General features: G+C 61.1%; 53 protein-coding genes, 2 tRNA genes, 2 rRNA genes and 1 pseudogene (2 of these 58 cut by a window edge). 27 read left to right on the top strand and 31 right to left on the bottom strand.

The window, feature by feature from the left end:
• Together BLU26_RS15505 and rrf are read left to right on the top strand one after the other, a co-directional pair.
• A 23S ribosomal RNA gene (locus BLU26_RS15505) occupies positions 1-928 on the top strand (it extends 1,961 nt beyond the left edge of the window).
• Positions 929-1,063: 135 nt separating this feature from the next.
• A 5S ribosomal RNA gene (gene rrf, locus BLU26_RS15510) occupies positions 1,064-1,179 on the top strand.
• A gap of 564 nt (positions 1,180-1,743) precedes the next feature.
• On the opposite strand, the gene BLU26_RS15515 is transcribed toward rrf, so the two are convergent.
• Positions 1,744-3,408: a long-chain-fatty-acid--CoA ligase gene (locus BLU26_RS15515; RefSeq protein WP_092287766.1), complete on the bottom strand. Its 1,665-nt coding sequence runs from the start codon at positions 3,406-3,408 to the stop codon at positions 1,744-1,746.
• A 284-nt stretch (positions 3,409-3,692) separates the two neighbouring features.
• Here BLU26_RS15515 and BLU26_RS15520 point away from each other — a divergent pair, with 284 nt between their 5' ends.
• The 5 genes from BLU26_RS15520 to BLU26_RS15540 all read left to right on the top strand — a co-directional run bounded on the left by BLU26_RS15520 (position 3,693) and on the right by BLU26_RS15540 (position 8,497).
• A complete protein-coding gene (locus tag BLU26_RS15520) occupies positions 3,693-5,234 on the top strand; it encodes a 2-isopropylmalate synthase (protein WP_092287767.1) in 1,542 nt (513 codons plus the stop codon).
• A complete protein-coding gene (locus tag BLU26_RS15525) occupies positions 5,234-6,040 on the top strand; it encodes a hypothetical protein (protein ID WP_092287768.1) in 807 nt (268 codons plus the stop codon). Before BLU26_RS15520 ends, BLU26_RS15525 begins: the two co-directional genes overlap by 1 nt.
• Entirely contained in the window at positions 6,037-6,489 is a 453-nt protein-coding gene (gene rimI, locus BLU26_RS15530; protein WP_092287769.1) for a ribosomal protein S18-alanine N-acetyltransferase, read from the top strand. Before BLU26_RS15525 ends, rimI begins: the two co-directional genes overlap by 4 nt.
• A 104-nt stretch (positions 6,490-6,593) precedes the next feature.
• The gene (locus tag BLU26_RS15535) at positions 6,594-7,490 is read left to right on the top strand and encodes a DMT family transporter (RefSeq protein ID WP_092288521.1); all 897 of its coding nucleotides are present in this window, start codon (positions 6,594-6,596) and stop codon (positions 7,488-7,490) included.
• Positions 7,487-8,497: an isocitrate/isopropylmalate dehydrogenase family protein gene (locus BLU26_RS15540; RefSeq protein ID WP_092287770.1), complete on the top strand. Its 1,011-nt coding sequence runs from the start codon at positions 7,487-7,489 to the stop codon at positions 8,495-8,497. Before BLU26_RS15535 ends, BLU26_RS15540 begins: the two co-directional genes overlap by 4 nt.
• A gap of 50 nt (positions 8,498-8,547) precedes the next feature.
• Here BLU26_RS15540 and BLU26_RS15545 read toward each other — a convergent pair.
• Both BLU26_RS15545 and BLU26_RS15550 read right to left on the bottom strand, forming a co-directional pair.
• Positions 8,548-8,624, bottom strand: a tRNA-Met gene (locus BLU26_RS15545).
• A 115-nt stretch (positions 8,625-8,739) separates the two neighbouring features.
• Positions 8,740-11,736 (bottom strand): DUF748 domain-containing protein, encoded by a 2,997-nt coding sequence (locus BLU26_RS15550; RefSeq protein ID WP_092287771.1) that lies wholly within the window; start codon positions 11,734-11,736, stop codon positions 8,740-8,742.
• A 228-nt stretch (positions 11,737-11,964) separates the two neighbouring features.
• On the opposite strand from BLU26_RS15550, the gene BLU26_RS15555 reads away from it, so the two are divergent.
• Positions 11,965-12,471 (top strand): amidohydrolase family protein, encoded by a 507-nt coding sequence (locus BLU26_RS15555; RefSeq protein WP_157719379.1) that lies wholly within the window; start codon positions 11,965-11,967, stop codon positions 12,469-12,471.
• 123 nt (positions 12,472-12,594) lie between these two features.
• Here the strand turns inward: BLU26_RS15555 and ychF are convergent, their stop codons facing one another.
• The 8 genes from ychF to BLU26_RS15595 form a co-directional block, all read right to left on the bottom strand.
• Positions 12,595-13,695 (bottom strand): redox-regulated ATPase YchF, encoded by a 1,101-nt coding sequence (gene ychF, locus BLU26_RS15560; protein ID WP_092287773.1) that lies wholly within the window; start codon positions 13,693-13,695, stop codon positions 12,595-12,597.
• Positions 13,696-13,733: 38 nt separating this feature from the next.
• A complete protein-coding gene (gene pth / locus BLU26_RS15565) occupies positions 13,734-14,321 on the bottom strand; it encodes an aminoacyl-tRNA hydrolase (RefSeq protein ID WP_231701962.1) in 588 nt (195 codons plus the stop codon).
• A gap of 31 nt (positions 14,322-14,352) precedes the next feature.
• Positions 14,353-14,991: a 50S ribosomal protein L25/general stress protein Ctc gene (locus BLU26_RS15570; protein ID WP_092287774.1), complete on the bottom strand. Its 639-nt coding sequence runs from the start codon at positions 14,989-14,991 to the stop codon at positions 14,353-14,355.
• Positions 14,992-15,096: 105 nt separating this feature from the next.
• Complete coding sequence (locus BLU26_RS15575) at positions 15,097-16,038, bottom strand: ribose-phosphate pyrophosphokinase (protein ID WP_092287775.1); 942 nt, start codon at positions 16,036-16,038, stop codon at positions 15,097-15,099.
• 118 nt (positions 16,039-16,156) lie between these two features.
• A tRNA-Gln gene (locus tag BLU26_RS15580) sits at positions 16,157-16,231 on the bottom strand.
• 34 nt (positions 16,232-16,265) lie between these two features.
• Complete coding sequence (gene ispE / locus BLU26_RS15585; protein ID WP_092287776.1) at positions 16,266-17,123, bottom strand: 4-(cytidine 5'-diphospho)-2-C-methyl-D-erythritol kinase; 858 nt, start codon at positions 17,121-17,123, stop codon at positions 16,266-16,268.
• Positions 17,124-17,133: 10 nt separating this feature from the next.
• Positions 17,134-17,751 carry a lipoprotein insertase outer membrane protein LolB gene (gene lolB / locus BLU26_RS15590; RefSeq protein WP_092287777.1) on the bottom strand — a complete coding sequence of 206 codons (618 nt, stop codon included), beginning with the start codon at positions 17,749-17,751 and terminating at the stop codon, positions 17,134-17,136.
• Between the two features lie 17 nt (positions 17,752-17,768).
• Entirely contained in the window at positions 17,769-19,487 is a 1,719-nt protein-coding gene (locus BLU26_RS15595) for a tetratricopeptide repeat protein (protein ID WP_172830662.1), read from the bottom strand.
• A 299-nt stretch (positions 19,488-19,786) separates the two neighbouring features.
• On the opposite strand from BLU26_RS15595, the pseudogene hemA reads away from it, so the two are divergent.
• The 6 genes and pseudogenes from hemA to BLU26_RS15625 all read left to right on the top strand — a co-directional run.
• Positions 19,787-21,061: pseudogene (gene hemA, locus BLU26_RS15600) on the top strand (glutamyl-tRNA reductase); the annotation flags it as partial.
• A 74-nt stretch (positions 21,062-21,135) separates the two neighbouring features.
• A complete protein-coding gene (prfA, locus tag BLU26_RS15605; RefSeq protein ID WP_092287780.1) occupies positions 21,136-22,221 on the top strand; it encodes a peptide chain release factor 1 in 1,086 nt (361 codons plus the stop codon).
• A complete protein-coding gene (gene prmC, locus BLU26_RS15610; RefSeq protein WP_092287781.1) occupies positions 22,218-23,051 on the top strand; it encodes a peptide chain release factor N(5)-glutamine methyltransferase in 834 nt (277 codons plus the stop codon). The genes prfA and prmC overlap by 4 nt, the downstream gene beginning before the upstream one ends.
• Complete coding sequence (locus BLU26_RS15615; protein ID WP_092287782.1) at positions 23,044-23,805, top strand: molybdopterin-synthase adenylyltransferase MoeB; 762 nt, start codon at positions 23,044-23,046, stop codon at positions 23,803-23,805. Before prmC ends, BLU26_RS15615 begins: the two co-directional genes overlap by 8 nt.
• Positions 23,802-24,587 (top strand): glutamate racemase, encoded by a 786-nt coding sequence (gene murI / locus BLU26_RS15620; RefSeq protein ID WP_092288523.1) that lies wholly within the window; start codon positions 23,802-23,804, stop codon positions 24,585-24,587. The genes BLU26_RS15615 and murI overlap by 4 nt, the downstream gene beginning before the upstream one ends.
• Before the next feature lie 62 nt (positions 24,588-24,649).
• Complete coding sequence (locus BLU26_RS15625; RefSeq protein WP_231701963.1) at positions 24,650-25,177, top strand: acyloxyacyl hydrolase; 528 nt, start codon at positions 24,650-24,652, stop codon at positions 25,175-25,177.
• A gap of 17 nt (positions 25,178-25,194) precedes the next feature.
• Here BLU26_RS15625 and BLU26_RS15630 read toward each other — a convergent pair whose 3' ends face one another.
• The 11 genes from BLU26_RS15630 to BLU26_RS15680 all read right to left on the bottom strand — a co-directional run bounded on the left by BLU26_RS15630 (position 25,195) and on the right by BLU26_RS15680 (position 34,946).
• Entirely contained in the window at positions 25,195-25,725 is a 531-nt protein-coding gene (locus BLU26_RS15630) for a DUF2878 domain-containing protein (protein WP_092287783.1), read from the bottom strand.
• Position 25,726: 1 nt separating this feature from the next.
• Positions 25,727-27,055: an SAM-dependent methyltransferase gene (locus BLU26_RS15635; RefSeq protein WP_092287784.1), complete on the bottom strand. Its 1,329-nt coding sequence runs from the start codon at positions 27,053-27,055 to the stop codon at positions 25,727-25,729.
• Positions 27,033-27,854, bottom strand: a complete 822-nt coding sequence (locus BLU26_RS15640; protein ID WP_092287785.1) for a DUF1365 domain-containing protein — start codon at positions 27,852-27,854, stop codon at positions 27,033-27,035. The genes BLU26_RS15635 and BLU26_RS15640 overlap by 23 nt, the downstream gene beginning before the upstream one ends.
• Positions 27,854-29,101, bottom strand: coding sequence for an NAD(P)/FAD-dependent oxidoreductase (locus BLU26_RS15645; RefSeq protein WP_092287786.1), 1,248 nt, complete (start codon positions 29,099-29,101; stop codon positions 27,854-27,856). Before BLU26_RS15645 ends, BLU26_RS15640 begins: the two co-directional genes overlap by 1 nt.
• Positions 29,101-29,874, bottom strand: coding sequence for an SDR family NAD(P)-dependent oxidoreductase (locus BLU26_RS15650; protein WP_092287787.1), 774 nt, complete (start codon positions 29,872-29,874; stop codon positions 29,101-29,103). The genes BLU26_RS15645 and BLU26_RS15650 overlap by 1 nt, the downstream gene beginning before the upstream one ends.
• Positions 29,871-30,302 carry a nuclear transport factor 2 family protein gene (locus tag BLU26_RS15655; RefSeq protein WP_092287788.1) on the bottom strand — a complete coding sequence of 144 codons (432 nt, stop codon included), beginning with the start codon at positions 30,300-30,302 and terminating at the stop codon, positions 29,871-29,873. The genes BLU26_RS15650 and BLU26_RS15655 overlap by 4 nt, the downstream gene beginning before the upstream one ends.
• The gene (gene phrB / locus BLU26_RS15660) at positions 30,299-31,735 is read right to left on the bottom strand and encodes a deoxyribodipyrimidine photo-lyase (protein ID WP_092287789.1); all 1,437 of its coding nucleotides are present in this window, start codon (positions 31,733-31,735) and stop codon (positions 30,299-30,301) included. Before phrB ends, BLU26_RS15655 begins: the two co-directional genes overlap by 4 nt.
• Positions 31,732-32,637, bottom strand: a complete 906-nt coding sequence (locus tag BLU26_RS15665; RefSeq protein WP_092287790.1) for a MerR family transcriptional regulator — start codon at positions 32,635-32,637, stop codon at positions 31,732-31,734. Before BLU26_RS15665 ends, phrB begins: the two co-directional genes overlap by 4 nt.
• A 7-nt stretch (positions 32,638-32,644) precedes the next feature.
• The gene (locus tag BLU26_RS15670; protein WP_092287791.1) at positions 32,645-33,607 is read right to left on the bottom strand and encodes a YbgA family protein; all 963 of its coding nucleotides are present in this window, start codon (positions 33,605-33,607) and stop codon (positions 32,645-32,647) included.
• A gap of 128 nt (positions 33,608-33,735) precedes the next feature.
• Positions 33,736-33,963 carry a TIGR02450 family Trp-rich protein gene (locus BLU26_RS15675; protein WP_092287792.1) on the bottom strand — a complete coding sequence of 76 codons (228 nt, stop codon included), beginning with the start codon at positions 33,961-33,963 and terminating at the stop codon, positions 33,736-33,738.
• Positions 33,960-34,946: an NAD(P)/FAD-dependent oxidoreductase gene (locus tag BLU26_RS15680; protein WP_092287793.1), complete on the bottom strand. Its 987-nt coding sequence runs from the start codon at positions 34,944-34,946 to the stop codon at positions 33,960-33,962. Before BLU26_RS15680 ends, BLU26_RS15675 begins: the two co-directional genes overlap by 4 nt.
• Before the next feature lie 190 nt (positions 34,947-35,136).
• On the opposite strand from BLU26_RS15680, the gene BLU26_RS15685 reads away from it, so the two are divergent.
• Both BLU26_RS15685 and hemH read left to right on the top strand, forming a co-directional pair.
• Positions 35,137-36,036 (top strand): TIGR01777 family oxidoreductase, encoded by a 900-nt coding sequence (locus tag BLU26_RS15685; RefSeq protein ID WP_092288525.1) that lies wholly within the window; start codon positions 35,137-35,139, stop codon positions 36,034-36,036.
• A 25-nt stretch (positions 36,037-36,061) separates the two neighbouring features.
• Positions 36,062-37,084: a ferrochelatase gene (hemH, locus tag BLU26_RS15690; protein WP_092287794.1), complete on the top strand. Its 1,023-nt coding sequence runs from the start codon at positions 36,062-36,064 to the stop codon at positions 37,082-37,084.
• Between the two features lie 21 nt (positions 37,085-37,105).
• On the opposite strand, the gene BLU26_RS15695 is transcribed toward hemH, so the two are convergent.
• Positions 37,106-37,744, bottom strand: coding sequence for a LysE family transporter (locus tag BLU26_RS15695; RefSeq protein ID WP_092287795.1), 639 nt, complete (start codon positions 37,742-37,744; stop codon positions 37,106-37,108).
• Between the two features lie 65 nt (positions 37,745-37,809).
• Between BLU26_RS15695 and BLU26_RS15700 the strand changes: the two genes are divergently transcribed.
• The 6 genes from BLU26_RS15700 (at position 37,810) to BLU26_RS15725 (ending at position 43,985) form a co-directional block, all read left to right on the top strand.
• Positions 37,810-38,772, top strand: coding sequence for a 2-hydroxyacid dehydrogenase (locus BLU26_RS15700; protein WP_092287796.1), 963 nt, complete (start codon positions 37,810-37,812; stop codon positions 38,770-38,772).
• Between the two features lie 164 nt (positions 38,773-38,936).
• A complete protein-coding gene (gene pilV, locus BLU26_RS15705) occupies positions 38,937-39,413 on the top strand; it encodes a type IV pilus modification protein PilV (RefSeq protein ID WP_092287797.1) in 477 nt (158 codons plus the stop codon).
• Entirely contained in the window at positions 39,410-40,180 is a 771-nt protein-coding gene (locus BLU26_RS15710; RefSeq protein ID WP_092287798.1) for a prepilin-type N-terminal cleavage/methylation domain-containing protein, read from the top strand. The genes pilV and BLU26_RS15710 overlap by 4 nt, the downstream gene beginning before the upstream one ends.
• Positions 40,181-40,196: 16 nt before the next feature.
• Positions 40,197-40,694 (top strand): pilus assembly PilX family protein, encoded by a 498-nt coding sequence (locus tag BLU26_RS15715; RefSeq protein WP_157719381.1) that lies wholly within the window; start codon positions 40,197-40,199, stop codon positions 40,692-40,694.
• Positions 40,675-43,590 (top strand): PilC/PilY family type IV pilus protein, encoded by a 2,916-nt coding sequence (locus BLU26_RS15720; protein WP_157719382.1) that lies wholly within the window; start codon positions 40,675-40,677, stop codon positions 43,588-43,590. The genes BLU26_RS15715 and BLU26_RS15720 overlap by 20 nt, the downstream gene beginning before the upstream one ends.
• Entirely contained in the window at positions 43,587-43,985 is a 399-nt protein-coding gene (locus tag BLU26_RS15725; RefSeq protein ID WP_197674498.1) for a type IV pilin protein, read from the top strand. Before BLU26_RS15720 ends, BLU26_RS15725 begins: the two co-directional genes overlap by 4 nt.
• Positions 43,986-43,991: 6 nt before the next feature.
• Here the strand turns inward: BLU26_RS15725 and BLU26_RS15730 are convergent, their stop codons facing one another.
• Positions 43,992-45,239: a uracil-xanthine permease family protein gene (locus BLU26_RS15730; RefSeq protein WP_092287801.1), complete on the bottom strand. Its 1,248-nt coding sequence runs from the start codon at positions 45,237-45,239 to the stop codon at positions 43,992-43,994.
• Positions 45,239-45,880 carry a uracil phosphoribosyltransferase gene (gene upp / locus BLU26_RS15735; RefSeq protein ID WP_092287802.1) on the bottom strand — a complete coding sequence of 214 codons (642 nt, stop codon included), beginning with the start codon at positions 45,878-45,880 and terminating at the stop codon, positions 45,239-45,241. The genes BLU26_RS15730 and upp overlap by 1 nt, the downstream gene beginning before the upstream one ends.
• 183 nt (positions 45,881-46,063) lie before the next feature.
• Between upp and BLU26_RS15740 the strand changes: the two genes are divergently transcribed.
• The 3 genes from BLU26_RS15740 to BLU26_RS15750 all read left to right on the top strand — a co-directional run bounded on the left by BLU26_RS15740 (position 46,064) and on the right by BLU26_RS15750 (position 47,484).
• Positions 46,064-46,621 (top strand): hypoxanthine-guanine phosphoribosyltransferase, encoded by a 558-nt coding sequence (locus BLU26_RS15740; RefSeq protein WP_092287803.1) that lies wholly within the window; start codon positions 46,064-46,066, stop codon positions 46,619-46,621.
• A gap of 4 nt (positions 46,622-46,625) precedes the next feature.
• Positions 46,626-47,120, top strand: coding sequence for a hypothetical protein (locus BLU26_RS15745; protein ID WP_092287804.1), 495 nt, complete (start codon positions 46,626-46,628; stop codon positions 47,118-47,120).
• Between the two features lie 73 nt (positions 47,121-47,193).
• Positions 47,194-47,484: a PA4642 family protein gene (locus tag BLU26_RS15750; RefSeq protein WP_172830663.1), complete on the top strand. Its 291-nt coding sequence runs from the start codon at positions 47,194-47,196 to the stop codon at positions 47,482-47,484.
• 2 nt (positions 47,485-47,486) lie between these two features.
• Here the strand turns inward: BLU26_RS15750 and BLU26_RS15755 are convergent, their stop codons facing one another.
• Positions 47,487-47,714 carry a hypothetical protein gene (locus BLU26_RS15755; RefSeq protein WP_092287806.1) on the bottom strand — a complete coding sequence of 76 codons (228 nt, stop codon included), beginning with the start codon at positions 47,712-47,714 and terminating at the stop codon, positions 47,487-47,489.
• Between the two features lie 174 nt (positions 47,715-47,888).
• Between BLU26_RS15755 and BLU26_RS15760 the strand changes: the two genes are divergently transcribed.
• Positions 47,889-48,473 carry a YajG family lipoprotein gene (locus tag BLU26_RS15760; protein ID WP_092287807.1) on the top strand — a complete coding sequence of 195 codons (585 nt, stop codon included), beginning with the start codon at positions 47,889-47,891 and terminating at the stop codon, positions 48,471-48,473.
• Between the two features lie 60 nt (positions 48,474-48,533).
• On the opposite strand, the gene BLU26_RS15765 is transcribed toward BLU26_RS15760, so the two are convergent.
• The 5 genes from BLU26_RS15765 to gatC form a co-directional block, all read right to left on the bottom strand.
• Complete coding sequence (locus BLU26_RS15765; protein WP_092287808.1) at positions 48,534-50,591, bottom strand: BCCT family transporter; 2,058 nt, start codon at positions 50,589-50,591, stop codon at positions 48,534-48,536.
• A 264-nt stretch (positions 50,592-50,855) separates the two neighbouring features.
• Complete coding sequence (locus BLU26_RS15770) at positions 50,856-51,272, bottom strand: septal ring lytic transglycosylase RlpA family protein (protein ID WP_092287809.1); 417 nt, start codon at positions 51,270-51,272, stop codon at positions 50,856-50,858.
• 61 nt (positions 51,273-51,333) lie between these two features.
• Positions 51,334-52,782, bottom strand: a complete 1,449-nt coding sequence (gene gatB / locus BLU26_RS15775; protein ID WP_092287810.1) for an Asp-tRNA(Asn)/Glu-tRNA(Gln) amidotransferase subunit GatB — start codon at positions 52,780-52,782, stop codon at positions 51,334-51,336.
• 14 nt (positions 52,783-52,796) lie between these two features.
• The gene (gene gatA, locus BLU26_RS15780) at positions 52,797-54,248 is read right to left on the bottom strand and encodes an Asp-tRNA(Asn)/Glu-tRNA(Gln) amidotransferase subunit GatA (protein WP_092287811.1); all 1,452 of its coding nucleotides are present in this window, start codon (positions 54,246-54,248) and stop codon (positions 52,797-52,799) included.
• Positions 54,249-54,277: 29 nt separating this feature from the next.
• The gene (gatC, locus tag BLU26_RS15785) at positions 54,278-54,565 is read right to left on the bottom strand and encodes an Asp-tRNA(Asn)/Glu-tRNA(Gln) amidotransferase subunit GatC (RefSeq protein ID WP_092287812.1); all 288 of its coding nucleotides are present in this window, start codon (positions 54,563-54,565) and stop codon (positions 54,278-54,280) included.
• Between the two features lie 319 nt (positions 54,566-54,884).
• Between gatC and mreB the strand changes: the two genes are divergently transcribed.
• On the top strand, positions 54,885-54,897 hold the beginning of the coding sequence (mreB, locus tag BLU26_RS15790) for a rod shape-determining protein MreB (RefSeq protein ID WP_092287813.1). The gene runs 1,028 nt beyond the window's last position; only the first 13 of its 1,041 coding nucleotides appear in the window; the start codon lies at positions 54,885-54,887; its stop codon lies off the right edge, out of view.

The following is a 54,897-nucleotide window of genomic DNA, read 5'->3' on the forward strand; positions in this document are numbered from 1 at the left end:
AATGATGGCGGCGCTGTCTCCACCCGAGACTCAGTGAAATTGAAATCGCTGTGAAGATGCAGTGTATCCGCGGCTAGACGGAAAGACCCCGTGAACCTTTACTATAGCTTTGCACTGGACTTTGAATTTGCTTGTGTAGGATAGGTGGGAGGCTTCGAAGCGTGGACGCCAGTCTGCGTGGAGCCAACCTTGAAATACCACCCTGGCAACTTTGAGGTTCTAACTCTGGTCCGTTATCCGGATCGAGGACAGTGTATGGTGGGTAGTTTGACTGGGGCGGTCTCCTCCCAAAGAGTAACGGAGGAGTACGAAGGTGCGCTCAGCACGGTCGGAAATCGTGCGTAGAGTATAAAGGCAAAAGCGCGCTTGACTGCGAGACCAACACGTCGAGCAGGTACGAAAGTAGGTCTTAGTGATCCGGTGGTTCTGTATGGAAGGGCCATCGCTCAACGGATAAAAGGTACTCCGGGGATAACAGGCTGATACCGCCCAAGAGTTCATATCGACGGCGGTGTTTGGCACCTCGATGTCGGCTCATCACATCCTGGGGCTGAAGCCGGTCCCAAGGGTATGGCTGTTCGCCATTTAAAGTGGTACGCGAGCTGGGTTTAGAACGTCGTGAGACAGTTCGGTCCCTATCTGCCGTGGACGTTTGAGATTTGAGAGGGGCTGTCCTTAGTACGAGAGGACCGGGATGGACGAACCCCTGGTGTTCCGGTTGTATCGCCAGATGCATTGCCGGGTAGCTACGTTCGGAAAAGATAACCGCTGAAAGCATCTAAGCGGGAAACTTGCCTCAAGATGAGATCTCACTGGGAGCTTGACTCCCCTAAAGGGCCGTCGAAGACTACGACGTTGATAGGTTGGGTGTGTAAGCGCTGTGAGGCGTTGAGCTAACCAATACTAATTGCCCGTGTGGCTTGACCATATAACACCCAAGCAATCTGGTGTTATCAGGCACACAGAATGACAATTCTAGAACTTGTCGAGATTACGACTTACCGTTCTTCTATCACCTATTCAAGCTTTTAAGCTGTTCGGCTCGCCGGGCAGTAACGAATTGCTTGACGACAATAGAGCATTGGAACCACCTGATCCCATCCCGAACTCAGAAGTGAAACGATGCATCGCCGATGGTAGTGTGGGGTCTCCCCATGTGAGAGTAGGTCATCGTCAAGCGCTTATACCAAAACCCCCGATCTGGAAACAGATCGGGGGTTTTACTTTGGGCGGGAGAAAAGGCCGTGCTAGGCCGGCAAGCTCAAGAGACCTACCTTTGAGGTTGTTGCTGAGTCTGAGCGTTATAACGACGTTGCAGACGCCTATGATGTGGACTTGTTGTCTGCTGGCGTACGTTACAACTTCTGATGACTGAAAAAAGGAGGCTTTGGTCTCCTTTTTCATTCTCAAGGGACCTTCTGCGCCGCGAAGCGGTCACTGCCTTATCCCTGCGCTCTACTAGCTAACGACAACGACTGGCCTTGAATAGCTGAAGCGCGCAAGGTGCTCTGGACTCGCGCCTACCGGCTATGAACAGGAGCGGCGGTGAGCCGCGCTTGTTAGGGCGCAGCCTGCAGCTCGCGGCACGCCCTGCACGGACGAAGGCTTGCTCAGTAGTGGTAATTGGAAGCCGCTGTCAGCTTGGCTCGCGGTGAAGCGCTGCTTGAGTGTTGTCGCGGTTGCGCGCAGACAATAAAAAAGAGCGCACAAACAAGGGGCGCTCTTTTTGTAATGCTTCAAGGTTTAGGCCTCGGCGCGGCCCCACTCGATATCCTGCAAATGACGCCACATGATCTTGCCGGTGGGTGATTTGGGGATGCTGTCGGCGAATTCGACGATCTGCGGACACTTGTAGGCAGCCATGTTGTCCTGGCACCAGTTGATTATGTCCTGCTCAGTGGTGCCCTGCTGACCTGCACTCAGCACGACAACGGCTTTGACGGTCTCGCCACGGCGTTCATGAGGTACGGAAATGATGCAGACTTCCTGAATGGCGGGATGCGCGTACATCAGTGATTCAACTTCCGCAGGCCACACCTTGAAACCAGAGGCGTTGATCATCCGCTTAACGCGGTCGACGAGGAAGAAGTAACCTTCTTCGTCGTAGTAACCGAGATCGCCTGAGCGGAAAAAGCGTTCGCCATCGACTTCAACAAAGGCTTCTTCGGTGGCATCAGGGCGGTTCCAGTAACCTTGGAAGATCTGCTCACCGCGCATGATGATTTCACCGGTTACGCCTGGCTCTACCTCTTTTAATGTCTCCACGTCGATAACCCGTGAATCAACGCCGATGAACGGAATGCCTAGGCACTGCGCCTTGCACGCGTGCGGCGGGTTGACGTGGGTGGCGGCGATGGTTTCGGAGAGACCGTACCCTTCCATATAAATCAATCCCGTCTTTTCCTGCAGCTTTGCGGCTACCGCTGCGGGCATGGCGGCTCCGCCACCGCCGATACCGGTCAATGAGCTGATATCGTACTGATCGATGTCCGGGTCCGACAGCATGTCGACCACCATGGTGGAAATGTTGCGCCAGGTGTTGATTTTCAATCGCTGGATCAGCTTGGCGGCGACCTTGCGATCCCAACGGGTCATGACCACCAGCGTGCCGCCGGCGTACAGCGTTGAGTTCATGCAAGACTGCATACCGGTCACATGGAACATCGGGACCGACACCAGGTGGATGCAGCTGTGCTGGGTATTGACCCAGGCAGCGCCATAGACGGTCGTCGCCATTACACTGTGATGCGTGTGTACGCAGCCCTTGGGGTTGCCCGTAGTGCCGGAACTGTAGGGAATGACGCAGAGGTCCTTCGGGCCCGCGGTCAAAGCGCCAGGCTGAACGTTGGCTTGCAGCGCGCTCTGCCAAGAGGTAAGGCCGGCTTGCTGCAGCGGTTCAGTAGGTGCTGCTACTGCATCGGGCAGGGCGAGGTCAGTGGGTTCAACGACATACTCACTGTACGCGGTGACGATAGCCTCCTTCAGAACACCGTTACCCACGTGCGGCGCCACAAACTCGCTGAGCTCCTGTGCGCACAAAGCAACCGGCGCCTGGGTGTCTTCGATCAGGTAGGCCAGCTCCGCAGTGCGGTTCATTGGGTTGACCGGTACAACCACGGCGTTGGCGCGGAGGATCGCAAAGTAACCGATGATGTACTGTGGGCTATTCTGCATGTATAGCAGCACGCGATCGCCCGCTTGCACGCCAATCTGTTGCAGGTAGCCAGCCAGACGTTCAGCCTGATTCAGCAGCTGGCTATAGCTGATATTGCTACCGTAGTAATGGATGGCGGGATGGTCTGGAAAGCGTAGTGCGGAGACGGTGATGTTGTGGAACAGGTTGGTGGCGGGCAGTTCAAGCTGCTTGGGTACTTGATCGGGCCACACGGGAAAGTGACGGTCAAACATACATCCAGTCTCCTGCTTGTTATGCAAATCAGACGAACCGTTCTCTGCGCGGCTTCAGCAGGACGGCACTGTTATTAGGGCGAAGCGACAGAATAAGTCTCAAGCTGATACTAAGGAAGGATACTTTTGTTGTGCTGTTGTTACACCATAAGCGGCGGTGAGTGCGGCGCGCCGAGTTCTCACAGGGCGGTGGGTTGATGAGGTATAGTAGCGGGCTGATTGAAACGCCCAAACGCGTATAGCCAGTGGTTGCCAATAGCGATCTTCGCAGAAGGAGTCTAAAGATGAGTCAGGATCGGGTGTATATCTTTGATACCACGCTGCGCGACGGCGAGCAGAGCCCTGGTGCATCCATGACCAAGGACGAAAAGCTGCGTATCGCCCGGGCGTTGGAAAAACTCAAAGTGGATGTTATTGAGGCGGGTTTTGCGATCGCCAGTCCCGGTGATTTTGATGCGGTGAAGGCGATTGCTGACAGCATTCAGGACAGCATCGTTTGCAGCCTTTCTCGTGCAGTCGACGCCGACATTGATCGCGCCGCCGAGGCGCTCGCCGGTGCTAATGCCGGTCGCATTCATACCTTTATCGCGACCAGCCCAATTCACATGGAGCACAAGCTGCGCCTACCGCCTGACCAGGTGGTCGAGCAGGCTGTTCGCGCGGTCAAGCGTGCGCGCAATCTTTGCGCCGATGTCGAGTTCTCCTGTGAGGATGCCGGGCGTTCGGAAATCGACTTTCTCTGCCGCATCATCGAGGCAGCGATCGACGCCGGTGCTCGCACCATCAATATTCCCGATACCGTTGGCTACGCGATACCGCACCAATTTGCCGAGACCATTCGGCAGATCATTACCCGCGTACCCAATGCGGACAAGGCCGTGTTTTCGGTGCATTGCCACAATGACCTGGGGCTCGCTGTGGCAAATTCGCTGGCGGCGGTCACGGCTGGAGCGCGCCAGGTTGAATGCACCATAAACGGATTGGGCGAACGCGCTGGCAACGCCGCGCTAGAAGAGATCGTCATGGCGATCAAAACCCGTCAGGACCTGTTAGGTGTGCATACCGGAATTGTTACCGAGAACATCCTGCCTGCATCACGGCTGGTTTCGGGTATTACCGGCTTTCCGGTGCAACCAAACAAGGCCATTGTGGGCGCCAATGCGTTTGCGCATGAGTCGGGTATTCATCAGGACGGCGTACTCAAGCATCGCGAGACCTATGAAATCATGAGTGCGCAATCGGTCGGCTGGCATACCAACAAATTGTCGCTGGGCAAACTCTCAGGCCGGAACGCCTTTCGCTCGCGCCTTGAGGAACTTGGCATGGAGTTGAGCGGTGAAGCACTGAACGCCGCCTTTGCCCGTTTCAAGCAACTGGCTGATCGCAAGCACGAGATATTCGATGAGGACCTGCAAGCACTGGTAACCGACACGCTCACCGAGGTGGTCGAGCATATTCGGCTGATACACCTTGAAGTGGCCTCCTGCATGGGTGAGGTGCCGCATGCAGCGGTGCAGTTGAGTATCGACGGTGTAGAGCAGGAGGCGCGTGCAGACGGCTCCGGTCCAGTGGACGCGACCTTCAAGGCAATTGAGCAAATCATGAATTCCAATGCCAGTTTGCAGCTTTACTCGGTCAACGCGATCACCCAGGGTACCGACTCGCAGGGCGAGGTCACGGTACGACTGGAGAAAAGCGGGCGTATCGTCAACGGCAACGGCGCCGATACCGATATTGTCGTGGCCTCTGCCAAGGCCTACATCAATGCCCTCAACCTCATGCGCGAAGGGGCCTACCGCGCCCATCCACAGGCGGCGGACGTGTAATGCAAGAGCAAGCAAGGCTAGCTTATCTTGAGGCCATGGGCGTTACCAACTGGGTGCCACGGCAAGCGCTGCAGGACGTACCGTCACGTCTGCCCTACAGCATCCCCGCGCTGGCCGCGTCTGCTGAGACTGATATCGCTATTGAGTCGGCCTCAGCCACCGCGCCGGCCAGCTCGCGAGTAGTGTCTGATATCGTCACGCCGGCACCGGTTGCGGCCCGTGCAGCGGCTGTGGTGCAGCAATTACGGGCAGGTAAAGCCTCCGAGCCTCCTTTGCCGGTTGTAGAAACGCGAGCGGCAGAAGCGCTAGTGCCGAAAGCTCCCGCGATTGAGCCGTTCTACCTTCAGCTGTGGCTTGCTGGCCCCTGCGCATTGCTGACTGAAGCGCCGGAACCGGGCATGGAAAGTGCCACCCCTGCGTTTCACCTGTTGCAAGACATTTTACGCGCGGTGGGGCTGCCGCCGAGACCTCGATTACTGGCTGATTTCCGCTGGCCGCTTAGCCGTAACCCTCAGCTTGATCGCAGTGCAGCCGCCGCGCACCGTGGGCTGCTCGCCTTCATGCAGGGGCGGCTGGAAGAGCATGAGTGCGTTTCTCTTGGATGCTTTGGTCCTGCGACCGGGCTGCTGGTCGAAAATGATCTGAGTGCCCTGGATCAGCTGCTAGGCCGTGACGTTGCGCTGGAAAATCTGCCAGCGGCGTGGTTCGCGCCCGATCTTGAGGTGTTGCTGCGTTCTCCTGCGGGCAAGGCAGCGCTTTGGGCACAGCTTCGTCGAATTAAGTCACGCTGGCAGGGGCAGGTATGACGGTGTTGTCTTTTCGCGCAATGCAGGAGTCTGACCTGGATGCAGTATTGGCAGTCGAGTTCGCCGCTTTCAGCCATCCCTGGACACGCGGTATTTTCCTTGATTGCATCAAGTCTGGCCACGAGTGCTGGATGGCTTTCTGTGGGCTGCAGCAGGTCGGGCATGGCGTTGTGTCCGCAGCGGCTGGTGAGTCGCACCTGCTCAATATCACTATCAAGCCGGAGAGTCAGGGCAATGGCTACGGCTATGCCTTGCTTGAACATCTCATGGGGCGCGCGCGCGCACGGGATGCGGAAGTTACCTTTCTGGAGGTGCGGGAATCCAATCGCAGTGCGGCGGCGCTGTACGAGCGCTTTGGCTTCAACGAGATAGGCCGGCGGCGCAACTATTATCCAGCGGTCGGTGGCCGCGAAGACGCTTTGGTGATGGCCTACTCATTGATCGAGTAGGGGCGCTTTCCTCTGTGTCGTTTCTTGGTTGTCAGGCCGCCGGTGGTTTTTCTCTAGGCAAGGTGTAGCGGCATGTTGAAGGTGTTTGGAGTGCTGGTTTGACGTTGTCGGCGCGAGGCTGGGCCATTGCTGGCTTGATCATTTGTACGCTGGCTTGGGCCGGCAACGCGCTGGTGGCGCGCGCAACAGCGGGTCAGTTGCCCCCAATTGGACTGTCGTTCTGGCGTTGGAGTACTGCACTGTTGCTGCTGTTGCCCTTCACCGCGCGCAGCCTGTGGCAACAGCGTGCGCTGCTGCGTCAGCATTGGTGGCAGATCGCTGCGCTGGCCGCGCTGAGCATCTCCTCCTACAACACGTTGCTGTATATGGCCGCGCAAACCACCACGGCAATCAATATTACGCTGGTCAATACCGGCTTGCCGGTTGCGGCTTTTATCTGGTCAATCATTTTGCTGCGCCAGTGGCCAACGCTGCAGACGTTGGGTGGGACGCTGTTGTCGTTCAGCGGTCTGATGGTGATTCTCAGTACTGGCGATCTGCAGCGGCTTGCGCAGCTGTCGTTCAACCCTGGCGACTTAATCATGCTGCTGGCTGTGCTCACCTGGGGGTTGTACTCGGTGCTCTTGCGCCGATGGATGGTGCCGCTGCCCGGCCTCACGCTGCTCGCCGCCATGTTGTTGTGTGGCGTGCCGTTGCTATTGCCGTTTTATCTCTGGGAATACAGCCATAGCGGCGCCATGCCCATCACGTTGGTTACGCTTGGTGCCGTTGGTTACACCGCGGTGATGGCTTCACTGGTGGCTTATCTCGCCTGGAATAACGGCGTTCGGGTATTGGGCCCTGCCACCGCCTCGCTGTTCAGTTATCTGATGCCCGTATTTGCCGCCTTGCTCAGCGTGCTGTTATTAGGTGAACAACTGCATTGGTTTCACCTGCTGGGCGGCGCACTGACCTTCAGCGGGCTGGTACTCGCCACGCGGCCAGCGCGTAAACGGCCATGAGAAAACTTTGCGTCATTCCCGGTGACGGCATCGGCGTTGAGGTGACGCCTGTTGCGGTGGCTGCGTTACGGATCCTGCTGCCCGACTTGCAGGTAGTCGAAGCGCAGGCGGGCTGGGGCTGTTTTGTTGAGCACGGTTGCGCTGTACCCGAACGCACCCTGGAGGTTATGCGCGATTGCGGAGCCGGTCTTTTTGGTGCTGTGCAGTCTCCCGCGCACGCTGTGCCCGGGTATCGCAGTGCGATTCTCACGTTGCGGCAGCAACTTGATCTCTCGGTCAATCTTCGCCCAGTCCGCAGTTGGCCGGGTATCTCGCCAAGGCCAGGAGTAGACCTGCTAATACTGCGCGAGAACAGCGAAGGGCTATACATTGGCCGTGAGCACATGGCCTCGCCGGATCAGGCCATCGCCGAGCGGAAGATCAGTCGACAGGCCTGCGAAACCCTGGCGCAGCGCGCAGCCGAGGTGGCCCGGCAACGACGCTCCAAACGTATTACCCTGGTGCACAAGGCCAACGTTCTGCCGCTCACCTGTGGCCTGTTCCGCGATACTTGCCGCGCGGTACTGGAAGAGCAGGGGCTGGGCGAGCAGGTTGACGAACGACTGGTCGACGTCGCAGCACTGCAACTGGTCGAGCAGCCGCAGAACTTTGATTTGCTGGTCACCACCAACCTCTTTGGTGACATTCTGTCTGACCTGGCCAGCTATTGGTCTGGCGGCCTGGCCACCGCGCCATCCCTCAATTGGGGCAAGGGTATAGCCCTCGCCGAGCCAGTCCACGGCAGCGCCCCGGATATCGCCGGCAGCGGCCGAGCCAGCCCCATCGCCGCACTTCTCAGTGCTGCGCTCTTGCTGCGCTATCACTGGAATTTACCCGATGAAGCCGCGCGCCTAGAAAATGCAGTGGAGGGTTTTCTGCAGGAGGCAGAGGGTGTGGATTTTGGTGCGAAAACGACTGAACGAGTGGCCGAGGGTGTTTTGGCGCGTCTTGGCCTGTTGCAGGGATAAGGGGCTGAAATAAAAAAAAGGCCTAGCCGAAGCTAAGCCTTTGAAATCGTTGGTGGCTACACCTGGACTTGAACCAGGGACCCCAGCATTATGAATGCTGTGCTCTAACCAGCTGAGCTATGTAGCCATCCGAGGCTGCGCATTATTCATTTCCGCGCCTGGTTTGTCAAGCCTGATTGTGTATTTTTTAACTGCCATTTCAACCGGTTAACTTTTTGCGCCGATGAGCAGCGATCAATGGCTTACTGGCTTCCCAGGTGCAGCGCCGTGGCAACTTTGGTGTCTGCTGTGGGTTCGGTTTTGCCGACATCAACCAGGTAGATACGTTGTGCATCCAGGTCAGCGCTATCGACCAGATAAGCCTTGATTTCGGCGGCGCGGCTTTGCGCGAGTCTGCGCAGCAACAGATCGCTGCGGCTCCACAGCTCGAGCAGCGCCTGCTCCATTTTTGCCGCGCGCTCCTCGCGGTCGAGCCCGGCCCAGTCTGCCGGTGGCTGCTGTTTCATGCGCGCACGGTAGATTCCTTCAAGCAGGGGGGGCTTGTCATCGTCGTCAATTTCCAGCAGCTCGGGAGAGGCGGGCACCTTTTCGCCCATGGCCTGCAGGGATTTGAACTGTATCTCCTGGTATTCGCCGTTCAGCCGCGCCGCAGCCAGGATTGGGCCGTCGGCTTCGGCGGAGCTCATGCCTTCGATTTCCAGCGTCAGTACCGGGCGCTCCTGCAGGGCACTGGCAAGGGTGTTCAGGTTGCTTTGCGCCGCGGCGTCCAGGTTGTTGCTACCGGCCGCGAAGGTGACTTCACTGAGATCTTCATCGCTGCCGCCGACCAGGCCGGCGATGAACTTGAAGGGTGCCTGTACGGCGCGTAACGCAAGATTGCGTAGCGTTTGCCAGACAATCGGCATCACGCTGAACTGCGGATCTTCCAGATTGCCAGAGACGGGCAGTTCAATATCGATATTGCCTTTGGTGTCTTTCAGCAGAGCCACGGCGAGGCGAACCGGTAAATCCACCGCATCCGGACTATCGACCCTCTCCCCCAGCTGCAGGCCTTCCAGCAGGACTTTGTTTTGCGCGGTCAATTGGCCCTTCTCGATCTGATAGTGCAGGTCCAGGTTGAGTCGGCCTTTGCGGATACGGTAACCGGCAAACTTGCCGGAGTAGGGCGTCAGTGTGGTGAGTTCGACATTGCGGAAGCGGGTTGCGATGTCGAGGCTATTGAGCGGGTCGAACGGCGTCAGGCTGCCTTTGATACTGACCGGCGCGTAGCGATCCACCTTACCGGTGACATCGACGCTCGCAGACTTGCTGCTCTGATTGTCGAGGGTGCCGATGCGGCCATTGAGTTGGCCTATGGCGGTCGCAAAGTTGGGACGCAGGCTGAAGTCGGCAAAGTTGGCCGAGCCATCGCGCAAGCTGATGCCGCCAATGCGAATGCTCATGGGGTCGCTGTTGCCGGACGTGGCTGGCTGGCCGGGTTGCTCGATCAGCAGACCGCTGAAGTTGGTGGTCAGGTCTTCGTTGATGATGAAGCGTGCGTAGGGCTGCTGGAGAGCTATCTGTTCGATGCTCAAGCTGTTGTCGGTGTAACGGAGGCCACTGAGTGTCAGCTGTTGCCACTTGAGCAAGTCGCGCTTGCGCTCCGCATCGACCAGGTGCAGTTGGCTGACCTCGGCATCGCCGCTGACGGTCAACTGCAGTGGGCTGACGTTGCCCAGGGATACCTTGAGATCACTGTGCGCTTTACCGCTGCGTAACTGGATGCGTACCCGTGGCTCGACGTAAGGCCGTGCCAGAAGCAGGTCAATGTTGCTGGTGATCACCTGCAGCTCAGCGCCAAGCGGTTGCAGGCTGACCTGGCCCTTGGCAGACAGCTGCCCGCCATTGTTCAGGCCGGTATCCAGGCTCAGATCAAAGGGTTTCAGGCCGAGACTGTCAAAGTCGCGGATGCTGAGGTTGAGCGGGCCTATCTCCAGCGCGACATCTTGCGCCGGTACCTGGTCGATCAAATGCAGTTGGTAGTCTTTCAGATCGGCCTGGGCAATCTGCAGTTGCCAAGGTTGACTGGTCGAGGGCTCCGTTGGTGCAGGTGGCTCCGAAGTGGCGGGCTCGGCAGCGCGGGAGTCGGCTTGCGGTACGTCCTGCGCCTCGGCTTCCTCGGCAGCGCGGGTTTGTCGGGTGCTTTGTTGTTGGCTCGGGTCTTCCTCGGCTGGCGTTGCCGGGTTGGGGGTGGGGCTTTGGCGCTGCAGCAAGGCCAGCAGGTCGATCTGGCCGTCCGCCTCGCGCGCGGCCCAGAGCTCCAGTTGCTGGCTGCTGATTTGCTCAATGCTGGCCTGCTGCTTAACCAGATCAAGCGATGCGTTGCGAATAGCCAGCTGCGGCACTCGTACGCGGGGTTGTGCCTGGGCGTCGATACCAAACTGCGTCAGCGCCAATTGGGCATTGCTCAGCTTAAAGTCGGTACGCTCGGAGAGGTCGAGCTGATAGTCGGTGCTGGCATTCAAAACGCCGTCGGTCAGGTCCAGGGCGAATTGGTCGCGTACATAGGGCCAGAAGGTATCGAGGTGCACCTCCTGAATACGCAATGAGCCCTTCGAGGTGATGGGCACCAGCGTGGCCTCCCCCTGCCAGTCCAGCCTGGCCCCAAAGGGGCCGCTGGCGGTCAGCGACATCTGCGCACGGTCGTCCGGCAGGGTGCTGAGGTTGTTGAGTTCGAGCGAGAGGGCGTCGTAGCCAAACTCGACCGGCTCGCTGGGGCGTTGGTCAACAAAGTGCAAGCTGTTGCTGATCAACTCGAGGCGGTCGAGACGCAGCGGAAATACGCGCTTGTCCGCCTGCTCGGGTTCGGGCTCAGCGCTGTCCGGCAGAACAAACAGTTGGGCGAGATTGAAAGTGCCGTCCTGGGCGAACAGGATTTCACCGTGGGCGCGCTCCAATTCTGCGTCTGCCAGATGCACGGCGCCGCCCCAGAGGCTGTCGAGTTCGGCATTGACATACAGCCGGCGGAACGCCAGTTGGGGCGCGTCGGCTTCGCCAATATGCAGGCCCCAGAGTGTCAGTTCCATGCTGAATGGGTTGAATTCAACGCGGCTAAGGTGGGCGGGTACGGTTGCCAGCTTGGCCAGTTGGCTATTGGCGGTGTGCAGCACAATGGCCGGAATCAGCAGAAAGCCTACGACTACATAGAGAAAGCCGGCTATCAGCAGGCTGACTACAAGGGTTTTCTTGCGTATGCGCATGGTTGAGCCGTTCAAAGAGCGTTGAGTAAAAGAATTATGGCACGTGATTGGGATTGTTGCGGTCGGAAGTACGGAACTCGGCTGAACCACCTTTGGCAGCATTGGCGTACTTGCGCTGGTGTTGTGCCCCGTACAACGCCGGAACAAAAATAACCCGGTAGAGCGACTATGCGCATAAAGAAGCGCTGGGCTGGCCTGATACTGACGCTGTTGGCGATCGGTAGTTGAATGCTGAGTTGGCGACCGGCCGGACAGGAGTTGATCTTTTACGGCGGCCCGATTCTGACAGTGAACAACGCGGGTGCGGTTGTGCAGGCGCTGGCCGTGCGCGACGGCGTTATTGTGGCGGTCGGCGGGCTGGATCAAGTAATGCAGCAGCGCACTGTGATGATTGATCTTCCAGGCGGTGCGTTACTGCCGGGCTTTGTTGGCGCGCACGAGCATCCAACGTTATCGGCGGTATTTAACGGTGCGCACGACCTGTCGGGCTTTTGCCATCAGCGCAATGTGCAGGTCTGGTCGGCGCTGCGCACGGCTATTACGCGGCAGACCGACAGCGGTCGGGTGCTGAATGCTGCGCAGGCGATTGACGTGCGCCAGGCGTTGCGCGCGATGACCATCAATGCGGCGTATCAGTTGGGTATTGATAGTGAGGCGGGCAGTCTGGAAGTGGGTAAATGGGCAGATCTGCAGATCGTCTCGGCAAACCCCTACGAGGTGGCTGGGGGGCGCTGACTGATGTGCAGGTGCAGCAGGTGTATGTCGCGGGAAGACTGGAATACGCCAGATAGCAGCCCGGAACAAAAAAGCCCCCGGGCACCTGGGGTGCGCCGGGGGCTTTTGTCTGCGGGCTGGCGTTTAAACGTTGAAGCGGAAGTGCACCACATCGCCATCCTTGACGATGTACTCCTTGCCTTCCAGGCGCCACTTGCCGGCTTCCTTGGCACCACTTTCACCGTTGTACTTGATGAAGTCGTCATAGGCGGTGACTTCGGCGCGAATAAACCCTTTCTCGAAGTCGGTATGGATCACGCCGGCGGCCTGGGGGGCAGTGGCGCCAATCTTAACGGTCCAGGCGCGTACTTCCTTAACACCGGCGGTGAAATAGGTCTGCAGGCCCAGCAGCTCATAACCGGCGCGGATAACACGGTTCAGGCCTGGTTCGTCCATGCCCATAGTTTCGAGGAACATCTGCTTCTCCTCGTCGTCATCCAGCTCGGCAATTTCTGCTTCAATCTTGTTGCACACAGGCACCACGATGGCGTCTTCTTCGGCGGCGATCGCTTTCACTACATCCAGCAGCGGGTTGTTCTCGAAGCCTTCTTCCGACACGTTGGCGATGTACATCACCGGCTTGACGGTCAGCAGGTGGAACTGGCGTACGGTGGCGCGCTCTTCCGGGCTGAACGTCTTCAGCAACGTGCGTGCGGGCTTGCCTTCGCTGAAGTGAGGGATCAGTTTTTCCAGCAAGGCCTTCTGGGCAATGGCCTCTTTATCGCCACCCTTGGCGTTGCGGCTGACGCGGTAGAGCTGCTTCTCGCAGCTGTCGAGGTCGGCAAAGATCAGTTCCAGATCGATGATCTCGATATCGCGCTTGGGGTCGACGCTGTTGGCGACGTGGATGACGTTCTCGTCTTCAAAGCAGCGCACTACGTGGGCGATCGCATCGGTCTCGCGGATGTTGGCGAGAAACTTGTTCCCCAGGCCTTCGCCTTTGGAGGCACCTTCTACCAGGCCGGCGATGTCGACGAACTCCATGGTCGTCGGCAGCACTTTTTGCGGATTGACGATAGCGGCGAGGGCGTCCAGGCGTGGGTCAGGCATGGCAACGATGCCGCTGTTTGGCTCAATGGTGCAGAAAGGGAAGTTCTCTGCCGCAATACCGGATTTGGTCAGCGCATTGAACAGCGTGGATTTGCCGACGTTGGGCAGTCCGACAATACCGCAATTGAAACCCATAGTGATGTCCTCTGCCGTGTTTGGCGGCGCAAATTGATTCAGGCTTTGAAACTGTGCAGGCGTTGCATGACACCGGACCACTGGCCCTGGCTGATGCCGGGCAACTCGCGGATGGCTTCATCGATGCAGGCGTCCAACGCTTCCAGTTCGGCTTTGGGCGCCCGGCCCAGTACAAAGCCGGTCACCTGCGAGCTATGGCCGGGATGGCCAATGCCAAGGCGCAGGCGATGAAAGGTATTCTGGTTGCCCAGTTGGGCGATGATGTCGCGCAGTCCGTTGTGACCACCGTGGCCGCCGCCTTTTTTGCACTTGACCACGCCGGGGGGCAGGTCGAGTTCATCGTGGGCAACCAGGATTTCTTCCGGCGCAATGCGATAGAAGCTGGCCAGTGCGGCAACAGCTTGACCGCTGCGGTTCATGAAGGTGGTGGGGATCAACAGACGAATGTCCTGGCCGTCAAGGACCAGACGGCCGGTCAGGCCGAAAAACTTGCTTTCAGCGCGCAGGCTGACGTTGTACTTGTCGGCCAGCCGCTCAATAAAAAGGGCGCCAGCGTTGTGGCGGGTCAGGTCATATTCCGGGCCAGGATTACCCAGCCCTACGATTAACTTGATTCCCTGCGTCACAACGGGCGCCCCTCTCGAGTCAGGCGGGAGATTACTCCGCAGACTCCTCACCTTCGTCAGCCGCCGGAGCGTCTTCGGATTCAACGGCTACGCGTGCAGCGTGTACGTTGGCAACCGGCAGATCGTGGTCAGCGCCCTGCGCCAGCGCAGGAACGGCAACGCCCTTCGGCAGCTTCAGGTTGGACAGGTGAACGATGTCGCCCAGGTCAACACCGGCCATGTCCACTTCGATGAACTCGGGCAGGTCTTTCGGCAGGCAGGTTACTTCAACGTCGGTCATGGTGTGAGAGATCACGCCGCCGCTCTTCTTGACGCCGACACAGTTGTCTTCGTTGATGAAGTGCAGGGGAACGTGAACGGTCACTTCGTGACCTGCAACCACGCGCAGGAAGTCGGCATGCATGATGCGCGGCTTGGCGGGGTGACGCTGCAGTGCTTTCAGCAGCACGTCTTCTTTCTTGCCGTCAACCGACAGCTTGATGACGTGGGAGTAGAAAGCTTCGTTTTCCAGGGCCTTGTTCAGTTCGCGCGCAGCGATGGAAATGCTCTGCGGCTCTTTGTTGCCACCGTAAACGATAGCTGGCACCAGACCGTCGTTACGACGCAGGCGGCGGCTCGCACCTTTCCCCAGGTCGTCACGGGTATTCGCATTCAGAGAGAAGTCGACCATGTGTAGTCTCCTTGCAAAAACATCCGGGCACTTGCGACCAGCGCGTCGGATGATTGATGAAAACCCGGCCGTTAGTGGTCGGGTCGTTGAATCAGCGTGCTGCCCTTAACGGAACATCGCGCTGATGGATTCTTCGTTGCTGATACGGCGCATGGCTTCGGCAACTACGGGTGCCATGTCGAGCTGGCGAATACGATCGCAGGCGGCGGCAGCCGGGGAGAGCGGGATAGTGTTGGTCACTACCAGCTGGTCCAGCACCGAATTGCTGATGTTCTCGATGGCCTTGCCAGACAGGATCGGGTGCGTGCAGTAGGCGAATACCTGGGCCGCGCCGTGATCTTTCAATGCCTTGGCTGCATGGCAAAGAGTGCCGGCGGTGTCGACCATGTCGTCGACCAGCACGCAGTTGCGGCCTTCGATGTCACCGATGATGTGCATCACTTCAGACTGGTTCGCCTTGGGGCGACGCTTGTCGATGATCGCCAGATCCACACCCAGGCTCTTGGCCACGGCACGGGCGCGGACTACGCCGCCGATGTCGGGGGAGACAATCATCAGGTTGTCGAAGCGTTGATCCTGGATATCGTCGATCAGTACTGGCGAGCCATAAATGTTGTCGACCGGGATGTCGAAAAAGCCCTGGATCTGGTCAGCGTGCAGGTCAACGGTGAGCAGACGATCAACACCGACGGTGTCGAGCATGTCGGCTACTACCTTGGCGCTGATGGCAACACGCGCAGAGCGCGGGCGGCGATCCTGGCGGGCGTACCCAAAATAAGGCACAACGGCAGTGATGCGTGAGGCGGAGGAGCGACGCAGGGCGTCGGCCATCACTACCAGCTCCATCAGATTGTCGTTGGTGGGTGCGCAGGTGGGCTGCAGGATGAAGACGTCCTTGCCGCGCACATTCTCGTTCAGTTCGACATTGACTTCGCCGTCGCTGAAGCGGCCAACCGTGGCATCGCCGAGGGGAATGTGCAATTGACGCACGACGCGTCGTGCCAGATCGGGGTTGGCGTTCCCCGTGAATACCATCATCTTGGACACGCAGCATTACCTTTTTTGGGTAGTGGTCTTTGCGATTGTGGATTCACGTCTGGAATGCCGAAAGCATCAACCAGATCAGACGTGGATCACGCTGTCTTGATTGCTGCCGGAGAGAAAATGGCAGGGGCGGCTGGATTCGAACCAACGCATGGCAGGATCAAAACCTGCTGCCTTACCGCTTGGCTACGCCCCTGTAACTGTCCGGATGCACGGCTGCATCCTTGTGCTTACTTGCTGATCAATTGATGTAACGGTGAAACGTTACAACCCTTGGCAACAAAGCTTCGCAGTGTGGCTGGCAACCGGGCGCGAACTTTATCAGCTTCGCGTTCATTTGGGAAGGCCCCAAATAAGCAACTGCCAGTCCCGGTCATCTTAGCCTCACAATAATTGTTTAGCAAGATCAACGTGTTACGAATTTCAGAGTAACGCGCTGCAACAACCGGCAAGCAGTCATTCCGACCACCGTGCTCACGGAAGGCCGCTAATGTAATGGGCGGGGTGTCGCGCGTCAACCTCTGATCGGAAAAAATCTCTGCGGTGCTGACCGAGCAAGTGGGAATAACCACCAGATACCAGGGTTCGTCTAGCTCCACCGGCGTCAGTTGCTCGCCCACGCCCTCGGCCCAGGCCGCTTTGCCACGCACGAATACAGGCACGTCGGCGCCCAGGGTAATGCCGATCTCGGCCAGCTGGTCTTCGTTTAGGCCGGTTTGCCACAGGTGATTGAGGCCAACCAGAGTGCTTGCGGCATCAGAGCTGCCACCACCAAGGCCGCCGCCCATGGGCAGGCGCTTGTCGAGCTGAATGTCGGCGCCCAGGTGGGTTCCGGTGGCCTGTTGCAGCAGTCGCGCGGCGCGCACTATGAGGTTGTCCTCGGCGGCTACGCCGGCCAATTCACTGTGCAGGTTGATCTGGCCGTCGCTGCGCGTACTGAAGTGCAGGGTGTCGCCGTGGTCGACAAACTGAAATAGCGTCTGCAGGGTATGGTAGCCGTCCGCGCGGCGGCCGGTGATGTGCAAAAACAGATTGAGCTTTGCCGGAGCCGGCAGACTGAGTTCGGCGGAGTTCACTGTGGTGTTCATTCGTTGCGGTTCATTCAGGCAGGCGTGGCTTCCAGTCGGTGACCACCAGGGTCAACAGCAGGTCGTGCCCAGAGATTTGCAGGCGCTGTGGTAGCTCAACATCGCCGACTTGCTGGTAGCGGCTGTATTCGACTGTCCAGCCGCTTTGGCTAAGCCGGGCGAGCCGACTGTGGGTATCCAGTTGCAGGCGGCTGGCGGCGTCGGGTGCGGGTAGGCCGCGCACCCACCAGAGCAAGTGCTCGACCGGCAGGCGCCAGCCGATTTGCTGCTCCAGCAGCGCTTCAGCTGACGCGGCGCTGACCGGTTGGCGTCCGGCGACTTCCAGGGTGGTCTGCTGGTCATCACCCTGAATGCGGGTAGCACCCCGACCGAGTGGGCCGGACAGGCGAATATCGTAGTAGTCGTTACGTTGTAGCCAAAACAGGGTGCCGCTGCCGGACTCGCCAGGTGCGCGAACGCCCAGCTTGCCCTGCAGTTCCCAGCTGCGAATGGGTTCTACCTGCTGACGGTGGGTCTTCCAGGCCTGGGCGTCGCCGCCCAGCTCCAGGGTTTCACGTTGATGCAGGCTGCTACAGGCGCCTAGCGTGAGCGTCAGCAGCAGGAGAGGCAGGGTGCGCAGCAGGGACATATTTATTCGGGTTCCAGTCATTCGGCTTCAAGGCGGTTGCGGGTGGCGGGAATCAGGTCGCTGTCAGGGCTTTGCTCCAGTCCCTGTTTCCAGACTTTGCGGGCTTCTTTTTTGTTCCCCTGACGCCAGAGTACTTCGCCAAGGTGAGCGGCGACCTCCTGGTCGGGAAACTCGGCAAAGGCGCCGCGCAGCAGTTGCTCGGCGCGCTCCAGATCGCCCAGGCGGTAGTATACCCAGCCGAGGCTGTCGCGCACTGCCGGGTCGTCGGGTTCGAGTGCGGCGGCGCGTTGCAGCATGCTCAGGGCCTCATCCAGGCGCTCATTGCGGTCAGCCAGGGTGTAGCCCAGAGCGTTGAGCGCCATGGCGTTGTCGGGCTCGCGCGCCAATATAGTGCGTAGATCCTCTTCGGTTCCGGCGGGGTTGCCCAGTTGGTCATGCAGCATGGCGCGGGTATACAGCAGGCTGCTTTCCAGCGGATACGCCTGCAGGGCTGCGTTGGTGCTCTGCATGGCTTTTTCGGGTTGGCCGCTAAGGGCTTCGATTTCTATCTGGTAGAACGTCAGGGCGTGCTGCGGGTAGTCTTCCCGGTCCTGTTGCAGCTGGCTGCCCAGCTCCTCAAGCTGGCCCTGCCTGAACAGCAGCTGACTGATCTGCAGGCGTGAGGTCAGCAGTTCGTTGCCGCTGTCGATCTGCTGCCAGGTTTTCAGCGCTGCCTCGGGTTGGCCCGCCGCCAGCTGCGCGTTACCCAGATGGTAGCGCGCGGTATTGTTGTCGGGGCTGACCAGCAGCACTTGCTGCAACTGCTCGACCGCCTCGGTGGGCTGGTCCAGTTCAAGATAGATCAGACCTAACGAGAGGCGCAGGTCCGGGTCCTCGGGGTTGTCCTGCACCAGCTTGGCGTATTGGGTGCTGGCGGCGCGGTAGTCACCAGAGGTCACCAGCATGCGAGCCAACAGCAGACGCATGCGCGTGTCATCAGGAAAGGATTCCAGCCCGCTATAAAGTATCTGTTCGGCGCGGTCGGGGTCCTGCTCCACCACCAGGCGGCTGTGCAGCAGTATGGCGGCTGGCGCTGCGTCGGTGCCACGATGGTTCTCCAGCAGTGACAGGGCCTCGTCTTCGCGACCCGCTTGCTGCAGTAACAGCGCCTTGGCGAATACCAGTTGGGTGTTGTCCGGGTGGCGCTCCAGCATCTGCGTCAGGCTTTCCAGCAAGGCTTCGCGGGTGGGGGCGTCGCTTTCTGCGGCGGCCAGTGCGAGGAAGTCGAAATGTGTCTCGCCGTGCAGGTCCAGGGCGCGCTGCATCATGTCCATCGCCTGCTCATGCTGTCCGGTGCGAGCCAGGTGTATGGCTGCGGAGCGCAGGGCTTCAGGATTGCTGCCATCCAGCTCGACCCAGAGTTGGGCCATGTCGAGCGCAGGCTTTTCGGCGCCGAGAAACTCCGCCACCCGCATGGCGCGTTCGGTCACGCCAGGGTCGCGGGTTTCGCGGGCCTGATGCAGGTAGTTGTCGAGGGCGATGTCGAAACGGTTGCGCTGGCCGGCAATTTCGGCGGTCAGCAGGTCGAACAAGGTGTCTTGACGGAACTGGCCGTACTCGATCGGTTCAGCCGGTGCTTCAACCACCTGAGCTGGCGGTTGCGGCGCGGGTTCCGGTTTGGATAGGGCGGTGCAGCCACCGACCAGTAGCCCGCCCATGAGCAACAATAAGGGGGGCGGGGTAAACGAAGCCTTCATAGACACTCTCATACGCTGCGATTGGGGAGCTGCCGAACCAGTCATCGGAACCTCATTTGCCGCCGCGGGGGTGGGCTGCAACGGTGCTCGCGAGCTGACCGCCAAGCGGTTTTCATCATGACACAGGATGTGCCGCAAACCCATACTCGGCAGGGTGTGCGGGGCAAAAGTGCGGTGTCCGCGGCGAATTGCCGCTCCACTGCGCAGCGTCGGTTGCCAAGCGGCAATTGATTGGCGCGGGGTAACATAGGACAATTAGTCCCTTTGGCAGTCGTTTCGTTCCGGCATCATGAGGCACCATGGGTTTTATCGCATTGGGCATCAATCACAAGACCGCAGGCGTGGAGGTGCGCGAGCGCCTGTCGTTTGCGCCTGAGCAGCTGCCGGATGCGCTGCAACGTCTGCGCGACGAGACGGGCACCCAGGAAGTGGCCATTCTCTCTACCTGCAACCGCACCGAGCTGTACTGCGCGCAGGATCAGCTGGACGCCGAAAGCCTGGTCGCCTGGGTCGCCGCCTTCCATGGTATGACCGCAGACGAGGTACGCCGCTGCAGCTATTTGCATCAGGAGGCCGGCGCGGTCAATCACATGATGCGGGTCGCGGCCGGACTCGACTCCATGGTACTGGGCGAGCCGCAAATCCTCGGGCAGATGAAAGATGCCTGGCAGGCCGCGCGCACCGCCGGAACCCTGGGCCCCCATCTGGATCGATTGTTCCAGAGTACCTTCAGCATGGCCAAGCAGGTGCGCACCGACACCCGTATTGGCGAAAACCCGGTCTCGGTCGCCTTCGCTGCGGTCAGTCTGGCCAAACAGATCTTTTCCGATCTGCGCCGCAGCACCGCGCTGTTGATCGGCGCTGGCGAGACCATCGGCCTGGTGGCGCGCCATCTATACGATCAGGGTGTGGGCAAGATCATCGTTGCCAACCGCACACTGGAGCGCGCGGCGGTGCTCAGCGAGCCCTTGGGTGGTCAGTCGATTGTGCTCAATCAGATTCCCGATGTGTTGGCGCAATGCGACGTGATCATCAGTTCGACTGCCAGTCCGTTGCCGATTCTGGGCAAGGGGGCGGTCGAGCGGGCACTCAAGCAGCGCAAGCACAAGCCGATGTTCATGGTGGATATCGCCGTGCCGCGCGACATTGAGCCCGAAGTGGGTGACCTGGCCGATGTCTATCTTTACAGCGTGGACGACCTGCACCAGGTGATCGAAGAGAATCTGCGCTCACGCCAGGGCGCGGCCAACGCCGCCGAGCGTCTTATTGAGGTTGGCACCGATGATTTCATGCAGCGCCTGCGCGCGCTGGCGGCGGTGGATGTGCTGCGCGATTACCGCAACAAGGCCGAGCAGTTGCGCGACCAGGAGCTGCTCAAGGCGCAGCAAAAACTGGAGCGGGGGATTGATCCGGCGCTGGTGCTGGCTGAGATGGCCCGGGGCCTGACCAACAAGTTGCTGCATGACCCCAGCGTGCAGCTCAAGCAGATGAGCGCCCAGGGGCGCGTGGAAGCGCTGGCGCTGGCGCAAGAGCTTTTTGCCCTGACCGGCAATGCGGCGGAGCGCGCGCCGCAGAACACCTCTTTATCTGATGTGGCGGCGGCCGACAGCACCACCGGCACCGTGCATCCAATCCTACAAGGCAAATGATGAAAGCATCCCTGTTGAACCGTCTGGACACCTTGAGCGAGCGTTTCGAAGAGTTGTCGGCGCTGCTCAGTGATGCCGAGGTGATCAGCGATCAAAACCGCTTCCGTGCCTATTCCAAGGAGTACGCCGAGTTGGAAGCCACGGTGAAGTGTTACGACAGTTGGCGCAGTGTGCAGGGCGACCTGGAAGAAGCGCGCAGTCTGCTCAAGGACAGTGATCCCGACCTGCGGGAAATGGCCGAGGAAGACGCCGCCGCCAGCGAGGCCCAAGTGGTGGCGCTGGAAGAGGAGCTGAACCGCCTGTTGCTGCCCAAGGACCCTAACGACGAACGCAACGTATTTCTTGAAGTACGCGCCGGTACCGGCGGTGATGAGGCCGCGATCTTTGCTGGTGATCTGTTTCGCATGTACAGCCGCTACGCCGAACGGCAGGGCTGGCGCGTCGAGATTCTTTCCGAGAATGCCGGCGAGCACGGTGGCTATAAAGAAGTCATTGCCCGGGTTGAAGGGCAGAGCGTGTACGCCAAGCTGAAGTTCGAGTCGGGTGCGCATCGCGTGCAGCGGGTACCCGAGACCGAATCTCAGGGACGCATTCATACGTCGGCCTGCACCGTAGCGGTCCTGCCGGAAATGGACGCCCAGGCCGAGATCGAGATCAACGCCAATGACCTGCGTGTCGATACCTACCGCGCCTCGGGCGCCGGCGGCCAGCACGTCAATAAGACCGATTCTGCGATTCGCCTGACGCACTTGCCCACGGGTATCGTTGTTGAGTGTCAGGATGAGCGCTCGCAGCACAAGAACCGCGCACGTGCGATGAGTCTGTTGCAGGCCAAACTGGTCAACCAGCAGCGCGAAGCGCAGGAAAAGGAAATTTCCGATACCCGCCGTTCGCTGGTCGGTTCGGGTGACCGTTCCGAGCGCATCCGTACCTATAACTTCCCACAGGGTCGGGTCACCGATCACCGCATCAATCTCACCCTGTACAGCCTCGACGAGGTAATTCAGGGTGGCCTCGATGGCGTGGTCGAACCCTTGCTCCGCGAATATCAGGCTGATCAACTGGCGGCCCTGGAAAACGCATGAGCCTGACCGTCGCCGAGCTGTTGGCGCAGGCCGAATTGCCTGGTTCGGACAGCCCCGCGCTGGACGCCGAGTTGTTGCTGTGCCAGGTGCTGGGCAAGGGGCGCAGTTATTTGCGCAGCTGGCCGGATGCCCAGCTCGGTGATGAACAGATAGCCGCTTTTCACGCGTTGCTGGCGCGCCGACGCGCCGGCGAGCCCGTAGCCTACCTGCTGGGCGAGCGGGGTTTCTGGACGCTGGACCTGCAGGTCAGCCCGGCCACGCTGATCCCACGCCCGGACACCGAGCGGCTGGTCGAACTCGGGTTGGAACTTGGCCCGCAGGGGCCGGCTGCGGTGCTCGATCTGGGCACCGGCAGCGGCGCCATCGCGCTGGCGCTGGCGGCGGAACGGCCAGACTGGCAACTGACCGGCAGTGACCGGGTCGCCGAGGCCGTGGTGTTGGCGCAGTGCAACGCCGAGCGGTTGCGACTTAGCAATGTGCAGTTTGTGCTCAGCCACTGGTTTGCCGAATTGCAAGGTCAGCGATTCGAATTGATTGTGTCCAACCCGCCTTACATTGCCGCCGATGACCCGCATCTAGCGCAGGGCGACGTGCGCTTTGAACCGCGCAGTGCGTTGGTCAGCGGCGCCGATGGTCTGGATGATATTCGCCATTTGGTCAGTACCGCACCGGCGCATCTGCAACCCGGTGGCTGGCTGCTGCTGGAACACGGTTGGCAGCAGGCCGAGGCGGTGGCCGAGTTGTTGCGCGCTCGCGGCTATCAACAGGTCCAGAGCTGGCGCGATCTGGGCGGCAACCTGCGGGTCACGGGAGGGCGCTGGCATGGATGACGAAAGCCTGCTGCGTTACAGCCGGCAGATACTGCTGCCGCAAATCGACATTGCCGGCCAGCAGCGGCTGCTGAACAGCCGCGTGCTGATCGTTGGCCTCGGTGGCCTGGGCGCACCGGTCGCGCTCTATCTGGCAGCGGCCGGGGTCGGCACTCTGCTGCTGGCTGATCATGACCGGGTGGATCTGACCAATCTGCAGCGCCAGATCATTCATCACAGCGCTAGCCTCGGCCAGCTCAAGGTAGACTCCGCCGCCGAGCGCTTGCACGCGCTCAACCCCGAGGTGCAGGTGCGGCGTTTGCCCACCGCGCTGGCCGAAGACAGCCTGCAGGCGGCGATTGCGGAGGTTGATCTGGTGCTCGATTGTTCTGACAACTTTGCCACCCGGCAGGCGGTCAATGCCGCCTGCTTCGCGTTGGGCAAGCCGCTGGTCTCCGGCGCGGCCATTCGCCTGGAAGGTCAGCTCAGCGTGTTTGATCCGCGCGACGACGTCAGCCCCTGTTATCAGTGCCTGTATGGCGCAGGTGAGGGCGATGACGTGGCGCTGAGCTGCAGTGAAGCAGGCGTGCTCGGCCCCTTGGTCGGGCTGGTTGGCAGCCTGCAGGCGCTGGAGGCACTCAAGTTGCTGGCCGGTTTTGGTACGCCGCTGGTGGGGCGCCTGCTGCTGATCGATGCGCTCGACAGTCGCTTCCGTGAAATGCGCGTGCGGCGTGATCCGGCTTGTGCCTGCTGCACCGCCAGGGCTGCCTCTTGAACGCCCCGGTTGGCGTATTCGACTCCGGTGTCGGTGGCCTGTCGGTGCTGCGCGAGATTCGCCAGCTGTTGCCGGCGGAGTCGCTACTCTACGTTGCCGACAGCGGCTACGTACCCTACGGCGACAAGCCGCCTGAGCAGATTCGCGAACGTAGCCGTGCCATTGCCCGTTTTCTGATCGAGCGCGGCGCCAAGGCGCTGGTACTGGCGTGCAATACCGCTACGGCCGCCGCGATCAACGATTTGCGCGGCGAGTTCGACCTGCCGATCATTGGCATGGAGCCGGCCGTCAAGCCGGCAGCCCTGGCCACCCGCAATGGTGTGGTAGGTGTGCTGGCCACCACCGGCACCCTGCAAAGCGCTAAATTTGCCGCCTTGCTGGACCGCTTCGCGCGCTCGGTCAAGGTCATCACCCAGCCTTGTCCGGGACTGGTCGAGTGTGTCGAGCGTGGCGAATTGAGCGGTCCGGCGGTGGAGGCGCTGCTGCAGCGTTACACAGCGCCCCTGCTGGCGGCCGGTTGCGACACCCTGATTCTAGGTTGTACTCACTACCCCTTTCTGCGCCCCGCGTTGCAGTGCCTGTTGCCGCCGCAGGTACAGATTGTCGATACCGGTGCGGCAGTGGCCCGTCAGTTACAGGTCAAACTGACCGAAAACCAGCTGCTCAGCCGCCAGCCGCCAGCTGCCACCGCGTTCTGGAGCAGTGGTGACCCGCAGCAGATGTACGCCGTGCTGCCGGTTTTGCTGGGTGAGAACGCGCAAGTAGAAAATCTCGGCATCTAAGAACTTTTGGGCGAAGTACTGTCTATTTTGTGTCTGTTTAACGAAATGCTAAGGAAAAGAGCATGAGAAATAAGGGCTTGATGCTGGGTAGTATGTTGTCGGTCATGGCGTTCAGTTCACCGGTCTTTGCGCTTGACGGCCTCACCCTTGAAGCAGGGCACACCAACGAATCAACGGATGCCTATCGTCTGGCTGCGCAGTTCGAGTTTGCCAGTGAAATGTGGCGTAGTGATGGTGGCGCGGTAGCATTGGACGGTTACTGGGATGCCGGTTACACCTATTGGAATGATCTGGACACCCAAAGTATTTCGCTGACGCCGATGTTCCGCCTGCAGTTTGGACCCGACAACGGCGGCGTGACGCCGTTTCTGGAAGCGGGTATCGGTGCTGCGCTGTTCAGTGAGAGCAATCTCGATGACCGCCGGGACCTGGGGTCAAACTTCCAGTTTGAGGATCGCATTGGCGCTGGCTTGCGCTTTGCGTCCGGTTCCGAGCTGGGGTTGCGCTATTACCACTATTCGAACGCCGGCATAGAGCAGCCGAACCAGGGCATCAACAAGGCCGCTCTATACTATCGCTTCGCCATCTGAGCGTTGACTGGCAGCGTCTAGCGGCGCTGCCGGGCCAGCTGCAGCAGGCGAAATTGCTCCCGGTACAGGTGGGCAAACCCGTGCAGCAACGGCATGACTAGGGCCCATATCGGCGCCAAGATCCAGAGGGTCGCTTGCTGGCCGAGCGGTAGGCTGACACTGGCCAGGGCGCTACCGGCAAAATACGCCATGGGCCCGCCCACGGCGCCCAGCACCGCAGCAAGCCAGATTGGCTTGGCGCTCCAGGCCAGCGAGTGATTCAGCGTGGTCCCCAATAGTGCCCATAGCAGCACCAGCCAAAGCGGGGCGAGGGTATCGGTGGTGGCGAAGTCGAACACCCCTAACTGCAACAGAAAAGAGTCCAGCGCGGCGCCGGTCAATGCAACGCTGACCACCAGTTTGCCCTCGGCAGCCCAAGAACTGATCCAGCAAAAATGCAGCACCAGCGCCGCCAGCGGAACGAGCAGCCACCAGCTGGTCCCGCCCAGCACGCAGGCGAACCAGCCAGCTTGAAACAGCAGCGCGTTGGCGATCAGTCGAGTGGGCATATCACTCCCCCAGAGCGTAAAGATCCAATTTGGGTCTGGCGTCGGGTTTGCTTAGCAGGACCTGCGCAGTGCCGATGGAGCGCTCGATAAAACCGCCCTCGCAGTAGCACAGGTAGAACTCCCAGAGCCGAAAAAAGGCGTCATCATACCCGAGATGGGCTAGCTCGCCACGGGCCGCACGCAGGTTCTGGTGCCAGTGACGCAGGGTGCGTGCATAGTGGCTGCCGATGTCTTCCAGGTGCAGCATCGCCAGGTCGGTGTGCTTGCGGGTCAACTCGGCAATCAGGCTGATCGAGGGTAATGAGCCGCCGGGGAATATGTAACGCTGGATGAAATCCACACTGCGCCGCGCCTGCTCGTAGCGCTGGTCGCGAATAGTGATGGCCTGCAGCAGCATCAGGCCGTTTGGCTTGAGCCGCGCGGCGCAGGTTTCAAAATAGTTGCGAAAGAATTCATGCCCGACCGCCTCGACCATTTCGATCGAGACCAGCTTGTCGTACTGTCCGTCGAGTTCACGGTAATCCTTGAGCAGCAGGGTGATGCGATCTTCTAGGCCCAGCTCGCGGATGCGCTGCGCGGTGAAGGCATACTGTTCATCGGACAGGGTGGTGGTGGTGACCCGGCAGCCATAATGGGTCGCGGCGTAGATCGCCATGCTGCCCCAGCCGGTACCGATTTCCAGCAGGTGATCATCCGCGCACAATTCCAGTTTGCAGCAGATGCGCTTGAGCTTGTTCCACTGCGCCTGCTCCAGATTGTCCTCACTGGGCGGGAAGATCGCAGCCGAATACATCATGCTCGGGTCTAGGAAGTTTTCGAACAGCGCATTGCCCAGGTCGTAGTGCGCCTGAATGTTGCGCCTGGAACCGCTGAGAGTGTTGCGGTTGAGCCAGTGCAGCCATTTCAGCGCGGGTGCGCCGAGCCGGGCGAGGCCGGTTTCCATGGCATCCAGTACATCCAGATTGCGTACGAACAGCCGCGTGACCGCGGTAAGGTCCGGGGTCGACCAGTAGCCCTGGATATAGGCCTCGCCGGAGCCGACGCTGCCATTGCTGGCAATCATGCCGTAAGCGGCGGCATCCTCTACGCGGATCTCGGCATGCAGACCATCGCTGTCGGGCTGGCCGAAATGCAGCGTCTGCCCTGCCTCGTGCACCGTCAGAGTACCTCGGGTGATGGCGCTCAATTGCCGCAACACAGCGCGGCGACTGAGCGTGGTCAGCCAGCCGTTTGCTGCCCCGCCCTGGTCTTTATTGCGTTGCACCGCTGGGGCGGGTGACGGCGTCTTTCGGCGGTTGGCAAGCGCATCATCTGGGCTGCTGGGTTTCATCGGACTGCTCCTTGACGATAACGGCTGAAGACGTTTGCAGGCTGTGCTCGGCTTGCTGGTGGTCGAATATGGGTGTGCGCTTGATTAGCAGGCGTGCCGCCTGCCAGTAGATCGCGCTCACTGTTTTCAGCACCATGAACGGGAACGAGCAGGCTTCGCTGCGCAGCAGGCTGGCGCTAAGCGGCGTGCGCTCAAGGCTTAGCGTGGCGTCGAACAGCCGCTGCTCGCCTTGCCAGTCTTCCATGTGCACGCGCAGGCGCTGCGCGGGTTGGCTAAAACGCATGCGGTAATCCAGGTCCGCCGGCAGAAAAGGCGAGACATGAAACGCCTTGCGCGTCTCTACCCGCTGCTCGCTGCGCTGCGGGTCGGCTTTGATCAGATAGCAGAAGCGCTCGCGCCATGGCGTGTTGGTCACCTCGGCGATGATCGCCTGCAGCTGGCCTGCGCGGTCATGGCAATAGAAAAAGGACACCGGGTTGAACACCAGGCCAAAGCTGCGCACCTGAGTCAGTAGCTGTACGGCGCCGTCGGCGCAGACGCCAAGCTGCTCCTGCACCAAGCGCTGCGCGCAGGCTTTCAGGCTTTCGTCGTCGGCGCGCTGATCGCGCAGGTAATCCAGCTCGCGAAAGCGCATGGGCGAGTACCAGCGCCCTGACCATAACCAACTGAGGCCGAAGACGGCGGCCTGTTCATCCAGGTCGAGCAACAGCAGGCTGGTGCGGTAGTTGAATGCGTGCTGGCGCGGGGCGTGCCGGCGATGCCGCACCTCTCCCCGGTAGAGCGCGCTGGCGAGCGTCATTACAACGACTCCCCAAAGGCCGCGGCGACGCGCAGGGCGCTGACTACGCCGTCTTCATGGAAGCCGTTGGCCCAATAGGCGCCGCAGTAGAAGCTGTGCTGTTTGCCGAGCAGCTCTTCCCAGCGCGCCTGCGCCCTGACGGCGGCCAGACTGTACTGCGGATGCGCGTAGGAGAAGCGGCGCAGGATCTTGTCGGGGTCGATCTGCGCAGTCTGATTCAGGCTGACGCAGAAGGTCTGCGGCGCCTCGATGCCCTGCAGTATGTTCATGTTGTAAGTGACCGCGGCGGGCTGTTCGATGGCGTGGCCCAAGCGATAATTCCAGCTGGCCCAAGCGAGTCTGCGTTGCGGCAGCAGGCGGGTGTCGGTGTGCAGTACAACCTCGTTGTCAGCGTAGCCGATGGCGCCCAGAATCTCTTCTTCGGCGCTGCTGGGAGTATCCAGCATGGCCAACGCCTGGTCGCTGTGGCAGGCGAACACCACCTTGTCGAAACGTTCTTCACCGGCGCTACTGTGGATAGCCACATCGGGGCCGTTGCGCTCTACTCGCTGAACCGGACAGCCCAAGCGTATGTTGTTTCTGAAGGGTTCGATCAGTGGCGCGAGGTAGTTGCGTGAGCCGCCACAGACTACGCGCCATTGCGGCCTGTCCTTGATGCCGAGCAGACCGTGATTACGAAAGAAACGCACGAAGAACGCGAGCGGGAAGGCCAGCATCTGCTCCAGCGGCATGGACCAGATCGCCGCCCCCATAGGCACTATGTAATGTTCCCTGAAGCGCTTGCCGTAGCCGCGTGAATTCAGGTAGCTGCCCAGTGTGGTGTCGGCGTCCAGGGTGCCGTCGCGCAAATCCTCTTGAGCTTCGCGGTTGAAGCGCAGGATGTCGCGCAGCATCAGCAAGAAGCCCGGAGAAATCAGGTTGCGTCGCCGCGCAAACAGGGTCTTCAGCGTATTGCCGTTGTACTCCATGCCGCTACGCGGATCGCTGACGGAAAAGCTCATTTCGGTCGGCTGCGAGGCTACGCCCAACTGCTTCAGCAGTTCGATGAAGTTGGGGTAGGTCCAGTCGTTGAAAACGATAAAACCGGTGTCGATGGCGTAATCGCGGCCATCAACCGATACATCTACCGTATGAGTGTGCCCGCCGACCCAGTCGGAGGCTTCAAATACGGTCACCTCGTGGCGGCGCGACAGCAGGCGGGCACAGACCAGCCCGGAAATACCAGAGCCGATTATGGCAACGCGCATCAGCAACCTCCGGTTGTGGTGGTAGGGCGAGCGAGGCGTTTAGTCAGCATGACGCGCAGTGCCGACGGCAGATGGCCGACCAGACACAGCAGTGAGATGAAGGGCCCCGGAAAGCTGATCTCGCGCTTGCCGCGCTCAATGCCGCGAATAATGGCCTGAGCCGCTTTTTCGCTGGTGATCTGCATGGGCATGGGAAAATCGTTGGCGGCCGTCAGCGGGGTTTCAACGAAGCCGGGACTGACCAGACTTACCTTGATGCCGTCTTGCGCCAGATCCAGCTCCAGTGACTGAAACAGGTAGCGCACGGCCGCCTTGGAGGCGCCGTAGGCTTCGGCGCGGGGCAGCGGCACAAAGGTCACGCTGCTGCCAACCCCGACCAGACGCGGCTGCTCGCCGGCCCGCAGCAGCGGCAGGGCGGTTTCGATGCAATGGGCGGTGCCTTGCACATTGACCTGCATGACGCGCCCGAACAGTGCCGCATCAAAGGTGGGCAGGTCCATGTATTCGCAGGTGCCGGCATTGAGAATAGCCAGGTCCAGTGCGCCCCAGGCGGCGCCGATGCGCTCGCCGACTTCGCGTACCGCGTGCGGGTCAGTGAGATCGGCGGTGATCACCAGAATCTGTCCGGGAAAACGCTCGGCCAGTGCCAGCAGTGGCGGTGCGCTGCGGGCGGTCAGTGCCAGTTTATGCCCCTGGGCGGCCAGTTGCTCGGCCAGTGCAAGCCCGATTCCGCTGGAGGCGCCGGTCAGCCAGATACGCTTTTGTATGCTCATGCCAATCTTCCTTTGAGCCAGGCAATGACACGCCCCAGCAGTGGTAAATGTTCGTACAGCAGGGCGCCAGCATCGTAATAATCGATGTGCCGGTCTACCTTGCCGTCGTGCCAGTGAATCAGAGTGCAGCCGGGTACGCTGATTAGCTCGCCGCCAGCCAGCCGCGGATGACGAAAGCGCATGACCCAGCGCAACATCGCCTGCTGCTCGTCGATGCCGCTGCATTGCAAGAATTCGAACTCAAGCTCGCTGACGTTCGCATAGAGATTCTCGCAATAGGCCTGCAGTGCCGGCAGCCCCTGCAGATCGTGCAGGGGGTCGGTAAAGTGAATCTGCGGGTGATACAGCTCGCTTAACCGCTCAAGGTTGTGCTTGTTCAGGGCCGCGAAACCGGCGGCAAACTGACGGGCAAATTCGGTGCTGTTCATGCTTCGGCTCCCAGGCTGCGGAACGCCTCGATGGCGCGCTGGCGACTGCTTTTCAAATCGACAATAGGGGCCGGATAGTCGACGGCGTTCAGCAGATCGTTCACCGGTGGACTATGGATCTCGCGCGGCGACAGGTGGGCCAGGGCAGGCAACCATTGCCGGATAAAACTACCGTCAGGATCGCACTTTTGCGACTGGCTTAGCGGGTTGAATACGCGGAAGTAAGGCGCAGCGTCTGTGCCGGTCGAGGCGCTCCATTGCCAGCCGCCGTTGTTGGCGGCCAGATCACCGTCGATCAGGTGCTGCATGAACCAGCGCTCGCCCTCCCGCCAGTCGATCAGCAGGTTCTTGCTGAGGAACATGGCGCTGATCATGCGCAGGCGATTGTGCATCCAGCCGGTTTGCAGCAGTTGCTGCATGGCCGCATCCACAATGGGAATGCCGGTTTCGCCCTGCTGCCAGGCGCGCAGGCCCTCGGGGTCATCGCGCCAGACCACCGCCTCGGTGTCCGGACGGAATGCGCGGTGCCGCGAGACGCGCGGATAGCAGACCAGGATGTGCTTGTAGAACTCGCGCCAGAGTAGCTCGTTGATCCAGCTGACGGCGCCTGGGTTGCCGCTATCGAACTCGCCGTGATTGATTTGCAGCGCGGCATGCAGGCATTGCCGCGGTGACACAACGCCGGCGGCCAGATAAGCCGAGAGACGGCTGGTGCCGTCTAGATCAGGGCGGTCGCGGTCTTGCTCATAGTCTTCCAGCAGCTGCTGGGTAAAGTGCTGCAGGCGCTCGTGCGCGGCCTCTTCACCCGCTGGCCAGAGTGCTTGCTGGGCTTCGCTGGCGGCGCTGAAGCCGGCAAAGGCGTCGGGCAGCGCACTGCTTTGCGGTGTGCTGACGGATTGTTTCTCGGGGGCCGGCAGGCAACGCGGCAAGTGGCGGTGCAGGGCCTCGTAGGCACGGCGGCGAAACTGGCTGTACACCTTGAACATGCTGCCGGCCTGGGTCTGCAGGCTGCCCGGTGGGAATAGCAATTGATCGGTGTAGCGTTGGCAATGCAAGTCGCGCGCCTGCCAGGCCTGCATCACGGCGTCGTCGCGCGCCTGTTCATGCAGGCCGTACTCGTCGTTGAAGTAGAGCGCATCGGCGCCCAGCTCGGCGGCGCAATCAAGCAGCAACTGCGGGCACTGGTCCCATCTGTCGGCTTCCAGAATGCGCAGGGCAATACCCTGGTTTTGTAGATTGCCGGCCAACGCCTGCAGATTGCGGCGCCAGAAATCGACCTTGATCGGCGCGTCGTCGTGCTCGCGCCACACCGCCGGCGTGGCGATGAATACCCCCACCACCGGGCCACGTTGACTGGCATGGTAGAGCGCATGGTTGTCGTGCAGACGCAGGTCGGCGCGCAGCCAGCATAGCGAAACACTGCTCTGGCTCATGCGGCGTCTCCTGCAAGGGCCTGCTGCAGTTGCTCGAAACTCAGCGCCGGGCTGCTGCTGAGCAGCGTTATGCCCGCGTCGCGTAGGTCACCTGCGTGCAGTTGCACTATCGGTCCGGCAGCGAACAGCGGGCAGCTGACCTGACCCGCCAGGCGCGGTAGATCGCGCTCCAGCGTTGTCGGGTCAAGGCGCTGACTGCCCACCAGCAGCATGGCATCCAACGGACGGCGCTCATGTAGCAGCGTCAACTCGCTGGCCGGGGGGCAAACCTCCAGGCGAAGCAGGCGAAAACCGGCATCACTGAACAGCAGCGATAGCAGGTCGAGCCGCGGTTCATGGCTGGTACCGGAGATATTGGCCAGTAGCAGACGCGGTCCTTGCGCCTGTTCCTGCTGCATGGCCAGTCGCGCGGCCATTTGGCTGTGCAGCCAGGAGTGCAGAAACTGCTTCTCCAACTGGTTGCCGTATTGGCTGGCCGGGCGCTGCTCAAGTTCGGCCAGCACCGGCTCCAACAGTTGCGCGCAGACCAGCGGTGCAGGATACAAACCCATCAGGTCGCGGTACTGGGCGGCCAACTGACGGTTGTCGAAACGGGCCAGGCTGAACAGCAGGGTATCGCTCTGGTGCTGCCATAACGAGGCACGCTCAAGGCTGGGCGCAGGCTCGACCTGCTCGCGCACCAGCGCGGCAACCTGACTGATCGCCACCCCGCGCTCCAGCCAGGTCAGGATCTGCTGAATCTGTTGCAGCTGCTCGGGCGCATACAAGCGATGCCCCTTGGGCGTACGGTGCGGCTTGACCAGGCCATAGCGGCGCTCCCAGGCCCGCAGCGTGACCGGATTGACGCCGGTGGCGCGAGCGACTTCGCGAATGGGCAGCAGGCTGGCTTCTTGGGTATGCATGGCGGGCCTATATGGCGTTGCGCAGGCTGAGCTCAGCCGGATGGGGTTGCAGATAGGCCTGCTCTACCAGATAACCGTCAGGATGGTTGAGCAGATGGTGTTTGAGCAGCGTTATGGGTACGACCAAGGGGATAGTGCCGCGCCGATAGTCGTCAATCAGCGCGCTGAGCTCCTGCTTTTCCTGCGGCTTGAGTACATGCTTGAAGTGACCGGCCAGGTGCTGCAACGCATTACTGTGCCCACCTCGCTGCGCGGGCGTTTTCAGACACTGCATCAAACGTGCGAAATAGGCTGTCGCGGTTGCCTGCAGGTCCTGTTGGCGCAGGTTGGCGAGCATTGGCCCCAGCTCGCGGTACAGGCCCTGGTGATGCGCCATCGCCAGATATTTATGGCGCGCATGGAAACGCAGCAACGCGGCGGCGGACAGGCCGTCGCGCTGCAACGCCTGCCATTGTGCGTAGACGATGACGCGAGTAACAAAGTTTTCGCATAGCACCGGGTCGTGCAGGCGGCCTTCCTCCTCCACCGGCAGCAGGGGATTTCGCGCCATTAGACGAGCGGCAAAGGCGCCGCTGCCGGTAGCATCCGCTGGGTGGCCGTTGTCGCGGTAAACCTTGACTCGTTCCATGCCACAGCTGGGAGATTTCTGCATCAAAATAAAACCGCACAGCTGCGGATTGGCCTGGCTGACCTGCTCGGCGTAGTGCTGTAGCGGCAAGGTGACATCCACGCGGGTGTCCTTGGTGCCGACCACGCTGGGGGCTTTGGGGTCGCCAACCAGACGGATGGGCGCGCGGGGCGTACTCATGCCGATAGCGACCTCGGGACAGAAGGGGGTCAGTTCAAACAGGCTGCCCAGTTGCTCGGTACACAGACGCGAATGCTTGTGGCTGGCATTGAAACGCACAGGCGCGCCGGTGAGGCACTGACTGATGCCGACGGGAATGCGTTGTGGGATATCTGCCTGCATGCTGCACCTCTGCCTGTCGCCGAGGGCGGTGTACCTTGGGTGCATGTACCCTGGTTATACGCCGCCTTATTCGTTGTACAAGAATAAGTGTACAGCAGCAAAGTATTTGTACAAGTGTGTTGCTGATTTTATTTCCAGCCCTGCAACCACTGGCTGCGATCGCGCAGCACCTGCCAGTCCAAGTGCCGGCAGGCACCCGTGAGTACGGCCTGCAGTTCTATGCCGAGCAGGGTGCTTTGGTCTTCACTCCAGTGACAGGCTGTCACCATGAAGTGCTTCTCGCGGCGTTGCGGCTGTACCGCCGTCCATTTGGAATGCAACAGCTTGCGTGGGTTGAAAGGATTGTGCGCTTTCATGCGGTCTCGAGCAGAGCCTTGGCGGCGTGCTGGCCACTTAGCCAGGCGGCTTCCAGTCGGCCGCCAAGGCACCAGTCGCCGCAGACGTACACGCCTTGGGCGGGGGCTGCGAGTGCACCCCAATCACTGAGCGCGGCGGGTCGGGCGTACAGCCAGCGGTGTGCGTGCTGGAAAGTCGGTGCCGGTAGCGGCGCGCCTACGACGGCTTGCAGGGCGCTGAGGAGCTCCTCGACAACGGCGTGTGGCTCGCTCTCCAGGTGTGCGGCTGCCCAGCTAGGGGTGGACTGCAGTACCCAGGTTTCTGCACTGCCACGGTTGGGCTTGCTGGCGTCGCGAGCTATCCAGTCGAGTGGACCTTGGCGCACGAACACAGCGTCGAGTGGCAGCTCCAGCGGGGCGCTGAAGCCCAGCGCTACTGCCCAGCCTGGCTCCATCTCACTGCGTGCGGCGGGGTCTGCCAGCGCAGCGATGTCGTTGATCAGCGGTAACGCCTGAGCTGGCGGAATCGCGACTATGACGCGGTCAAACGGGCCGTATTGCTCGTCTGCGCTGTCGCGCAGTTGCCATTGCTGGTCAATACGCTGCAGTTGCTCGATGCGGGTGCTGCTGTGTAACGGCAGATTACCCAGCAGGCCGCGGCTGAGAGCGGTCATACGCGGGCTGCCGACAAAGCGCTGCTGCTGATCGAGCGAGGCTGCAAGACCCTGCTCGTCATAGCGAAACAGCCGTGGTTGCCACTCGGCGACCCAGCCTTCGGCGCGCCATTGGGCAACCGCGGCGACAAAATCCGCATCGCGTGCGGTGAAATACTGGGTGCCCATATCGAAGGTGCCGAGGTCGGTGCGCTTGCTGCTCATGCGGCCGCCGCTGCCCCGGCTCTTGTCGAACAGCGTCACCTGCAGGCCGGCTTGTTGCAATCGGGTGGCGGCACTGAGTCCGGACATGCCGGCGCCAATGATGGCAACGCTGGGGGCTTGGCTCATGGTAATCCTTGATCACGTTCGGTTAAGGAAGTGTGAAAAATTATACATAAAATTGGTTTTGTATAAGATACCCTGTTGGTCCACCGCAGCAAAGCCTGATTTCGTTGCCTGGCGCAGCGCAGAGCGCTGGCTTGATAGCCAGGCGCATCGGTGCTTTATTGATTTGCTGCAGCAACCACAGGGGATGGTTATGAACATACTGCTTACCGGTGGCACCGGATTGATCGGCCGTGCGCTCTGTCGGCGGCTGTTGGCCGAGGGGCACAGCCTGAGCGTCTGGAGTCGTCGCCCGGACGAGGTGCCCGCGCTCTGCGGCGCGCAGGTACGCGGCGTGGCCGAATTGAGCCAGCTTGATGGTGAGCACTTTGATGCCGTGGTGAATCTGGCCGGTGCTCCAGTGGCGGACCGACCCTGGACAGAGAAACGCAAAGCGGTGCTCTGGGCCAGCCGGGTGTCGTTGACCGAGCAGCTGGTGCAGTGGCTGGGCGAGCAAGCACGCAAACCCCAGGTCATGGTCAGTGGCTCGGCCGTGGGCTGGTATGGCGATGGCGGCAGCGAGCCGATTACCGAGCAAAGCCCGGCGAAAAAGGAATATACCCATACCCTGTGCGACGCCTGGGAGGCTGCGGCAAAACGGGTCACTGCCTACGGTGTGCGTTTGTGTATCATGCGCACCGGGTTGGTGGTTGCTGCTGAAGGCGGCTTTCTGGCGCGGCTCAAGCCACCGTTCAAGCTGGGGCTCGGCGGCCCTATCGGCAGCGGTGAGCAGTATATGCCCTGGGTGCACCTGGACGATGTCGTGAGCCTGATCCTCTGGATGTTGCAGACGCCGGAGTGCCGCGGTGCCTATAACGCCAGCGCGCCTCATCCGGTCAGTAATCGCGAGTTTGCGCGGGAGCTGGGTCGCGCATTGGGTCGCCCCGCGGTGCTGCCGCTGCCGGGATTTGTGCTCAAACTGGCGCTGGGCGAAATGTCCCGCCTGTTGTTGACCGGGCAGCGTGCCCTGCCGGCCAAGGCCCAGGCCGAAGGCTTCAATTTCAGCTATCAGCGTGTTGAAGCAGCGCTGGCGGCGGCGGTAAAAGCAAACTGAATCATTGCAAGGGTGGGAGTGTTCGATGTCGGAGCGGGGTGTGTTGGTGGTCAATCTGGGTTCGCCCAGAAGTACTGAAGTGGGCGACGTGCGCCGCTATCTGAATCAGTTTTTGATGGACCCGTACGTGGTGGATTTGCCCTGGCCGTTGCGCCGCTTGCTGGTCGGGCTGATTCTGCTGACCCGGCCGAAGGCCTCGGCGCATGCCTACGCATCTATCTGGTGGGAGCAGGGCTCGCCGCTGGTGGTGATTACTCGCCGCGTGCAGCAGGCTTTGCAGGCACGCCTGAAAATGCCGGTCGAGATGGCCATGCGCTACGGTGAACCCTCGATTGAGCAGGGGCTGCTCAAGCTGGCCGCCGAACCGGGTGTGCGCGAGGTGCTGTTCATGCCGCAGTACCCGCAATTTGCCGACAGCACTGTTACTACGTCAATCGCTGAAGCCAAGCGCGTGATTGCGGCGCATGGCCTGCAGATCAAGTTGAATGTACTGCCGCCCTTTTATGATCGCAGTGACTACCTCGACGCCCTGGCGCAGACGACCCGGCCGCACCTTGAGCAGGGTTTTGACTTCTTGCTGATGAGCTATCACGGCCTGCCGGAGCGGCATCTGCGCAAGGCCGACCCGACCGCTGGCCACTGTCTGTCGTCACCCGATTGCTGCAGCCGCCCCTCGCCGGCGCATGCCACTTGCTACCGCGCGCAGTGCAGCTATGTGAGCCAGGCGCTGGCGCAGCGCCTGGGCCTGCGTGATGACCAGTGGTCGCAGTCGTTCCAGTCGCGCCTGGGGCGTGACAAATGGATTGAGCCCTATACCGAGGCACGGCTGGATGAATTGGCAGCGCAGGGTGTCAAACGCTTGCTGGTCGTCTGCCCGGCCTTTGTGACCGATTGCATCGAGACGCTGGAAGAGATCGGCGACCGCGCGCGGGAACAGTTCATTGCTGCCGGCGGTGAAGAACTGGTGCTGGTGCCCTGTCTGAACGAAGATGCACACTGGGTTGATGTGCTGCAGCGCTGGAGTGAGGAGACGCCAGCGCTGGCTTGAGTACCTAAGGTGCTGCGCGGCTTAGCCGCGCTTGAACCATTGTGACAGGGCCAGGTGCAGGCCAAGTCCGATCAATACCGTCCCCATCAAGCGATCAAACCAGTGCCCCAAGCGATTGAAGCCACGGCGCACTGCCGGGCGGCTGAACAGCAGCGCCACCAGACAGAACCAGGCGCCGGTGGCTACCGCCAGATAGACGCCATAGGCGGCCTGAATCGGTAGCGGTGTGTCATGGCTGATCACGACGGTAAACAGCGACAAGAAGAACAGCGTCGCCTTGGGGTTCAGACCGTTGGTAATAAAGCCCTGCAGCAGGGCCTGACGGGCGGTCATCGCCGGCGCTGGCGTTTGTTGTTCGGCTGGGGTGGCCGGCTGCGGCTTGGCCTGTAACGCACGGATGCCTATATACAGCAGATAGGCGGCGGCCACCAGTTTCATCAGATTGAACAGCCAGACTGACTGCGACACAATCAGACCAATGCCCAGCAGCGAATAGGCCACGTGCACAAAGATGCCGCCGCCAACGCCTACTGCGGTTAACAGTCCGGTGCGGCTACCGCTGCTGACGCTGTTGCGAATCACCACGGCAAAGTCCGGACCTGGGCTGACAACCGCCAGCAAGTGGACCAGCGCTACCAGCATGAATTCATTCCAATACATTTCAGGCCTCCTCTGTGAGCAGGCATTTTAGCCGCAGCGTCGGCGCACTGACAGGTACAGCCAACATGCAGAATACCCCCACCATTGTTTTTCTTGATCAATCCACCCTGGATCAGGGCGATTTAGACATGCAACCGCTCAGCTCGCTGGGTGCTCGGTATAGCAGCCACGCGGTAACTGAACCGGCGCAGCGCATCGAGCGTATGCAGGGTTTTGAGGTGGTGGTGACCAACAAGGTAATGATTGACGCCGAGGTGATGGACGCCTGCCCAGAGCTCAAGCTGATCCTGCTCAGCGCCACCGGTACCAATAATGTTGACCTCAAGGCAGCGGCGGAGCGCGGTATCGCCGTCTGCAATTGTCAGGGCTACGGCACGCCGGCAGTCGCGCAGCACACCTTGATGTGCATGCTGGTGCTGATCACCCGCTTTGAGTCCTACCGCGCTGCCGTTCGGGATGGGGCCTGGCAGCGCAGCGAGCAGTTCTGTCTGCTGGATTACCCGATTGGTGAGCTGGCCGGGCGCACCCTGGGCATCCTCGGCTATGGCGAATTGGGTCAGGCGGTGGCGCGCCTGGCTGAAGCCTTTGGCATGCGTGTACTGGTTGGCGCCTTGCCGGGCCGCGAGCGGGATGACCGGCCGGGCCTGACGGCCCTGCTTGAGCAGATTGACGTGCTCAGCTTGCACTGCCCATTGACTGAACATACGCGCGATCTGATCGGTGCAGAACAACTGGCCAGCATGCGCGAGGGTAGCCTGCTGATCAATGCTGGCCGTGGCGGCCTGGTCAATGAGCAGGCGCTGGCCGACAGCCTGCGCGCGGGTCACCTGGGCGGCGCGGCTTGCGATGTGCTGACCACCGAGCCGCCGCGTGACGGTAACCCGTTACTTGATCCTCAGATCCCCAACCTGATCATCACCCCGCACAGCGCCTGGGGAAGCCGCGAGGCGCGCCAACGCATCGTCGGGCAGTTGGCGGAGAATCTGCAGGCCTTTATTCAGGGGCAAGCGCTGCGCCGCGTGAACTGAACAGCGGCGGGGCGAATGTCGAGGGTTGCGGATGTTGCGCCCGGCTCTCACCCAAACGGGTGGGGAGGGTGGCGATTCACAACGCTAGGCTAGTGCCAGTCAATGGATGACCACTGCCGAGGTTCAGCTGTCCCGGCCTGATTCCCGGAGCTGGACAGCTGAACATGCCGTTTTTTATATCTCCTCCGCTGGCCGCTGCGCGCGGCTTTTCTCTGCTTGAGGTGCTGGTCGCGGTGCTGGTGCTGGCGCTCGGTATTCTCGGTGCCGCCTCGCTGCAACTCAGTGCCCTGCGCTATCACAGCGGCTCACTGCACGCGACCCACGCCAGCCTGCTGGCGCAGGACATGCTGGAGCGTCTGCGCGCCAATCCCGAGCAAATAGCCTTCTACGCTATGACGGTTGACGCTGACTGCGAGCAGGCCGCCGCGCACCAGTTGACTGTCTCCGCTGACAGTGTGTTGGCGCAGGACAAACTCGACTTCACCCGTGCGGTTACCTGCGAGCTGCCAGCTGGCCGTGCCCGCTTGTCGCTGCATAACGGCATGGCAAGCCTGCACTTGCAGTGGTCGGAAGCCCGCCAGTTTGTCGGCGCAGCGGATGCCGAGCTGCGGGTCACCGCCTTGCTTGGGGCGCAACCATGAGCGCAAAACCTGTAAGCGGCTTCAGCCTGGTCGAGCTGCTGATCGCCATGGCGTTGGGCTTGATGCTGACGCTCGGTGTGCTGCAGGTGTTTCTCGCCAGCAAGGACAGCTTTGTTCTGCAACAGCGCTCGGCGGCAATGCAGGAGAACGCGCGTTTTCTACTCGGACGGCTGGCTCAGGATATCCGCCTGGCCGGCCAGTTTGGTTGTCTTGACCTGCAGCGTTTGCCGCCAGCGGTGCGCTCAATCCTGCCGGCAGCGTTGAGCAACCCCATCACCTACCAGCAGCATGTGCTGCGGCTGATTACCGCCGTGCCGGTGGCGGCGACGCCGCCCGCGGCTGAGGTCAGTGCGCAGGATTATGGCGCGCGCTGGCTACTGGTCAGCAATTGCCTTGATCGGCTGGAGGTAGGCGAGGGCGACACGCTGCTGGCGCCGCAGCCGGGTGATCTGCTGATCCCGCTGCGGCTACTGGAATACCGTCAAAGGGATCAGCGTGTGCAGGTGCGCAGCAATGGCAAGGGCAACTTCGAAACCTTGATTGAGGGGGTGGCGGATTTCAGTTTGAGCTTCGGTATGGCCGCCGATCCGCTGTCCGCCGCAGTTGGCGGTACCTACCGCGATGTTATTGGCGGTGCAGAAATGGGGCGCGTGCGCAGCGTGCGGATGGCGCTGCTGCTCAGCGAGCGCCCCACCGTCAAAACCCAGGACGAGCTGCAACAGCAGCGCTATGTGCAGGTTACCGCGGTCCGTAACAGTCTCGATTGAAACAGGGAGGTTTGGCATGAGCAGCAGTAATACTCAGCGCGGTGCGGCGCTGATGGTCAGTCTGGTGTTTTTATTGTTGCTCTCGCTGGCGGCATTGGCGGGAGTACGTTCGGCGACCAGCCAGGAGCGCATGGTCGCCAATCTGCAACAGCGCAATCTTGGTTTTCAGGCCGCTGAAGCCGGTGTGCGCTGGGTAGAACGGCAATTGCGGCAGAACGCCATGCGCTTGCCGGCCAGTCGCTGTGAGCATGCGCCCTGCGATGCCGGAAGCTTGTCCGCGCAGGACGCCAACGCCTATGCCGCCAGTTGGCAGGCCTTGCCAGACGCCGCGCGCGACAGCTTGCAGACCGGTGACGTGCAACTCTGGTATCGCCTTGAGCGGATCGGCACCAGCTCCATACCAGTGCGTGTTGTCGTCAGCTCGCCGAGTACCCTGTATCGGGTTTCGGTACTCAGCCAGAGTGGCAACAGCCGCACGGTATTGGAGGCGACCTATGCGCATACACGCCTCTAAAGCCTACCCTTCAAGCTGGCTGGCACTCTTGGCGGGGCTTTCTTTGGTCGGCAGCGCGCAGGCCTTCACGCCCTTGAGCGGGCCTATCGCTGCGGCCGCAACGGCGCCCGCCAACGTGGTACTGGTGCTGGACAACTCGTCCAGCATGGTGATGAACCAGGTTGGCGAAGAAACCCGGTTGGCAGTGGCGCGGCGCACGGCGCGCGAGGTCATGGCGGAGCATAGGCACTTGCGTTTTGGCCTGTTCGCCTTCCGTGCCAGCGAAGGTCAGGGTGATCAGAATCGGGACGCGCCTGGCGGCGAACTGCTGGTGCCGGTCGCTGGCATCGACGCCGATACCGCGGCAGGCCAGCAGCATCTGGCGCGGCTGCACAGCGCCATGAATGCCCTGGCGCCGGCAGCAGGGGATGACCGTGACGCCTGGACCTGGACGCCACTGGCGGAAACCTACTACGAGCTAACCCGCTATCTGCGCGGCATGCGCGCCTTCTATCCGCAATCGCTGGGCGAGTTTGAGCGCGAGGCTTTCAGCAGCCCAATCGAGTATCGTTGTCAGCGCAATGCCGCTTTGCTGCTGACCGACGGCTTGCCGACGTATGACCGCGAGTTTCCTGCCAGCCTGGCGCAGGAGCCGGACGGTCGCCGCCGCGGCGAAAGCAGCGGCTTCCATCTGCCCGATTGGGATCAAAACTCGGCCAACGATCTGGACGGCGGTGACGCTATGGCCGAAGGCAGCAGTTTCTATCTGGATGACATGGCGGCGTTCGGTTACCAGATTGACCTTCGCCCGGCCGCCGCGGGGGCGGACGCTGCCGGCCAGAGTTGGGATGACCCTGCTTTTGTGCGGCAACGGCTGCAGACGTTCATTGTGGGGTTTGAGCTGGATGATTCACGCCTGCGCGCTGCAGCGCTCGCGGGTGGCGGCCAGTACGCGTCGGTCAGTGATGCAGCGGCCCTGCGTGGGGCCATGAACAAGGCCCTGGTGGATATTGCTACCACCCCGGGCTCCGGCGGCGGGGCGGCGATCGCCGACAGTCTGCTGCAACCCGGCGGTAGTCGCTATTACCAGATCCGCTATGATCCGGCCGACTGGAGCGGTAGCCTGAGTGCGCATGTGCTGAACGCGCAAGGGCTGCCAGCGCGCCAGCTCTGGACTACCGACAACACGCTGGCGCTCGGGCAGGCCGCCGGCCAGCAGCAAACCTGGCGGGCCGCTGAAAACGGCCTTGGGGGCCGAGCGGTAACGCTGGATGGCAGAACCCTCAGTCAGCTGTCGACCGCGCAGCAATCGGCGCTGAGCGCTGCTGCTGCGGACGCCGGACTGATCGAGCCGGGCGCGGGTCAGCAGCTGCTCGACTGGGCGCGCGGGCAGCGTCTCCCCGGCCTCAGACAACGGCGTCATCAGTTGGGCGACGTGCTCAATGCCTCGCCGGTGCTGCTCTCGGCGACTCCGCCGGCGACCACCCAAAGCGCCAGCTATGCCGCCTACCTGGCCAAGCGCCAGGCACTGCCTGAGCTTATTCTGTTGGGCGCCAACGATGGCTTTGTGCGCGCATTCAGTGGTCAGGGAGAACAGGTGTACGCCTACCTGCCAGCGACCCTGCAGCCTCGGCTGGGGCAATGGGCGCGATCCGATTATGGCCACGGCACGCGCCACCTGAGCGGTGCCGACGGGCGCATCGGCGTGGCCGATGTGGAGTTGCCTACGGGCTGGTCTACTCTGGCGGCGGGAGGTCTGGGGGCCGGTGGCAAGGCGCTGTTTGCCCTGCAGTTACTGCGGCCGGGCGCCTCTTACGCCGAGCCAGATTTACTCTGGGAGGTAAGCGCTGACCAGCCAGGTTGGGGTGATCTGGGCTATCTGTATGCCGAGCCGCAACTGGTGACGGTGGCCGGGCAGGCACTGTTGCTCACGGGCAACGGCTACGGCAGTGCGCGCGGCAACGCGGCATTGCTGGTGGTCGATGCCCTCACAGGGCAGCTGCTGCACCGCATTGTGGTTGGCGACCGTGCTGGCACCGCTGCACTCAACGGCTTGGCCGGGCTGACCCTGCAACAGGATGAGCAAGCTGGCCTGCAGGCGGGGTTTGCCGGCGACCAGCACGGTCAGCTATGGAAGTTCGATCTGAGTGACGCTGACTACCACAACTGGACTGTCGCCCATGCCGGTACCCCGTTGTTCACCGCTGCAGCAGGTCAGCCGATCAATGTGGCGCCGGTGTTGCACCCCAGTGCCCAGGGGAAGGCGGATCTGTTGTTGTTTGGCACCGGGCAGTTTCTGCAGCCAGCGGACCTTTCCGATACTCGCAGTCAGGCCTTCTATGCGGTGCTGGACGCGCCCAGCATACCCAGCGGCGGGCTGACGCCGGCGCACCTGCAGGCACAAAAGATCGTGCAGGAGCAGCCGGGCGAGGGTGATGCGCCCGCGGTACGTTTCTCCAGCGCCGAGCCGGTCGACTGGGCGCAACACTACGGTTGGCGGCTGACGCTACCGGGGCAAGGTGAGAAGGCGTACCGCGCGGCGCGCATCAAGGACTCGCGGGTACTGTTCAGTACCGGCTTTGTACTGGGCGAGGGCGCTGACCCCTGCGTCACCCGCAGCGGTGGCTGGCTGATGTCGTTAGCGCTGGATACCGGCGCCATGCTGCCCATCGCCACCCTGGACAGCAACGCCGATGGGCAGGTCAGTAAAGAGGATCAACCGGCTGCCGGGCTGCGGCTGGATATTGGTCTGCCCGGCGAGTTGCGCGTGCTGGATCTGCCGCCGGACGAAAGCAGCGAGGCGCAGAGCGACTGCAATCCCGAGCTGTACCTGGTGCAGGGTTCGGCGGGGCCGACTGCCGTGCAGGGGCAGGCACATTGCCTGTTCGAGCGAATACTCTGGCGTCAGCTGCTGTGAGTGCGCAACGTGGCTTCACTCTGATCGAACTACTGGTGGCGGTGGTGATTGTCGGCATACTCTCGGCCGTGGCGTACCCTTCCTATCTGGAGCATGTGCGCAAGGCGCACCGCGCCGAGGTGACCGGGTTGCTGTTGCAAAATGCCCACCGTCTGGAACGCCACTTTGCCCGTCAGGGCAACTACGCGGTGGGTACGGTGGAAGGCTTGCAGCAGCAGAGTCCAGCCAATGGCAGGGCGGTCTATCGGCTTAGTCTGACGCGCGACCGAGAGGTCTACGAGTTGCGTGCGGATGCGGTAGCGGGCGGTCCGATGGCGGAGGATGCCTGTGCCAGTTACAGCCTCAATCAGGTGGGGCAACGCACGCCAGCAGACAGTCGCTGCTGGCGCCGTTGACTAGGCTTACTCCGCCAGGCTGGCTTGCTCCCTGGCCTGCGGCAACAGCAGGTTGAGTACGATAGCGACCACGCCGCACAGGCTGATGCCCTGCAGGCTGAAGCTGTCATTGCCGATGACCATGCCGCCGATGCCGAACACCAAGGTGACCGAGACGATGCACAGGTTGCGCGCCTGCGACAGGTCAATCTGGTGGCGAATCAGCGTGTTCATGCCAACCACCGCAATGGAGCCGAACAGCAGGCAGAGAATGCCGCCCATTACCGGCACCGGCATGCCCAGCAATATCGCGCCAAACTTGTCTACGAAGGCCAGAGCGATGGCAAATACCGCCGCCCAGATCATCACGTTGGGGTTGAAGTTGCGGGTCAGCATCACCGCGCCGGTGACCTCTGAGTAAGTGGTATTCGGCGGGCCGCCAAACAGCGCAGCGGCTGAGGTGGCAATGCCGTCACCCAGTAGGGTGTTCTGCAGGCCGGGTTTTTTCAGGTAATCCTTGCCGGTCACCCCGCCAATCGCCAGCACGTCGCCGATGTGTTCAATTGCCGGTGCAATGGCCACCGGAATCATGAAAAGCACAGCGGCCAGTTTGAATTCGGGGGTAACAAACTGTGGTATCGCGAGCCAGGGCGCTGCGCCCACCGCGTCAAAGCTGACCACGCCGAGCAGCCACGACAGGCTGTAGCCCACCAATACGCCGGCCAGAATCGGCACCAGCCGGAAGATGCCCTTGGCAAACACCGCGACCACAATGGTGGTGACCAGTGCCGACATGGAAATGATCAACGCCAGGTTGCTGTCAACCAGTTGCGCGCTGCCGTCACCGGCCTTGCCCATCGCCATGTTGACAGCCACCGACGCCAGCCCCAGGCCGATCACCATGATGACCGGACCCACCACCACTGGAGGTAGCAGACGCTGGATAAAGCCGGGGCCACGCCAGCGAATCACCAGGCTCAGCAGGATATACACCAGGCCGGCTGCCAGCAGGCCGCCGAGCGTTGCGGGCAGCCCCCAGGTCTGATTGCTGTACAGAATGGGAGCGATGAAGGCGAAGCTGGAGGCCAGGAAGATGGGGATCTGGCGGCGGGTAGTGAATTGAAACAGCAGGGTGCCGATGCCCGCGGTAAAGAGCGCGACACTGGGATCCATACCGGTAATCAGTGGCATCAATACCAAGGCGCCGAAGGCGACGAACAACATCTGTGAACCGGCCAGCGCGGTGCGCCAGCCGTGGGTGTGAACGCCCTCCATCAGACGATATCCTTCTGCTTGGTGCCGAAGATCTTGTCACCGGCATCGCCCAGACCTGGGATGATGTAGCCGTGCTCGTTGAGGCGTTGATCGACCGAAGCGGTGTAAATCGCCACCTCGGGGTGCGCGGCGTTGACCCGCGCGATACCTTCGGGTGCGGCGACCAGCACCAGTGCGCGAATTTCGCGGGCACCGGCCTTTTTCAGCATGTCGATAGTCGCGACCATGGAGCCGCCGGTGGCCAGCATGGGGTCGATGATCAGCGCGGTACGCTGATTCAGTTCACCCACCAGTTTCTCCAGATAGGTGTCGGCTTCCAGGGTTTCTTCGTTGCGTGCCAAGCCAATGACGCTGACCTTGGCGCTGGGAATCAGACTGAGTACGCCGTCGAGCATGCCCAGGCCGGCGCGCAGGATAGGCACTACAGTGATCTTCTTGCCGCTCAGCTTCTCGACCTCGACGTCGCCGCACCAGCCTTGAATCGTGTGCGGCTCGACCAGCATGTCCTGCGTGGCCTCGTAGGTCAGCAGCGCGGCAACTTCCTGCGCCAGCTCACGAAAATTCTTGGTGCTGATATCGTCGCGGCGCATCAGGCCGAGTTTGTGGCGAATCAGGGGGTGACGTATCTCTTTGACATTCATTGCTGGCTCTCTCGTGCAGGCGGGCGCGGAAAAATACTGCTATAGCCTAAACCAATGTGATCAGGCGGTCATCTTCCGGAAACCTCCGTTATACTTGCGCATCAGACGCAACATCAGTATTTTGCGCTCCCTTCAATTTCATCCCACTGTGATTCAGCATTCATTTATTCCCGGAGGTTCTGCATGTCGGCAGATCTGCAACACATCAAACAGGTCATGGCCGAGGCAGATTGCCTGTTCAGCGAGGCAGAGGTCGAGGCGGCGCTGGATAACATGGCTGGCGCCATCTGTACCGAGCTGGCAAACAGCAACCCGATTGTTTACAGCGTCATGAACGGCGGCCTGATCATTACTGGCAAGCTGTTGCCCAAGCTGCCCTTCCCGATGGAAGTGAGCTATCTGCATGCCACTCGCTACCGTAACAAGTTGTCCGGCGGCGAGCTGTTCTGGAAAGCGCGCGCCGAGCACTCACTGGTGGGACGCACGGTGTTGATCGTCGATGACATTCTGGATGAAGGGCACACCCTGGCGGCGATTGTCGAGTATTGCCGCGATGCGGGCGCCGAGAAGGTATTCACCGCGGTGTTGCTCGACAAACAGCACGATCGCAAGGCGTATGCCGGCATGCGCGCCGACTTTACCGGGCTGGACGTCGAAGACCGTTACATCTTCGGCTATGGGCTGGATTACAAGGGTTATTGGCGCAATGCCGCGGGTATCTTTGCGCTCAAGGGGCACTGAGCTGATGCGGGCCGCCTTGCTGTCAGGCCTGGGGCTAAGTCTCTTGCTGGCCGGTCTGCCGGCATTAGCCGCGTCCGTGACCTTGCCGCACGACGACGCCATGCCGGTCGACCTGTACAACCAGCGGCAAGACAAGCCCGAGCAGGTGCTGTTCGAGATACAGGAGTACCGCGTCGTCGTCGCGTCTGAGCAGCGCCCGGGTGCCGCTGCCGGCAGCACGCAGGCCAACGGCTTTCTGCTATTGCAGGGCCGCACCTTGCTGCCCGGCAGCCCGGTGCAGCGCGCCGAGGTGCGGTTTGTTGCCAGCGGCGCTGCATTGCCGCCGGCGCGGCTGGATGCTCGCCGTCAAACCCTGATGCTGGTCTATCCCGAGAGCTTGTTGCCGGTGCTGTTGCAACAGCTCAACAGTCCGGGTGCGGAGTACGTACAGGCGCGCTTTTATGGCAACGGTCTGGTCTGGGGCGACATCCATTCTGCACCGCAAACGCCGCAGCCCTGACACAGCAGCGCTGGTGAGCGCCCGCGAGGCTGGTTACAATGCCGGCTTTTCAGCCTGCCGATGAGGGATATTCATGCGTAAAGATAAAGAAAAGGTGATTGGCGAGCCGATGACCGACGAGCAGGTCGCGGTGTTTCTGCAGGCCCGCCCCTATACCGATGAATCGGCCGACCAGCACGTACTGATCCGCGCCTATCGCGGCTTGCGCGTTGAGGATTTCGAGCGCTTTCTGGTGATGTTCAAGGCGGCAGGGTTCGATCTCAATGCGACCGATGCCCAGGGCAACACCTTCTTGCAGACAGTCAAGACGCACGCCCAAGGTGAAGACTACGTCGCCGTCCTGGAAGCGGCTGGCGCGCGCTGAGTTCAGGCGTGCTGCAAGCGCCAGCTGCGCTGATGGCGCGGCTGTGGCGCAACCACGGCGTGCGCGGGCAGCGGGCGACCAATCCAGCGCGGGTCCAGTTCATGGACGCGTACCCAGTTTCCGCTTGCCGGGGGCTGGTCCAACTCCCACAGGGCCACGCAATGGCCGCGCAGATCGAGTTGGGCAAAGTATTGGCGTTGACGGCGTTTGAACAGATCCAGCGCAAACATGGCGTGATCCTCCGCAGGGGGTATGTGCCGGCAGTCTAGGCCAGCGCTGTTGCAGCTTGATGACAGCCTTTTCGTCGCTGTTTTGCCGCGCGGAACCGGCGTATGCTGCGCCTGTCGAAGGTTGCAAGTGGCTTTCCAATTCCCTTTTTTAATGAACGGCAGGAGTCAGGCGTTATGCTCAAGCGTGCAGGTATCTTCATGTTGGCCCTGGTGGCCGTCGGTCTGGTGGGGTGTGCCCACAGCCCCCAACAACTCAATGTGCAGCCGCAGATCAACAAACCGCTTAATCCAGTGGCGCGCCAGCAGCCGGTAGTGGTCACGGTGCAGGATGTGCGTCAGTCCAAGATCCTGGGTACCCGCGGCGGTATTTATCCCGACTCCAGCAACATCACCATCAGCGACAGCACCATCAACGCGGTGCGTCAGCAGGTTGAGCAGGGTGTGCGTCAGTTGGGTTTCAATGTAGTACCGGAAGGCACCCAGAATGCCAACCGTCTGACCGTGGGCCTCAGCGAGCTGACCTACACCTCGCCCAAAGGCAGCAGCTACGTCACCCAGGCGGACATCAGTGCCACCTTTACTGCCGAGGCGCGCAATATGAACAAGAACTATCAGGGTCGTTATGGCTCTTCCTTGCAACAGCGCTTTGGCTATGCGCCCAACCAGGCAACCAATACCAAGATGGTTACCGAGGTAATGAGCGATGCCCTGACCCGGGTTTTTCAGGATCAGCAGTTGCTGCAGATTCTGCAGCAGTAAGGCTTTAGCAGGGCACAAAAAAACCAGCCAAGCGGCTGGTTTTTTTGTGCCTGAGATATATCAGCTGGCCGGCGTTGGCGGTTCGCCCTGCAGCATTTCATCGTGCTCTGCCATGTTCCAGGGCAGCACGCCGGGTGAGATGTGCAGGAAGTGCAGGTACTTCTCGAAGTGGTCGAGGATGTCACCGATGATTTCCTGCTCATCGTAGCCGTACACATCGTAGGTCTGGCCACCGCGGCGCAGAAAGACTTCAGCGCGGTAGTAGTGTTGCTCCTCGTCATCTTCGCGTTGCATTTGCGCGTAGGCAAAGCTGGGGCGGGTGTATTCACGCAGGCGCACTTCGTAGATGAAGTCCAATTCCCCGGGCTTGACGATTTCCACATAGGCACGCCCGTGCTCGGTATCCAGTTTCGCCTCGGCAGGCCAACCTTGCTCCACCAGATTCTGGCTGAGGCGCTGCATGCCGGGCAGCACAGTCTTGTCGATAAAGCCTTCCACATCCGCCCGGTTGGGGAAGTTGACGATACCGGCCAGGCGTTTCTTCCAGTTGGCTGCGAGGCTGTCTTCGCTGTAGCGGCTGACCTGCATGTGATGCAGCAGACTGACATCGCGGTGGCCTTCGATCACCAATGCGCGCCACATTCCGAGCATGGCGATGATCATGATGATGGCAAAGGGCAGGGCGGTGACGATGGTCATGGTTTGCAGTGCGCTGAGACCGCCAGCGATAAGCAGTACTGCGGCTACCACGCCTTCCAGAATCGCCCAGAACGCACGCTGCCAGGCCGGTGTGGCCATCAGGCCGCCCGAGGCGAGGGAGTCGATTACCAGCGAGCCGGAGTCTGATGAGGTGACGAAGAAGGTGACAATCAGAATCACCGTGATGAAGGAAACGATGGAGGTCAGTGGCAAGTGTTCGAACAGCTTGAACAGGGCGATCGCCTTGTCCGCCTGTACCTCGGTAATCAGCGCGCTATAGCCCTCGTTCATGATCAGGTGCAGCGCGGTGTCGCCGAAGATGGAAAACCACAGGAAGGTGAAGATCGTGGGCACCAGCATCACGCCGAAGACGAATTGGCGAATGGTGCGACCGCGGCTGATCTTGGCAATGAACAGGCCGACAAAGGGCGCCCAGGCGATGGTCCAGCCAAAGATGAACAGTGTCCAGTTGCCGATCCAGTCGCTGTGCGTGTACGCCTGCAGGTTGAAGGTGCGCTCAACGATGTTGTTCAGGTAGCTGCCGGTGTTCTGCAAAAAGGCCTCAAGAATGAAAATCGAGGGGCCCACCAGAAACACGAACAGCATCAGCGCTACGGCCAGCACCATGTTCAGGATCGACAGGTTCTTCACCCCCTTGTCGAGCCCGGCCACGACCGAGATCAGCGCCAGACTGGTGACTACCGCAATGGCAATTACCTGCACGGTGCTACCGACCGGAATGCTCGGCCAGAGGTAGTTCAACCCGGCGTTGATCTGCGCTACCGACAGCCCCAGGGTAGTGGCGATGCCGAACAGGGTGCCGAGAATGGCCACCACATCGACCGTATGGCCGATCGGGCCATGAATCTTCTCACCGATCAGCGGGTAGAGCGCCGAGCGCATGGACAGTGGCAGCCCATGACGAAATGAAAAATAGGCCAGTACCAAACCGACCAGGCCGTAGATGGCCCAGATGTGAAAGCCCCAGTGGAAAAAGGCGATCTGCATGGCCTGCTTGGCGGCGTCCAGGGTTTCCGGTGTGCCTGCGGGCGGGCTGGCAAAATGGGTGACCGGCTCGGCGACGCCGAAGAACAGCAGGGCGATGCCGTAGCCAGCCGAAAACAGCATGGCAAACCAGGCCGGGAAGCTGTACTGCGGCGCGGCGTGATCTGGCCCCAGCTTGATGTTGCCCCAACCGCTGCAGGCGACGATGACGATAAAGAGTAAAAAGCTGGCGACTGCCAGCATGTAGAACCAGCCGAAGGTTTCGGTGATATAGGCAAGCGTGGCAGAGAACAGGTTGCCGGCGAGTTCGGGGTTGCTGATGGTGCCGATCACCAGCAGCAGGGTGACGATGACGGCAGGGGCGAAGACCGGGACCAGAATGGTGGCTCTCCAACCGGTTTTGGCTTCTGTCATGAATAGCTCCTTGTTGTAGGTTCAGGCCGCCGGTATGCCGTTGGCGGCCGATTCGGCTGACGCCGTTGTTGCTTCCAGTATAGTGATGAGCTGGGTTTCACCAGGTTTGAGACAACGGGTTGAGCGGTTTTGCTCGATAATGATCGACGATTGCCGTGGGTCGGCTGTTGATCGAAGGTGTCTGGTATTGCGGTTGCTTGGGCGAATGGGATCGCAGAGAGGCGGTGCGGGAGACAAGCTGACAGCGTCAGCCCGGTGGTGCGGTCAGTTGTCGGCGTCGGCCTCTTCCTCGAAGTGCTCGACTCGTACGCGCACGCTGCCGGCGCGAATCATGCCGAGTTGCTCTGCCGCCACCTGCGATACATCGATGATGCGATGGCCAACAAAGGGGCCTCGGTCGTTGATCCGCAGCACCACGCTGCGATCGTTGTATAGATTGGTGACCTTCACCAGGGTGCCGAAGGGCAATGTGGGATGGGCAGCAGTCAGTGCTGTTTCGTCATAAGGCTCGCCGCTGGCGGTGCGTCGGCCATGCAGCCGGGAGGAATAGTAGGAAGCCTTGCCAACCTGGGTCCATTGCTCGCCGTCCTGGCTTTGCAGATGATCGGCGTAAGCAAAGGCGGGTCCGCCGCTCAGCGACAGTAACAGCAGTGTGGCTATACAAAGCGCTGCGTGGCGCATCGCGGGTTCCTCGGTTGGCGACGGGAAAAGAGCGTTTGTGACCCTGTTCCCGTCGTTCGGTTCAGCTCTCGAGCTTCTTGCGCAGCAATTCATTTACCTGCTGCGGATTGGCCTTGCCCTTGGACGCTTTCATTGCCTGGCCGACAAAGAAGCCGAACATCTTGCCGCGCTTGGCTTCTTCGGCTGCACGATACTGCTCAACCTGCTCGGCATTGGCCGCCAGGACTTCATCCAGCATAGCCTCAATGGCGCCACTGTCAGTCACCTGTTTCAGGCCCTTGCTTTCAATTACGGCATCAGCGCTGTCGCCTTCGCCGTTGGCCAGGGCCTCGAACACCATCTTGGCGATCTTGCCGGAGATGGTGTTGTCCTTGATGCGCTGGATCATGCCACCCAGTTGCACCGCGCTGACCGGTGATTGCTCGATGCCGAGATCGGCCTTGTTGAGCAGGCTGGACAGCTCGCCCATCACCCAGTTGGCCGCCAGCTTGGCATCACCGCACACCGCCTGCACCTCTTCAAAGTAGTCTGCCAGTTCGCGGCTGGCCGAGAGAACGCTGGCGTCGTAGGTAGAAAGGCCAAACTGGCTCTCGAAGCGCTCGCGTTTTTGCTGCGGCAACTCCGGCAGCTCGCCCCGGACTTCTTCGATGAAGGATGGCTCGATGACCACTGGCAGCAGGTCAGGGCAGGGGAAGTAACGGTAGTCGTTGGCTTCTTCCTTGCTGCGCATGGAGCGGGTTTCGTCCTTGTTCGGGTCATACAGGCGGGTTTCCTGCACCACCTTGCCGCCGTCTTCGATCAGCTCGATCTGGCGCTGTACTTCGGTGTTGATCGCCTTCTCGATAAAACGGAACGAGTTGACGTTCTTGATCTCGCAGCGCGTGCCGAACTCGGTCTGGCCCTTGGGGCGGACCGAGACGTTGCAGTCGCAGCGCAGCGAGCCTTCGGCCATGTTACCGTCGCAAATGCCCAGATAGCGCACCAGCGAGTGAATGGTCTTGGCGTAGGCTACCGCTTCCTTGGCGCTGCGCATATCGGGCTCGGAAACGATCTCCAGCAGCGGCGTGCCGGCGCGGTTCAGGTCGATGCCACTCATGCCCTGAAAGTCTTCGTGCAGGCTCTTGCCGGCGTCTTCTTCCAGGTGCGCGCGGGTGACGCCAACGCGCTTGACCGTGCCGTCTTCCAAGGTGATATCAAGGTAACCCTTGCCCACCACCGGGTGGTCCATCTGGCTGGTCTGGTAGCCCTTGGGCAGGTCGGGGTAGAAGTAGTTCTTGCGTGCGAACACGTTGGTCATGCCGATCTCGGCATCAATCGCCAGACCGAACTTGACCGCCTTGCGCACGGCCTGGGCGTTGAGCACCGGCAGTGTGCCGGGCATGCCCAGGTCGATCAGGCTGGCCTGGGTGTTGGGCTCGGCGCCGAAGGTGGTGGCGCTGCCGGAGAAGATCTTCGACGCGGTGGTGAGCTGGGCATGAATTTCCAGCCCGATGACGATTTCCCATTGCATAACTGTCAATCCTCTCAGTAGCCGGCCGGGGCGCGTTGATGCCAATCAGTGACCTGCTGGTACTGATGCGCGATGTTGAGCAGGCGAGCTTCGCTGAAATAGGGCCCCAGCAGTTGCATGCCCAGCGGCAGACCATTGGCAAACCCGGCGGGCAGGGCGACGCCCGGTACCCCGGCGAGGTTGGCGGTAATGGTGTAGATATCGGTCAGGTAGAGGCTGACCGGATCGTCGATCTTTTCACCGATCTTGAACGCCGGGGTCGGCGAGGTGGGGCAGAGAATGACATCAACCTGCTCATAGGCGGCCACGAAGTCATTCTTGATCAGGCGGCGAATCTTCTGCGCCTGCAGATAATAGGCATCGTAATAGCCGGCCGATAGCGCATAGGCACCAACCATGATGCGGCGCTTCACTTCGGCACCAAAGCCTTCGCCGCGCGAGCGCTTGTACAGATCGGTCAGGTCCGCCGGATCATTGCAACGGTAGCCAAAGCGCACGCCATCAAAGCGTGACAGGTTGGAGGAGGCTTCCGCCGGGGCGATCACGTAGTAGGCCGGAATCGCCAGTTCGGCGTTCGGCAGGCTGATTTCCTTGACCTCGGCGCCCAGCGCCTGGAATTGCTTGACCGCGGCGTCGATAGCGTCCGCGGTAGCGGCGTCCAAGCCGCCGGCGAAGTATTCCTTCGGCAGGCCGATGCGCAGGCCCTTGAGCGAGTTGTTCAGGCTGGCGCTGTAGTTGTCGACCGGCTGGTCAACGCTGGTGGAGTCCTTGTCGTCAAAGCCGGCCATGACCTGCAGCATCAGAGCGCAATCTTCGGCGGTGCGGGCCATCGGGCCGCCCTGGTCAAGGCTGGAGGCGTAGGCGATCATGCCCCAGCGCGAGACGCGCCCATAGGTCGGCTTGAGCCCGGTCAGGGCAGTGAAGCCGGCCGGCTGACGGATCGAGCCGCCGGTGTCGGTGCCGGTAGCGCCAGCGCAGAGGCGTGCGGCGACCGCAGCAGCAGAACCACCGGAGGAGCCCCCGGGTACGCGCTCGGTATCCCAGGGGTTGCGGGTAGGCCCGTAAAAGCTGGATTCGGTGGAGGAGCCCATGGCGAACTCGTCCAGGTTGGTCTTACCGAGGCTGACCGCGCCGGCGTCGATGAAGCGCTGGGTGACAGTCGACTCGTAGGGAGCAACAAAGTTGTCGAGCATCTTTGAGCCGCAACTGGTGCGCAGACCCTGGGTGCAGAAGAGATCCTTGTGCGCCAAGGGGATGCCGGTCAGGGCGTCGGCCTTGCCCGCGGCGATGCGCTCATCTGCGGCTTTCGCCTGGGCCAGCGCCAGCTCTGGCGAGACGGTGATATAGCTGTTCAGTTCAGCGTCGAATTGTTCGATGCGCTTGAGGTAGTGCTGGGTCAGCTCGACGCTGGACAGGGTCTTGCTCTGCAGGGCCTGGGACAGTTCGGCCAGGGTTTTCTCGTGCATGGGGTAATCTCTTGTCGTGGCGCGGCGAATTATTCGATGACCTTGGGAACCAGATACAGGCCCGATTCGGTGGCGGGTGCGATGGCCTGAAAGGCCGCGTGCTGGTCATGTTCGGTAACAACGTCAGCGCGCAGGCGCTGCGTGGTTTCCAGCGGGTGAGCCAGGGGAGTAACGCCGCTGGTATCGACAGCCTGCATCTGATCAATCAGGCCGAGAATGCCCGACAGCTTGGCTGTGGTTGCAGGTATTTCCTCGTCATTGAGGGCGATACGTGCAAGATGAGCGATCTTTTCCACATCTGTGCGGTCAAAGGACATCGTGTAGAGCTCCATTAAGCCGGTGTTGAGTCGGAGGGTAGGCCGGGGGCGTTGACGCTGGAGCGGCCCTCAGTCGGAATTCCGGACAAAGGCGCGAATTTACCACAGTCGCGCCTTGCCCAAAAACCCCGCCGTTGTTAGAGTTGCGACACTTTCTGAAGTACCGACAGAAGTAGCGATCAGTTCCCTGTTTGACCCGGTTTGATGGGCCATCCATCAAGGCCTTTTGCCGCTATTGGGGTTTCGGCGGCGCCGCGGCAGGCAACTTATCAGTGCTTCCCATAACTTAACCCACGCGTCCTCGGGGTATATTCAACGCATGTTCAAAAAAA

This window comes from Halopseudomonas sabulinigri (genome assembly GCF_900105255.1).
Lineage (GTDB): Bacteria > Pseudomonadota > Gammaproteobacteria > Pseudomonadales > Pseudomonadaceae > Halopseudomonas > Halopseudomonas sabulinigri.

Bases quoted from the DNA above. Each gene is read 5' to 3' on its own strand.
- gatC (WP_092287812.1), bottom strand. From the start codon at position 54,565: ATGTCCTTTGACCGCACAGATGTGGAAAAGATCGCTCATCTTGCACGT.
- BLU26_RS15745 (WP_092287804.1), top strand. From the start codon at position 46,626: ATGCGGGCCGCCTTGCTGTCAGGCCTGGGGCTAAGTCTCTTGCTGGCC.
- BLU26_RS15655 (WP_092287788.1), bottom strand. From the start codon at position 30,302: ATGAACAGCACCGAATTTGCCCGTCAGTTTGCCGCCGGTTTCGCGGCC.
- phrB (WP_092287789.1), bottom strand. From the start codon at position 31,735: ATGAGCCAGAGCAGTGTTTCGCTATGCTGGCTGCGCGCCGACCTGCGT.
- BLU26_RS15670 (WP_092287791.1), bottom strand. From the start codon at position 33,607: ATGCAGGCAGATATCCCACAACGCATTCCCGTCGGCATCAGTCAGTGC.
- ispE (WP_092287776.1), bottom strand. From the start codon at position 17,123: ATGAACACCACAGTGAACTCCGCCGAACTCAGTCTGCCGGCTCCGGCA.
- BLU26_RS15765 (WP_092287808.1), bottom strand. From the start codon at position 50,591: ATGACAGAAGCCAAAACCGGTTGGAGAGCCACCATTCTGGTCCCGGTC.
- BLU26_RS15680 (WP_092287793.1), bottom strand. From the start codon at position 34,946: ATGAGCCAAGCCCCCAGCGTTGCCATCATTGGCGCCGGCATGTCCGGA.
- gatB (WP_092287810.1), bottom strand. From the start codon at position 52,782: ATGCAATGGGAAATCGTCATCGGGCTGGAAATTCATGCCCAGCTCACC.
- BLU26_RS15740 (WP_092287803.1), top strand. From the start codon at position 46,064: ATGTCGGCAGATCTGCAACACATCAAACAGGTCATGGCCGAGGCAGAT.
- prmC (WP_092287781.1), top strand. From the start codon at position 22,218: ATGAGCCTGACCGTCGCCGAGCTGTTGGCGCAGGCCGAATTGCCTGGT.
- upp (WP_092287802.1), bottom strand. From the start codon at position 45,880: ATGAATGTCAAAGAGATACGTCACCCCCTGATTCGCCACAAACTCGGC.
- BLU26_RS15630 (WP_092287783.1), bottom strand. From the start codon at position 25,725: ATGCCCACTCGACTGATCGCCAACGCGCTGCTGTTTCAAGCTGGCTGG.
- BLU26_RS15555 (WP_157719379.1), top strand. From the start codon at position 11,965: ATGCTGAGTTGGCGACCGGCCGGACAGGAGTTGATCTTTTACGGCGGC.
- BLU26_RS15550 (WP_092287771.1), bottom strand. From the start codon at position 11,736: ATGCGCATACGCAAGAAAACCCTTGTAGTCAGCCTGCTGATAGCCGGC.
- rimI (WP_092287769.1), top strand. From the start codon at position 6,037: ATGACGGTGTTGTCTTTTCGCGCAATGCAGGAGTCTGACCTGGATGCA.
- gatA (WP_092287811.1), bottom strand. From the start codon at position 54,248: ATGCACGAGAAAACCCTGGCCGAACTGTCCCAGGCCCTGCAGAGCAAG.
- BLU26_RS15650 (WP_092287787.1), bottom strand. From the start codon at position 29,874: ATGAGCATACAAAAGCGTATCTGGCTGACCGGCGCCTCCAGCGGAATC.
- BLU26_RS15570 (WP_092287774.1), bottom strand. From the start codon at position 14,991: ATGGTCGACTTCTCTCTGAATGCGAATACCCGTGACGACCTGGGGAAA.
- BLU26_RS15635 (WP_092287784.1), bottom strand. From the start codon at position 27,055: ATGAAACCCAGCAGCCCAGATGATGCGCTTGCCAACCGCCGAAAGACG.
- lolB (WP_092287777.1), bottom strand. From the start codon at position 17,751: ATGTCCCTGCTGCGCACCCTGCCTCTCCTGCTGCTGACGCTCACGCTA.
- ychF (WP_092287773.1), bottom strand. From the start codon at position 13,695: ATGGGTTTCAATTGCGGTATTGTCGGACTGCCCAACGTCGGCAAATCC.
- BLU26_RS15540 (WP_092287770.1), top strand. From the start codon at position 7,487: ATGAGAAAACTTTGCGTCATTCCCGGTGACGGCATCGGCGTTGAGGTG.
- BLU26_RS15720 (WP_157719382.1), top strand. From the start codon at position 40,675: ATGCGCATACACGCCTCTAAAGCCTACCCTTCAAGCTGGCTGGCACTC.
- BLU26_RS15760 (WP_092287807.1), top strand. From the start codon at position 47,889: ATGCTCAAGCGTGCAGGTATCTTCATGTTGGCCCTGGTGGCCGTCGGT.
- BLU26_RS15625 (WP_231701963.1), top strand. From the start codon at position 24,650: ATGAGAAATAAGGGCTTGATGCTGGGTAGTATGTTGTCGGTCATGGCG.
- BLU26_RS15520 (WP_092287767.1), top strand. From the start codon at position 3,693: ATGAGTCAGGATCGGGTGTATATCTTTGATACCACGCTGCGCGACGGC.
- BLU26_RS15665 (WP_092287790.1), bottom strand. From the start codon at position 32,637: ATGCATACCCAAGAAGCCAGCCTGCTGCCCATTCGCGAAGTCGCTCGC.
- BLU26_RS15770 (WP_092287809.1), bottom strand. From the start codon at position 51,272: ATGCGCCACGCAGCGCTTTGTATAGCCACACTGCTGTTACTGTCGCTG.
- BLU26_RS15525 (WP_092287768.1), top strand. From the start codon at position 5,234: ATGCAAGAGCAAGCAAGGCTAGCTTATCTTGAGGCCATGGGCGTTACC.
- BLU26_RS15595 (WP_172830662.1), bottom strand. From the start codon at position 19,487: ATGAAGGCTTCGTTTACCCCGCCCCCCTTATTGTTGCTCATGGGCGGG.
- BLU26_RS15675 (WP_092287792.1), bottom strand. From the start codon at position 33,963: ATGAAAGCGCACAATCCTTTCAACCCACGCAAGCTGTTGCATTCCAAA.
- BLU26_RS15640 (WP_092287785.1), bottom strand. From the start codon at position 27,854: ATGACGCTCGCCAGCGCGCTCTACCGGGGAGAGGTGCGGCATCGCCGG.
- BLU26_RS15715 (WP_157719381.1), top strand. From the start codon at position 40,197: ATGAGCAGCAGTAATACTCAGCGCGGTGCGGCGCTGATGGTCAGTCTG.
- BLU26_RS15755 (WP_092287806.1), bottom strand. From the start codon at position 47,714: ATGTTTGCGCTGGATCTGTTCAAACGCCGTCAACGCCAATACTTTGCC.
- hemH (WP_092287794.1), top strand. From the start codon at position 36,062: ATGTCGGAGCGGGGTGTGTTGGTGGTCAATCTGGGTTCGCCCAGAAGT.
- BLU26_RS15700 (WP_092287796.1), top strand. From the start codon at position 37,810: ATGCAGAATACCCCCACCATTGTTTTTCTTGATCAATCCACCCTGGAT.
- BLU26_RS15730 (WP_092287801.1), bottom strand. From the start codon at position 45,239: ATGGAGGGCGTTCACACCCACGGCTGGCGCACCGCGCTGGCCGGTTCA.
- BLU26_RS15695 (WP_092287795.1), bottom strand. From the start codon at position 37,744: ATGTATTGGAATGAATTCATGCTGGTAGCGCTGGTCCACTTGCTGGCG.
- BLU26_RS15515 (WP_092287766.1), bottom strand. From the start codon at position 3,408: ATGTTTGACCGTCACTTTCCCGTGTGGCCCGATCAAGTACCCAAGCAG.
- prfA (WP_092287780.1), top strand. From the start codon at position 21,136: ATGAAAGCATCCCTGTTGAACCGTCTGGACACCTTGAGCGAGCGTTTC.
- BLU26_RS15615 (WP_092287782.1), top strand. From the start codon at position 23,044: ATGGATGACGAAAGCCTGCTGCGTTACAGCCGGCAGATACTGCTGCCG.
- pilV (WP_092287797.1), top strand. From the start codon at position 38,937: ATGCCGTTTTTTATATCTCCTCCGCTGGCCGCTGCGCGCGGCTTTTCT.
- BLU26_RS15645 (WP_092287786.1), bottom strand. From the start codon at position 29,101: ATGCGCGTTGCCATAATCGGCTCTGGTATTTCCGGGCTGGTCTGTGCC.
- BLU26_RS15710 (WP_092287798.1), top strand. From the start codon at position 39,410: ATGAGCGCAAAACCTGTAAGCGGCTTCAGCCTGGTCGAGCTGCTGATC.
- BLU26_RS15685 (WP_092288525.1), top strand. From the start codon at position 35,137: ATGAACATACTGCTTACCGGTGGCACCGGATTGATCGGCCGTGCGCTC.
- BLU26_RS15750 (WP_172830663.1), top strand. From the start codon at position 47,194: ATGCGTAAAGATAAAGAAAAGGTGATTGGCGAGCCGATGACCGACGAG.